Genomic DNA, 45,810 nt, shown 5'->3' on the forward strand with positions numbered 1-45,810 from the left:
GGCTACCGATGTATTGTTGAACGCGAAATGTACAGCAAAGATCAACACGCCCTAACAACATCGGACAATTTTATAATAAAGTATGCTTGAAAAGGTGCAGCTAAAACAAAGCACAGCCTCATTATTCTAATCTGCCAAAATAGCGCAAGAAATAAATTAAACATAAAGATGATGTACAATATTATTGCATGGTGGTTTTTTAACTTAAATATCGGGGATAGAATTGCGGGAACCAATAGCAACGCATAGTTTTCAACAGAAAATAAACCATGGGTTGATATATAACTAGCAACAGATTTAGCTTCCGTGACTTGATCAAGCCAATACATCTTAAGTATTGGAGGGTAATCAATTAATAAAGCACTAGTAAGTGATGGGTAAACAATAAAAACAGGAAGTAAACACAATAAACCAAGAGTAATAAACAGGAAAGCCCTTTCAATTACACTCTTATCATTACTCGCCAACCTGTGATAAAAATGAACAAACAACCAACCACTAAAGAATAATATTATAATAATAAATGATACTTCATCATATTTTAAAACAAAAAACTCATCGTAAGGCCTATTCAATAAAACAGTAATAGATGACAAAACCGTACAAGTAGCGTATAGCTTGGAGATATAACTAAAGTATCCGTTATTAAAAAAACTGAAATAGACAGTATAAAGAAAAAAGAACGGAAAAAACAACAATAGATTATCCACACCCGTCCACAAAGATAAAGATAGGAAAGTGGATTGTATATAAACACGCCATGATTGATTGAGATTACGAGTAGTAAGAGGTGTAACTGAAAGAAACAGTGCTGCTAATATAAGTTGAATATTATGGTGATCAATAGAACCTGGCAGGAAATGAATAATTGAAGGAGAGGAAATAGCAAACATCATACTTATGAAACGATATTTGCTCCCAAAGTATTGGTCACATAAATAGAAACATGATAATGCGTAAAGTAACAAGTAAAACAATGGCACAACAGAAATCGAGATTGAATAAGCAAGACTATCATCAATTATAAATAGCAATGGGAAAGCGACTATAGATAACATTAGATCAGGAAACCGAGACCAATGAATAATAATGCCATCGAGAGCATTGAAATTACTCATCGGTTCTAAGTACCAATGACCACTTTTCATCCACGCTTGGAACTGAACATAACGCATATAATCATCGTTATCATTTAGATTGAGTGCGGATACTGCTTCCCACTTGTAAAACAGTATCACTGATGCGCAGGCAAACCAAAAAATAGAGATTACAATGACATCTTTATTAAAACTTTCACGGTTAGGCAATATAAAGATCCTTTTCATTGCACTAAAACTGGCGCTAAGTAGTTATTGCTTCATCTCTCTTACCTCTGATAGCGCTCTATTCAGATTTTCATTGGCGATTTTGTAATAAGAGGGTTTCTTATCAATAGCTTGTTGAAGGTAAGGAACGGCTTCATCTGGTCGACCTTGAATAATTAAAAAATACCCTACATTGTTCAGAGCTTCAGGTGCATCCATATGACGCATAAACACATTTATCGCTTTTTTCACATCACCTGATGCCAAATAAATGAGCGCAAGGTTGTTTTGAGCCTTTTCATTGTTCGGTTCTATCTCTAAAGCCGAACGAGTATATTGATACGCTTCTTTGTAGTTACCGTACATGTAATGGGAATACCCCATATTCAGTAGAGCTTTCACTGATGTCTTATCGATAGTAAGCGATTTTTTAAAGTATTCTTGTGCGATTTGATGTTTTCCATCGACATCTTCCAGCACGCCAATACCCATAAAGGCTGATGCAGGAGACATACTGTCAACCTTCAAAGCGGCTACTTCACTTTGATTTAACGCTTGGTAGTTTTTAATCGTGCTACTACTTTTTAAACGAACTTGGTCTGCATTGATCGCTTTAAAGAAATAGCTTCTTCCCTCATCTGTACGACGCTGTTTGGTATATAACACGCCTAACTGCTCCAGCACTTCCGTATGCGCCGGGTTAAAATCTAATGCCGCCAGATACGCTTTTTCAGCCAGTGCATAGTTGCCTCTCGATGAATGAATCCTGCCGATAGTAAACAACGTTTTATCGTGAAACTCTTGCTCAGGAAAAGACAGAGAACGAATGTATTCGTAAAGAGCTAAATCGATATTGTTATCCCTTAAAGCTACATCACCGCGCATAACGGCTTCTTTTTCACTGACAGGGGGATCGTCACTGGTTAAGGTGTCAATTGGCTTCCCCGAATACAACTCGGCATCAAACTGATTGGTTGGTTCATCAGAAGAGGCACACCCTAAAATTAATAACGGCAGTAAAAGTAAAACCATTCTATTCATTAGCATCATAAACCGACTCCTGGCGCACTCAATGCGTCCATAACAATCATCATCCCTGGTCCTAGGGCAACAATAAAAAAACAAGGCCAAATAAATAACAACATAGGAAATAACATCTTAGTGGGTATTTTTGCTGCAATTTCTTCCGCAGCTTGTTGCCGCTTATCTCGAAAATCTTCGGTATAGTCTCGTAAAGTTTGCGCCAAGCTCCCCCCCATTCTTGAGGCATGAGACAGCAAGGATACGAGTCCGTCTAACTCATGAAGTCCCGTTCGTTCAACGAGCTGACTCAAAGCATCTGGCATGGTGACACCTGCTTGTATCTTGGCAAAAACAGTATCCAACTCATCGGCAAGTTCGGGCTGTGAAATGTATAGTTCGTTAGCAACTCGTCCTAGCGCAGCATTAAAACCAAGACCGGACTCTGTACAAACCACCAGCAGATCAAGAGCATCTGGTACACCATTCTTGATCTTTCTCTGTCTATCTTTTTGCATTTTACTCAATATAAAATTGGGTAAAAACGTACCGACAAAGATACAAGTCACGATCAATAAGTTGTTGTAACTGCCCCCTATCGCTAAATAAAACACCATAAATGCACAAACAAACCCGACAAGGGCTGAAAGTACTTTGAAAGCATAAAAGACAGAAAGCGCACTTTTTTCATGGTATCCGGCATGCATGAGTTTTTCTGAGTAAGTTTCGTTGTCTTTTTTATTCCCTCGTCCAATAAATGGCGTTAACGACTCTAACGTATTGGTAAAATCGTAAGGTTTTCGACTACTCGTATGACGACCACTGGATATCTGCTTTAGCTTTTTATCCAACGGGGAGCGAGTGCCTACAAAAAGAAAACCAAGCGTGAGGGTCAGTAACATAGTGGTCAGCAAGATCATCCCGTACAGTAAGGCTTGGCTACTGATCCCGAACTCAGAGAGTGCTTGCTTCCATACATCTAAATCAAAGAATTCCATAATCTATATCTCGATATTTATTATTTTTCTTATCCACAACGTCCCAATAGCCAACAAAATAACCCCAATACTGACCATCGATATTCCTCTAGGGTCGGTATACAAAGGTTCTATGTATTCTGGGTTTACGAATTTAAGGCCGAAAAACAGAACAAAGGGAGAAAGAGTCAGTATCCAGGCAGAAAGCCGACTCTCAGCAGAGAGAGTTTTGATTTTTCTTTCTAGTTTAAAACGCGCTCTCAGTACTTCAGATACTTTTTGCAGATTCTCAGAGAGATTCCCCCCAGTCTCTTTCTGCAGCATGACTGCACTAGAAAAAGCCAACATCGAAACCGTGGGTGCTCTTTCTGTCATTTGCATAATAGCGAGCCTCAAATCGTAACCGTAGTTCAACAAGTTGTAGGTGTTCTTAAATTCAACGCCAATAGGTTCAGGCATCTCCTCACCCACCTCATTGAAAGACTGAACCAATGGCTGACCTGCTTGTAAAGCTCTCCTGATAATATCCAAAGCTTCTGGTAACTGTTCTTCGAATCGTGCCATTCTGTATGTCACTCTGTTTTGAACAAACAAGTAAGCAACAACCCAAGCAAAGACAAAAGCCGCTACACAAATGAACCACACTTGATTTGATACTAAAGCAACCAAAGCCAACAAAGTGGCGCACAAGAACACAATCAATAAGAAGCGACTTAAAGTGATCTTCAGCCCCGCCAATTCCAGCATACGTTTTAGGTCTGCAAAGAAAGGAATGACAATCAACTTCCGGTCAAGTGGTGATAGTTCTTTGTTGTAGTGATCTTTTAAGAGCGACAAACTCTCTTCATCAATATTTCTTTGTGTCTCTTTTAAGCGACGAGTCAACTCTTTGTGCTTAGCTTTTTTTCCGGCAGCTGGCAATAATAAGGCTTGTGAAATAAACAACACCGCAACAAACAATAGAACCAATGAAACTGTTACGCTATCCATAATCCGCTCCTCAGCTATGTGATTCGGTAAAGAGTTCAAACGGCAAATCAAGACCACGCTTCACCAATTGGTCATGAGACTGAGGCACCACACCGGTTGCTGTGTAATAACCTAAAATATTGCCATGCTCATCGACACCTTGACGCTGAAAGTGGAAGATCTCAGACATCGTGATGACCTCTCCTTCCATACCATTTATCTCTTGAATGCTCACCATACGGCGCTTACCATCTTCCTGCCGCTCCATCTGCACAACTAAATGGATAGCAGAAGCAATCTGCGCTCTGAGGTTTTTGGTAGAAATGTTCCAACCAGCCATCGAAAACATATTCTCAACACGGCTTAGAGCATCACGGGGGGTATTGGCGTGAATAGTGGCAAGAGATCCATCATGACCAGTATTCATAGCCGCTAACATATCGACAGCTTCGCTACCACGCACCTCACCAACCACAATTCGATCCGGTCGCATACGTAAGGTGTTTTTTACCAATTCTCTTTGACTAATCTCCCCTTTCCCTTCTAAATTAGCAGGGCGGGTTTCTAGGCGAATAACATGGGGTTGTTGAAGTTGTAACTCGGCAGAGTCTTCTATAGTAATGATTCGTTGGTCTCGAGGAATGAAACCAGAAAAGATATTCAGTGTGGTTGTTTTCCCTGACCCCGTCCCTCCTGAAATCAAGATATTAAGCTCACCTTTCACTGCAGCCTCTACAAACTTAGCCATTTGTGGAGAGGCTGATTTATACTCCAGTAAATTATCCATAGTTAAGCTATCCACAGCGAAACGTCGTATGGATACCGATGGGCCATCTAAAGCAAGAGGTGGGATAATCGCATTCACACGAGAACCGTCGGCCAATCGAGCATCCACCATTGGAGAAGCCTCATCAATTCGACGCCCCACTTGGCTAACAATACGGTCAATGATGTTTCTAAGGTGTCGGTCATCTAAGAAAGTATAGGGTGTCTTTTCCAATTTCCCCCCTCGCTCAACGAACACACTCTTAGGTCCATTCACGAGAATATCGGATACCGTTTTATCTGCTAATAACGGTTCTAACGGCCCCAGTCCAAACACTTCATCCTCGATTTGCTTGATAACTCTTTTTCGACCTTCAGCACTCAGGGCATGACTTTGATCGTCAGCCATTAGCTGAACAATCGCTTCATGGAGGTCGACTTTAGCACGCTCCTTATCAAGGCTAGAAAGCAAACCAAGGTCGAGTGTTTCTAAGAGCTGCTTATGGAAATAGTGTTTAATTGATAATTCTTGTTCTAAGACTTTTTTTGCTTCATTAACCGATTTTTCTTGTTCTTCTCTGGCATCTAGCCCTTTTAAAGCAACTGAATCACTAGCATCACCTTGAGGAAAGGCAGCAACGTTTTCGCTCTCCTGCTGCGAAAATTGTTCTGCTTTTTTTTCAAACTCCGGATTTATATTTTTTCGTTTAAAGAACATAACGATCCCTCATCTATATGCTTAGAACAAACAATCTATGAAAATATCTTTTTGAGCCAACTCTTCTCTTCTTGTTCCGGAGGAGAAAGGATGTGAGATAAATCGATGATCGACCGTGTAATCGAACTCTTCTTTTTTGACTCAACCAAAGGCTGACCTAAATTGGCACTCTCTAGTGCCACTTTAAAATCGTTAGGCATTAAATGGATATCATGCTTTCCAACGGTCTGTTCTATATCCGATAATTTAATGGTTTGTCGTTTCTCATAACGATTTACGATGATCTCTATTGCATCTTGTTGTAATCCGTACTCAAACTTCAGCGTTCTTACTAAACGGTTACTGTTTTTAACAGACACTAAGGTTTGTTGAGCAACAAGTAGCACCTTAGTCGCAGGGGAGATAGCCGAAGCAAAGATATGATCCAAGCCTCGAGAGAAATCAATGATAATGTAGCGATAGAAACGGCGTAGTACAGGTAATAACTTTCCAATTTTCTGGGCGTGCTCATAATCATCCGCGTTGTTTTCATGCTTGAAACTTAAAACATGCAACCCAGATGTATGCTTGTTCACTAAACTTCCTAACGACATTTCATCCAAATCATTAGAACTGTCGATGGCATCCGAAATACTGTAGGACGGCGTGATATTCAAATATTCTGGAATAACACCAAACTGGAGATCAATATCAAGCAACAGCACCTCATTCGGGTGATAACTTGCTATTTCTACGGCTGTATTGAGCGCTAAGGTTGTCGCCCCCATACCACCTTTAGTATTGATAAATAAAAACACTTCACCATAACTAGAGTTTTCAATTTTCTCCGCTGCAGTTTTCTTAAGTAGCGGTAAAAGACCTGAAATTGAAATGTCATGAGATAGAAAATCAGAAGCACCAAGTCTTAGCGCTATTTTCAATGAGCCGTTATCACTCTCATCACCAAACACAACTAAAGATAAATCATGCTCTTCTAACTGTAGGTTGTAGCTTTGAAGATCCACCATTTTCTGAGCCCAACCACCACTTGCTTCAACAAAAATAAGATCGGGAGCATCTATATTTTTCACATACTCTTCAGTCATACCTAGCAAAGAAAAAGAGTCGATATGAACATTTCGACAGCGTTTTAATTGCTGTCTCATATGTGCATGAAATTTTTCGTTGCTATAGATAAGCCATACATTCAAGTTGGTTTTAAGGCGAATCGCATCGTCTTCACTTGGTAAAATATCAATTGCTTCGCCCATACTACCCACCCTGTACTGGTTCCGGACACCTTGTCCTAGTATTTGTTTCAGCCTTTATCACACCCAAATTCTCAGCTGGTAAAATTGTCTCAAACGCAGGGGCAGTAAGAAAACCATTGGCCCCTAAAAAGCTTAGGTTACTGATCAGTTGAATGCCATAACCTATAGCTCTTGCTCTAACAAACTTGATCGCACTCAGGTTCGCTTCGAAATCAGAAGTAATTTCAACGCCAGAAGCATCTAAGTACGCGACCTCCAAATTACTATCACTAAAGCCTAGTAGTGGTATGTCTTCTACGACAACCCCCGCAATGTTATCGCGATCTAGCACGTAACAAACGGTCGCTAACCTAGCTGCTTTTCTGGTCGCCTCATTAACAATCTGCAATGAAAATACGTAAGCCCCTAAAGCTAGAATCAGAAAAATCAGCAAAAACACCAACCAAGAAACAATCGTAAATTCGATGATGGCTAAACCGCTATGTTTCTTGATTGACTCCATCAAAAAACCCTCATCACGGACGACACACTCAAGGGAATTGATAAACTTTCAGATGAAAATGGGACAGATAAGAAATGAGGAACATACTCATAATTCACCGTTATTCTCACATAACTGTCCGCAGTGGGAGGAGTAACAACCACATCAGAAGTTGCAAGACTAGAAAGTATGGCTGTACCTACCGTGTTTTTTCCGTAAACCACGATGTTTTGAATTTCCGCAGTCGGCGCCAATGCTCCACCTTGTGTTCCATAAACTTCGCTAACTGCGTATCGAGCCCCATTTTGAACCGATTTAGATATCACATTGTAATGAATTAGAATGTTTCCCAACTCAAGAACCAACACTAAGAAAAACAATAAAACTGGTGTTGCAATCATCATTTCAATAGCTGCGAGACCTTGCTGCTTGTTTAATTTCCTATTCATAACTAAGAGCCTCCCCCATCAGGGTCTTTATACAAAACAATTTTGTATGGACCTTCAGTTGATGATTCAGAACCACCAGAGCCACCAGCGACACTACAAGAATGTATAAACTCACCAAATACTGCTGGGGTTCCTGAATTGTTACTTGGTGCCTTTTGCAATAAGAAGAAACACCCTATTTTCTGCACGGTAAAACTGGTTACTCCACCACTTTTACCCGAACAATCGACCATCGGAATTGGAAGAATGCGTCGCCATGCTGTACCACCAGAAACACAACCCGAACCATTGTTTGTAATACATGCGTTTGTGTCTGACTCATATTGAGCATAGGTATAAGAGCCATCAAAATTAATGTCGCCCGTTTTTTTATCTATCTTAATTTGGGAGTTAGGCTCGGTAGTGACATAATCAGAATGATAAGCTGAACTTGATAAACCACCACCATAATCACCAAAGCGAGTGTTCAACCCATCAGCAGTGGGGCCGACAGTTCCCCCGGGCTTGGTAGTGACACTATCGCCAATAGCTACGGAGTAGTCGTAATAACCAGCCAACGCCTCTTTTACTGTTTTTCCCCCAGACCCAAAGTCCAGCAAGTGATAGTTACCATTCCCCATTTGTGACAGTTTTTTATCACCCACTTTTAGAGCATGAACGGTTCCTACTTCATAGCCAAATACATTGGTAATTGCTTCACCGGTCGCATCATCATAGCCGTCTTCATTGATGTCATTATCTGAAGTTCCATCACCAATACATACTCCAATAGGTACAATGTTGTTGACGACTTGCAGTCCAGAACTAGGCCCAGCAACCGCTGTTGCCGATACATCTTTAGCTAAACCAAACATCTGAATGAAAAATTCATCCATATCCAGTGAACTAACATTAACGCGAACATAAACATCATCATCAGCACCAAACGTAGTTGTCCCCGCAAAACTTTGAGGGTCATTGGAGTATTCAACACTTACCACTGCTGTAGAAAAATTAAATTCATGATTACCAGAAGCTCCCGCCATAGCATTCAATGTTGATGTAACTTCTGCAGATACCGCAGCCTGGTCTTTGCTGTTATCCAATATAGTGGCTGCAGCCAATGCAGCGGAGTCAACCGCATTCTGTAAGCGCGTTTTATTCACTAGCATATGGTTGATGTCCACCGCCAAAGCAGACACCGCAAGGAATACGAGTAACGCAATGGTCACAAAGATGACCACCAAACCTCCCGGCTTCTTGGGACTATTTGATACTTGATACGACATAAAGTACCTCCACGCTAATTAAAGCTTTGTAAAACCTGGCTATTATTTCCGGAAAGATCCTCATCACCTTTGCCCACATAGCTGTCATAACTAGCTTGCATACGCTCACCAGTCCCATCAGGTAAAACTTCCAAGTTCTCTTGAGTCGCGTTCGGGTTGTACGTTTGTTCCACTTTCAACTGAACAACCGACTGCCCTAAAGGCGCGTCATTCGCACAACCAACTAATACCAGTGCGAGAAAGACCATCATTGTTCTAATCATATCTATCTCCTTACAAATCATGACCGAATGAACCTTCACTACCACCATCAGTTGGTGTGATAGGTTTAGAAGAACTTACATTACTGTTGTCTTCAGAATCAGAAGGCTCAGCAATATAAGCGCTTCTACCTAACAAGTAATATTCCAGGTCATTCGGGTCAACAAAGGCATCAGTTGGCAGTGTGACTTTGCTTCTGTCTACGGGTTTAGCGAGCCTAGGCGTAACAAGAATGACAAGCTCTGTTTCGCCAGATACATACTCTTGACTATTGAAGAGCTGACCTAAAATTGGCACATCCCCAATACCTGGCATTTTGTTACTGACGTCCCGCACGTTTTCACTCAGAAGCCCCGCAATACCAATAGTTTGTCCATCCGCAAGTTCAAGCGTAGAAGAGGCACTTCGACGTGTGATTGGAGGGATGAAATACGTCGCATTCGTCGAACCAGGGTCGATAGTCAATGAACTGCTGTTCGCAATTTCACTCACATCCACAGCCAAGTTTAGATTGATCTTTTTATCACTCAGAACCGTTGGGATAAATTTCAGACCGACCCCATACTCTTTATATTCAATCGTAATACCATCTTCATCTGGCACAGGGATAGGGAATTCACCACCCGCTAAAAACTCAGCCTTAGATCCACTTAATGCGGTTAAGTTAGGTTCAGCTAATACTTTCGCTACACCATTCTGTTTTGCTACATCCAGGGCGAATGTAAACAGGGTATTACTATCAATGAACGAGCCTAAAATCCCGTAATCAGTAGAGGTTGGAATATCAAAGACAGGCGTAGCCCCTAATACACCAGCAGGAACCGATGATGCACCCCATGAAAAGTTAGAGCCACTGGTCTGGAAGAAGTGGAAATTGGCATCGAACTTTCTCACTAAGCTTCGCTGAACCTCGGCGACCGTCACTTCTAACATGACTTGTTGAGCGCCACCAATCGACATTAAATTGATGACTCCGGTGGCAGCAACTTGCTCACTACCACTCTCTTTAGAGTCGTCTGCAGCTTGCCCTGCTGCGTAAGTTTCAGCAATTCGCATGGCAACATTCATCTTCTGTTGGTTGCTAATTTGCCCACTCAGTAACAAACGATTCTGCGCGCTGTGAACCTCTATAGTCTCATCAGGAAGAAACTCATACAGCTTGGACTTCAAACTATTTAAGTCATGAGTGACCTCGATATTAATCGACTCAATCAACTGTCCTCGTGAATCCCAAGCCATCAGATTTGTCGCACCTAACTTTTTACCAATCAAAAACACTTCGTTAGATTTTAAAATTACGATATCCAAAACATCAGGATCACCAAGTGAAACCTTGCTCGCTTTGCCTGATAACACCACATGTGTAGATTTATGGTGTGGAACCGTCACTGTTTTTCCCGTTTGCAATGCAGCAACACTTGCGGTCGAAAAACAAATCAGGCTCAAAAATAACGCTAATATAATTCTCATATCTCACCTCAATCCTTGACGCGCACACTGGATGTTTCCGTACCCTTGATAATGGTGACACTGGGTCTAGGCACGTATCGACGAACGACTTTTTTATCAACCTCATGAGGGTTTCTTAAGGTAAGCTGAATACTGCCTTTGCTCTTCGCCGTAAGAAGCTTCTCTGCATCTTTTGGGGTCACCTCAAGTGTTACCGCTCGAACTATGATAGGGCTGTTTTCTTTGGTTCTTGCTGTTTGGTCTACGGCTAACACTTTAATATCTTTCAACACTGTTCGAGTCGCCGCAGAGTTTTTGCCATAGGAAACGGTATTAAGAATATCGACCTTGTTTCCTGGTAATAGAAACCCTGCCACACCAATAACATCATCGACTCGAATAGTTACTGCTCGCTTATTTTCAGGAATCAACGCAGCGAGTGTTGAACCTTCACCAGGAACGGTAAAGCGCAACTTATGAAGCACCTCTCCTGCGTAGATAGTATTGGCGACAACTTTTCCAATTAGCTCGTTTTGATCTGAGTAATTATTTTCATTGATCCAATCCACTTCCATCAGCTTCGTCGTTAAGTACTGATCTTCAATTACGGTTCCAGCTTCAATTTCTTGAGATGCGACTACAACCGGGTGACGTTCAACCTCTTCAACTTCGATCGTCGGTTGAACTTGGTTATCCATCCATTGCTTAGCAAAAAATACAGCCGCTAAGCCGAATACTACGGACAGTAAAAACAATAGGAATACCTGACTCTTATTCATTATTTTCTTCCTCGTGTCCATCAGAGGTAAAATAGACTTCCCATGCCATGGAAAGAATATCGAAAGTAATAACGGGCGGGAGTTGCTCAAATGAAAGAATATCTTTGCTAATACCAGCGAGATCTTTAGGTAAGCAAGGGAAAAGCGGCACTTTGTATAGCGTGTGCATTTGAGACAATCGCTCAAAAAAACCATCTTGAAGTTCTACCCCTTTATCAGAAACGACACTCATCCATAAAGCTTCATAGTCTCGTTGGCAAAGAGGTTTAAATTCAATTTTATAACCCAACCGACGCAAGAACGCTGGGTCACTGATCTTATCCGGGTTTAAGTTGGTAGAGAAAGCGAGTGTGAGCACAAATGGCATCGTAACTTGCTGTCCATTCGGTAACGATAAGTAATCGAAGTAGTGCTCCATAGGTACAATCCAGCGATTAAGGAGGTTGTCCACTGGCATTGGTTGACGCCCGAGGTCATCAATAACCAAAATCCCATTATTTGCCATCATTTGTAAAGGCGCTAGCCAAACTCGGCTGTTCTCAGAATGATTAACTTCGAGCATATCCATGGTCAACTCTCCACCCACCTGGATATTGGGTCTTTCACAATTGAGCCAACGCTTGTCGTACTGATCTTTGAGAGAAACCAATGTTTCACTACCGTTACTGTCTAGCGGTTTATGATGTTGCGTAGAAAAAACTTTAATAATATTACCGAAGGCGTAAACGGCATAAGGGATAAACACCGAAGTATGCAAAGCATTGACGATACGTGTTGCTACAAACGTTTTCCCCGTACCAGCATGCCCATAAAGAAGTAGAGCCCTGCCGGAATTAATTGCAGGTCCCAACACTGATATCATTCTGTCGACTCCGTAGACGTCACTAAGAGCCGCTTCAACATGCGGTCGAGTAACCAATTCAGAGCGCAAATCTTGTTGATTCACAATATTGCTATATTGAGAGAGAGATACAGGAACAGGTCCTAAGTAAGCATCTCGAGTGAAAGCTAAATCCGCTTCTTCTATGCCTTTTTCAGACAGTGAATAACGGACACGGCTGTGTGAAGATGAGTCTAACGTTAAAGCTGAAGTTGGTTGAAAAACTTCAATGAATGATTTTTGTCTAAGTACCGCAAGTCCATTTTCTACAATATGTGTAACCACACATAAATAGTTAGATAGATCCAATACATCTGACTTAGGGTAAGCGGACAGGTGTTTGAGTAATAAATTTTCAATCACAACCTCAGGTACACCAAGCATTTCAATGGATGTAGGAACCACAGGAGCTGATATTTGAGGCTTTAAATTACTCGGGGACGGTATCCCACTAATATCCATATGTTCTCTCCAACACATCGAATAATGATTCAATTTAAATTACGTAAAATAGCTATACATCGCTAAGCCTATAACAACTGAAGGTGCGAAAGGCATCGTCACCTTATTTGAATACCGAGAATGAACCGTAGACACATTCTTTGTTCTGGTTGACATTCCACTAACTAACATTAGTTTTTCTTCAAAATAGTTTCTAACGGTCAGAGATTCACTGTTTGCACTATTATAGAGCAAGTAAAATGTAGCGATTATCCCTGCGGCAATGAGAATATAATAAGAAATATCAAGCAAATTACCCCAACCGACATACAGGCCTATCACACCCAATAGCTTTACATCACCAGCAGACATTGCTCGTAAAAAATATAAACAAAGCCCTGAAAAGAAAAAGGTTGCAGCGCCAACTAAAGAAGTCGTAAGTGAATCCCAAGAAATTCCGCCATTAATCAATAAAATAAAGTACAGTAATACAAATAAAATCAGAGCTTTATTTGGTATCCGATTTTCTTTCACATCGAAGACTGAAACAACAATTAATAGCACCCAAAAAACCAGAGATTCACTTATCATTCATTTATATACCTGACACAATTATTATGAATTTACTGAATAAGGCTGTAGCTATACCAGAGAATATGGCCCAAGCAAAAATGACAAGTAAAGCAGCACCGATAACGTACTCGACAATAGTTAGTCCTTTCTGCTTTCTAATTCCCTTTTTATTCATAGTGTCTACGGGGCTGTTGTCGTACTAATAGCATTAACAATAGCACTGAGTTTCGCTGACAAGACATTACCAATTCCACTGAATATGGTTGTCAACCCTAACACGAGCATAGCAGCACCGATCACATATTCGATGACCGTTAAACCTTCTTCATCATTCATAAATTCTTTAATGTTTTTCAATAGGTTATTCATAAGAATCTCTCCTTGATTTACGTATCAGGTTTTATTTACCTGTAAACTAAATCTAGAGCTGAACGATATATTAGGTTAGGATTATTTTGCCATTTACTTGCACTTTCTTGTGGTACTTCTAATCTAATTACTATTACTTGTTATTCGGTTGTTTTTAGACAAAAAAACCGATATAAAACGAAGATTATATTAATATGAAAATAGTAACTCCGTTATTGTCGGACAAAGATAGTGATTTCAACTCCGTTATTATTAATAAAATAGGCCACTATTTTTCTATTAAAAACTTCAAACAAGACATATCTATAATCAGTAACTTAGATGTAAGATTGGTATTTTTCATATTGAATAGCGCAGATAAAATCCAACTACTTACCATGGCTTTATCTATTTGCGAAAATTTGAACAAAAGAATTGTCATTATTTGCTCTGACCCGTTACCTAATATCGTTCGAAATCATAAGAATATATTTTTCATCATAGAAACAAACAGTAATCATCTGACCAGTCAATTCGAAGAGCTTAAGGCCAAGACACAGCATATGTTCGAGTCCCACTTCGATATCGACAGAGACACAAACAACAACAACCAACTGCCTGTAAAGGTCTTCACATCCGAAGTTATTAACTTTGTGATGGACAACATCAACAAAGAAATCAGAGAAACAGAGATCGCTGAGAAATGTCACTGTTCAACCACCTATTTTTCTAAGAAGTTTCATCTACACTTTGGAGTAAGCTTTAGAGACTTCGTGTGCGATAAACGCATTCTACTTGCCAAAAAGTTAATCGAGGCAGATACCGAATCAAAAATTGCTGTCATTTCCTATCAATGTGGATACAAGGATGTGTCATATTTCTCGAGAATTTTTAAGAAACGGACTGGAGTAACGCCTGCAAGTTACAGGCGAGCCTGCACAGATAACGGAAAACAAAGAGCATAAACGCTAATTTTACTCCCTAAAAGAAAAAATCATGGTACATTTAACATGATTTTAACAAAAATAACTTAGCGAAAAACATGGAGTTAGACAATGATTCAGCCTAACGAGTTTAGCCAAGAACAAGCAACAGCTCTCCCTACACCCAATGACATGATTTTAAAATGGGCAGAAGAACGCCCAGATGAAGTCTACTTAAAGCAAATTATTAACCGCCAATTTGTTGAGTTTACTTATAAAGAAGTGGCCGACAAAGCACTGAAACTGGCGTCAGCATTAGAAGGACTCGGAGCCCAACCCGGTGATCGAGTCGCTCTCGTATCGAAAAACTGTGCAGAATGGTTTATCTGCGATCTTGCCATGATGTTAGGAGATTTTGTCAGCGTCCCAATCTTTCCAACAGCGGGTGCCGATACCATACAGTACTGTATTGAACACAGTGAAAGTAAAATTGTGATTGCGGGTAAACTCGACGATCCTAAGGCCACTCAAATAGTACTGGATGATAATCCAAACTTGGTGAGTATCTCACTTCCCTACGATAGCGCAGCGAAGTGCCAACATACTTTCGAACAACTCATCGATACCCATGAACCCTCAACCAAGCGTCCTCAGCATCACGATGATAGAGTAATGTCGCTTGTTTATACTTCGGGTACATCAGGGCTACCAAAAGGCGCGATGCTCACATACGGCGCCTTTACGTGGTCAGTTCAACGGTTGATCGATCATATTGGTATCCAACCCGGCGATCGCTTGTTCTCTTATCTACCGCTTGCCCATATTACAGAACGCGTTTACATCTTTGGCTCATCGGTAATGGGCGGTATAGTCACTGCTTTCCCGGAGTCTTTAGATACCTTTATTGATGATGTGAAAATGCATCGCCCTACTCTATTTATTTCAGTTCCTCGTTTATGGACTCTGTTCCAGCAACGAATCCAAGATAAGCTTCCACAGAAGAAACTGAATTTCTTACTTAAGATTCCGTTTATCAACAACATCATTAAGAAGAAACTGGCTGATGGCCTAGGGTTAGATCAAGCCCGCGTTTTGGGATGTGGTTCAGCTCCGGTATCACCGGCTCTACTCGCATGGTATGAGAGTGTTGGTCTACACATTACCGAGGCTTGGGGAATGACAGAGTCTTTCGCCTACAGCACGATTAATCACCCGTTTAGAGCCGACAAAATTGGTACTGTGGGTAATGCTGGTCCGGGCATCGAACTCAAAATTGCAGAAGATGAAGAAATTTTGGTTCGAAGCAAAGGTATGTTCTCTGGTTATTACAAAAATGACATAGCCACCCAAGAGTCTTTTAACTCTGAGGGATGGCTTCATACTGGCGATATTGGTGATATCGACAGCGAGGGCTACCTAACGATCCGGGGACGTAAAAAAGACACCTTTAAAACTGCGAAAGGTAAGTTTGTGGCTCCAGTGCCAATCGAAAACAAACTGTTTGAATACAGCCGCGTAGAAATGATGTGTTTGATCGGCTTAGGCTTACCTGGTCCTATCCTACTAGTGGTACCGCATGACTTCCCTAATTTTGATCGAGCTCGTTATGAAAGAACAAGTAAACGTGTCATTGAAAAAATGAACGAACAGTTAGCCTCGCATGAGAAGATCAAAGGGGTACTGATGATTAAGGAACCGTGGAGCATCGACAACGGTGTACTTACCCCGACTCTCAAGATAAAGCGACATATCCTTGAGCAGAAATACCATGAAATCGGTCATAACTGGCCGAAAGATAAATTGGTGGTTTGGGAAGAATAACCATTACTTGCACCTAACACTGAATAAAGAGTGCTACTAAACTGAAATTGGCACTAAGAGGGAGCTTAAGAGCTCCCTCTTTTTATGTAATTCTACTTCCTAATGACTGTTCTTCTTACTGACAGTCTTAACGCAAGCAATAACCCGCAGACAAGTATTACAAGGTTAACCTGATAATTACGTCTAACATCTCATCAAAACAAGGGCCTAATGCCTCTTCATCGATGGCATGGCAATACACCCCTTCAAGCTGAGCAGGATCATAGTCGGAACTCAGGTCCGGATCATCTAAAAGCGCGCTAGAGTTTGCCATTCGTAACAATAAGTCCTCACCAAACTCACTATCAGGTCCAGTTGCCGATGTTAGTGATGAGCCTAAACCCAACGTAAATACATATATGTCTTCCGTTCTAGCCTTTTCCGCGATGTCTTCAACTAGATTACGAGCAACCCGATTAACTCTGGTATACAGATCATTTGCTGAATGACTATCAGGGGCATATTGCGCTACTGGGCGCACCGCATGAGTCGGGTTCAAAATGTTGAACTCGGTGGCACTAGCATCATGAGTTGTATAATACTGAGGAATTTCGCTGATATAGTCATCAATATCTCTTCCCTCGTAACCGCCCGGTAACCTGGTAGCAATCGTATCATGTCTCCAAAGACCTCTAGGTCTGCCACTACTACCGTCGCTCGATCTTATAGCCCCTGTGTGAGTTCCACCACCTTCAAAATCAAACGTCGTAGCAAAAGTATTTGGCGCTCCATCAGTAAAGAATACAATCACTTTCAAGTTGGCAGGATCAGTCACAGTTCTGAGTTCATTCAGAGCTCGATACATCCCTTCTGATGCATTGGTATATTGGGCATTTGAAGTGCTACCAAAGTTAAAGCTATCAATTTCAGATTTTATGGTACTCCGGCTATGTCCACGGGTCGCATTGAACCCCACAGGGACTTCAGATCCAAAAGCAAACTTAACCAATGAAATTCGATCAAATCCCTCATGAAAATTTTCAATGAACGACTTAGACCGATCAATCACGTCTTGTGTCACGTCGCCAATACTCCCTAGTCTCAAGGAAGTAGTGTTATCAATCACTAACACCAAATCTACGGGGCGACGGATAGATTGTGCTGAAACTCCTGGGTTGAATGTATCTAACCCTATCAAGGGCAAAAAGATAGTAGGTACTTGCGCTGTAGCCGAAATATCTATGGAAATATTACCAAAAGAATCATATGCGAAGTTCACCGCACCTAAGCTCGGCGTTGCTGAATAAAAGTCGGCGGGGATATTAGCTGAAAAATATTTTTGAGCTGCAGCACGCCCTGCATCTTCGCCATTAGCGACCGCTCTTGCGGCTGCAATACTCGCAGCATCAACCGCCGCAAATAATTTAGACTTAACAATGTAAGCGCGTCCAGCATCCACTGAAAGTCCAACAACTAACAAAATAAAAGGCAGTGCGATGATTGACATCAAAGCCACTAACCCCCGACTGTAACGATATTTGATTGGGGTTCCCTTATCCATTTTAACCTCCCTACATATATGTTGTGTCACTCAAAATATATTGCTCGTCGAATACTCGACTAAAGATGGGTGAGTAGTCATAGAATACCTCTACGCTGTAAACGATCTCCCCGTCATCAAGTGCAACTGCGAGATTATTGATGAACGGGGGATCATCTGAATCCACATCAGAACACTCCCCATCACTTGCCCAGTTACTGCAACTCGACCAAATAGCACTATTTTTACTTAATCCGTGTTGGTTCCATCGATATTGACTTTTAATGTAGGGGGAAGCACCTTCTTGACCAACCACCTCGGTAATGTAAATGACACCGTCTTGCGTCAAGTCCAATGTTCCCGATGTCGTCGCTATGATGTCCATCACTTCTTGAGGGGTATCAGTATTACTCCGAGAAATAATGTTCCCACCTTCTCGACTGATACTGATAATGATGTGATTGGCTTGAATGAGGTGCGTGATATCGACAGCAGCAACAATAAGCAACATGAACAATGGTGCTATTAAGGTCATTTCGATTGCCGCAAACCCTTTCTCTGCGGCTCTTTTGATCTTCAAAGGAAACATCCTGTTCCTCCTTAAAAAGCTTCGTTTTTCATTGCCGCACTAACGGTAAATTTAAACTTCCCGTCATCAAGCAAAACATACATATAAGGGTTTACAGATGGCCACTCACAATCAAGATGAATAGAAATAATGTCCCCTGAGCCACCAAAACCAGCGACGGCATTACCATAGACATCTTCAACACGTATGTTTTGAACATCCATCACTTTGTCGAGTAGACCACTCGAAGATTGGGAAATTTTTTCTAAGATTGCCGCTTCTCGATTACTCGATGCGTCGGGATCGAGATCAGAACGACCTGTGATGGCATATCTTGCGCCCTCTCTTGCCGAATGTTGCATGGTCAATTTAACAAACCCATATATACCAAGATCAACAACCGTCAAAAAAAGCGCAAAAAACAGGCTCACCACGATCGTAAACTCGATAATAGCGATGCCTTTTATTTTGGATTTTAGACCGCTTCGATAGCGGTTACGTTCTGAACCTCTTGAAATAGATCTCATACAGCCCCCACCCTTTCGCCTTTCTATTCCCCATATATAGCCCAATAGAAAACCTAGGAGATACAGAAAAGCTCAACATTACAGATATAGAATTGATAAATGAGTTGTTCAAGTTTTATACGCGAGGGGTATTTGAAGGTAATACGATTGCTACCGCTATCAATATCGATAGTAATTAAAATATATTATTTTCAGTTGGTTAAATACGAAAATAACGTCCAATATAAAATAGAATCTAACTCCCAATTTATTCAGCACCCAAATAACTGTCTGTTTTATATCCATTAGATAAAGTAAGGATATAAATCAGACTGCTGTTGTTTCTATATAAATCACCACCACAGTCTCAAATATAAGACAACAAAAGTTCAAATTAAGCATTTAGTTTAGTAGCGAATAAAATAGAAATACTCTCAGTGTTTATTATGGAATAGTTAGATAGAGCTACCCCAAAGAGACCTTCCTCACAAAGAACCCTTGCGACTCCTTTAAGATAACAAAAGGTTATAAATATTTGGTGTAGTCTGAATCATTGTTGTTCTCGCTACTTAATCCTAAATCCTCTTTTACTCGATGACTTAACTGTTCTACACATAACACCTTATTAGATTTAGTCTCGTCAATCTTGACTCCCATTACCTTGTTTTTAAAGATTTTATAACCGAAAAAACTCTTCAAATTGATTAATAACTCCATAATTTCTCTCTTGTGCTCGCCATCGTTCTATCGCTCTTATGAAAACAACCTGTTCGATAATCGAACAACCATTATTAACAAGAACTATAAGCTGAGATTATGGACAATAGACTGCGTCACCTTTCAGGTCTCCGTTACTTTGAAGTTGCGGCTCGCTTGAGCAATTACAGCAAAGCGGCTGAAGAGCTGTTCGTCACTCAAGCAGCCGTCAGCCAGAAGATTCGACAGTTAGAAGAACAGCTTGGATGTAAGCTCTTTATTCGTAAGGGGCGTGCAATGACTTTGACGCATGAAGGGCACACACTTTTTAGACATGTCTCTGATGGATTTCAAGAGGTTCTGCTGGGGTTAAACAAGATCCAATCAGAACCTATTCAAGGGCTGCTTGTTGTTAGAAGTCCCCCTTCTTTTGCTTCTCGTTGGTTACTACCTAGGCTGTGGAAGTTCTCGGTAAAGCACCCAGAGATCCCAATTAAGATACTAACAGGGTGTGATACCCCAAATTTAAAACATGGCGAGATTGATGTTGCTATTCGACAAGGCGAAGATCTATGCGTTGAAGAAGGCTTGACTCTTGAGATGCTAATCAACGAACCGGTTTACCCTTTTTGTTCCCCTGAACTCGCAAACTCTTTGAACTTCACATCACCTGAACAACTCCTCAAATGTTGGCTGATTCAGTTTGATAGCGGTTGTTTCCCGTGGGAGGAATGGTTTAGGCAAGCAAACATATCGACTCAAAGCAGCACCATTCAGTGGATGGAAGTCGGTACCTTTGATATGGGGTTAACGACTGTCATGGCGGGACATGGGGTTTGCTTGGCAACAGACAGCTTAGCTGGTGACTTCATCGAACGCGGCTTGCTAGTGAAGCCCTTTGATATAGGCATGACACCTGGGGTTCAAGTCAACCTATGCTTTGACCCTAACTCCCCGAGAGAAGAGCGTATTACCGCGTTCACCAATTGGTTGCACGAAGAAGTAAACGAGCTATTGGAGAGTTAAATCTCATCTCCCACTTCTTTATATAAACCATAAACCTAACTCAACATAGAACGGTAACGTAAACCTCCCGACACCGACAAAACTATGTTGAGTTAAAGCAACGTCGAGTTAAAAGCTACGTTGCCTCGAATCACTCCCAAAATGACTTCTTCAGTTCTTTCTCGACTTGTTCCGACGTAATCCCGACATCTCTCAGTAAATAATCGGGTAGCTCAGACAGCTGCTTTCTAGTTCTACGATTTTGAAAGTACAGGCCTAATTTAGAATAGAATTTCTTAATTGATAATGATGAAAAAAATGAATGGTTGGTATTTGCTGTTGCTGTGATCGTATTCATAGCCTTTCTCCTGTTGATCTTTTGTTTTGTTATGGTCGATAATTAATCAACAGAGCAACATCGACAAACGATAGATACTGGCATTCAGTTAAGGAAAACTAATGTGAGAGAACGAGCCCCACCATTCCAAGGGATCTACTATTTTTACACGGCGGCTGAAACTGGCAGTTTTAAAGTCGCCGCACAGAAACTATTTGTCACGGCAGCTGCCGTCAGCCAACAGATTCGCCAACTTGAAGAGTGGTTAGGTGCAGATCTGTTTATTCGCCAACACCGAAAAATAGTACTCACTCATGAAGGTGAAGTGCTTTACCTGCAAGCGAAGAAAGGCTTTGCTCATATTCAAGATGGGGTGAGACGAATCAACCAAGATCCTAACCCTACTCAACTGTCGATCTCTACCGTGCCTTCCTTTGCTCAGCATTGGCTCGTACCAAGAATTGGCGACTTTCGCGGTCGCCACCCTGATCTATCCATGTTAATTGAGCCGACCAATAAGCTAGTCACATTTGAAGATTCTAATGTCGATATCTGCGTTAGATACGGTCATGGAGACTACCCAAACATCGAATCACGTTGGTTGATGGACGAGGTCATTTACCCGGTTTGCCACCCTATTTATCAAGAGAAACATGGTATCTATGACATCGACGATCTGCATAAAGCGGAACTCATTGAAGACCGTTGGCCTGATATGGATTGGAATCTCTGGTTACAAGTCGCAGGAGTAAAAGCTGGCCGCACATCATTGCAATTTGATGGCTCTCATTTTGTGTTAGAAGGTGCACTATCCGTTCAAGGTGTCGCGCTTGTTAAGCACAGCTTGGTGTATCGCTATTTACAGGAAAAGAAATTGGTGCGAATCGGAAACATCGCGCTGAAGCCTAAATACAATTACTTTTTATGCGCGCCTCCAGGTTACTTCCATCGAGAAAAGATAAAACGTTTCGAAGAATGGATGCAGAATCAGGTTAAATTATTTGGTAATACAGGTAGAGAAGAGCTTTCGATTATCCACACCGACTACGAACTCAAATGGTCGGATAATTCATAAGGCGAAACTGGTATACTTAACTCAAATAAATGGCGAGAACATCTCATGACACAAGACAACAACCCACTTCACGGTATCACTCTACAGAAGCTGCTGACTGAATTGGTTGAACATTACGGTTGGGAAGAGTTGAGTTACATGGTAAATATCAACTGCTTCAAAAAAGATCCAAGCATTAAATCAAGTTTAAAATTTTTGCGTAAAACAGATTGGGCTCGTACCAAAGTAGAGCAAATCTATATCGATTTGAAACGCTAGTCCCTTCCTTTAACAAACGCACCATTTACGGTACTAAAGTATGAAACCATTGGTGCGCATTTTATTTTATCCCCTTATATTACTCGTAAAATCAATGATTAAAACGAATATCACATCAATTGCATTGAATAATACTTAATCAATACTAATATTATTTAACTAGACTCTGTGGGATAACTCCTCATTAACCTACCGATTATTAAAGATTTTTTGTATGAGTAAATAGAGAGGTCAATCATGGAAGTTGATTCTGAACTCGCGTTAGACATTCATGTTCTTACCCGCAATAATTCATACTATAGGGTGATAAAAGACCTACTTGCGGTATCTATTCCTAGTGCGCAAATCTCTCACTCCCAATGCTTTATGCAAGTACCGAAACTCGAACCTGAAACGGTTGTTTTATTTGATATTCAAACAATGCCATGCCCCAAAAGATACGGATTTATCCTACATGAAAGAAATGAATTTTGGTTAGCTGTCAATGTGAATGACAATACATCTACAGTATGGCTAGAAAAAGGTTTTTCGGGGCAAGTAGATCAGCACTTTGAGTTTATATCGAAAGCAATTTTATCTGTTTATCAAGAAGAGATATGGTTTCCAAGGTCAGTGTTAAATAAACTGGTTTCTTCTTATCAAAGCAATGAAACCAACTATGAATCAGCCTGTGAAAATATAGTTAATTATAAAGAGTTAACAAAAAAAGAAAGGGATACTTGCTCATTGATACTAAAAGGGCTGTCGAACTCTCAGATAGCATCTCAGCAACACGTCAGTATCAACACAGTGAAGACTCACTCATCAAACTTACTTCGTAAATTAAACTTACGATCCAGGTATGAACTTCTTGCTCAGGTAAAAAGCTTTAATTAGATTCGATATATAGCAAGGTCACAAGAAAATAGTAAGATCACAAGAAAATTGGAATATAACAAAACTCATTCTAAACTCACCCTATGTAAGCGATATTTTTCACTCTATGTGATGAGGTTTGGCACTTTGTTCCCTCGTAACCTTTAAAAGTGATGCACGGGTATGCATCTTAACTAACGAGGGATTGAACGATGAAAAAGTTACTTCTTGCTACCGCTGTAGCAGCCGCTTCACTTTCTTTTGGCGCTTCTGCGGTTCAGTTTAATAATGCTGTGGACTTTACAACACTGAGCAAAACGGACCAAAAGACGATTCGAATCGAAGGTCGAGTTCCAAAACGCTGTCTATTGCGAATCGGTAAAAAAGACGTGAAGAATAACGTTCTACGTAAAGCGAACAAAGTTCATACTGATTCGTGGAGCAATGGCTTCAACAACAAGAAAGTTTTAGTAGGTAACTTACGTGCTTGGTGTAATTACGGTGCTGATTTGGAATTTTCAGTTACAGCTTACCAACTAAACGGTGTAACCAAGCACAATATGGGTGAAAAAATTAACTATAAAGTAAGAATTGGTTCAGACATGGTGGCGAACACTGAAAACGACCATGCCATAGAAGTAACGGCACCACCAATTCCATCATTGGGCGAACACTTGGTGAACAAAATCAACAAGCATCCCATTTATGTGAAACCTGAAGATTCAGGATTTGCACGAGCAGGTAAATATAAAGGTAAAATCAAAGTGAGTCTTGCAGCAGCAGGTCCAGCAAGCTAATCACCGAACAACACTTTATGGACATTGTCTTATAGACAAACAAAACTTGGCTCGGTTATCGAGCCAAGTTATTTTATGGAGAAATATCTATGGTTAGGATTACCACTCTTCTATCTTCTTTGTTGTTTAGTTCTATTCTTTTCGCATACGAGGTAAGCCCCATCTATTTAGAACTTGATGATGTGGGCCGGAATTCTCAAGGTTTGTATAAAGTGACTAATGTTGAAGAAGAGCCGATTCTCCTAGAAGTAAACGTCTATCAAACTGATTTTTCTACTGGTGAAGAAATCTTAACCCCGTCAGAAGATGAATTTCTCATCCTACCACCTCAAGCAAAAATTGACGGCCAAAAGTCTCAGACTTTCCGCGTACGTTACATGCCAACAGGGCCAATAAAACAAACCGACACCTACCGTATTGTCTTTACGCAAATTGAGCTAGAAAATCAGATTGAGGAAAATGACGACAGTTCTATTTCCATGTTACTAGAGTTTGCAACTTTGGTTTTTGTATCTCCCACATCCAGTAAATCAATTCCAACCACTACACTTCAAAACCGCCAAGTTACTATCCGAAACGATGGTAAGCGAGTACTGAACATGAATGGTATGGAGTTTAATTTCTCTGGCGATAAAGCAAACAAAACGGTCGATTGGGAAGTCCTAAGCAAAAAAACAAGCGCTTACTTGATGCCAGGAACGACCGTCAAATACCCCTTACCAAGTGAACTGGGACAGCCAGAGAAAGTTTCTGTTAAAACAATAGACTAATGATGCTTTCATGAAGAGTCTCATTTTATACCTCACTCTAATAATGACTATACCAACCGCGTTCGCTCAAAGTTGGTTATTCCCATTTCCTGTCACTTGGGGTGAAAACACAATCGGTGAAGTAAATGCATACTCTGACGGTATAAGTGTTGGATCTGTCAACGTAGATCAGATAGCTCAGTCGACTAAAAAATTGATTAACCCTGATACATTGGCTGCACTACGAGATTTTTCCGAAGAGTACATCACAGTCGAACAGTTGGATCGTATGGGTATCAATGCAACTTTTAACTCCTCCGAACAAAGCATAAATTTAGTGATTGATGAAACGGCTGCAGCTGAATTTTTGCTTTCGTTTGGTAGCAAATATGAACCCGCCCAATATTCAGAAAGCGCGTTTTGGACAGTACAAAATACACTGAATGCCAGTACAGATTACTCCTTATTCAACGACTCTAATGCAGAAGACACCCAAACTTGGCTTGGTGAATGGTTATTGAAATCCAATATTGGTGGCGTCCGAGGCGCTAATGTTGAAATATCTGGCTTTGTAACTGGTGGTAGCGATCTCAATTCCGACGTGTATCGAGGTGAAGCTCGCCTGTTCTTCGATGAACCAAATACCCCTTTTCGTCTAACCTTTGGTGATGTCACCCAAGCAAGTGCAGGGCACCTTCCTAGTACACCTCTCGGTGGCCTTGCTTTTGAACGTTTGTATCAAGACTTACAACCTACCCGAAACATCCAGAACGGAGGAACTCAACCGCTGGTATTGAATGAGAGTGCCGATGTGGAAATCTATATCAACGATGTTTTTCTCACCGAGATTCGATTACCCCCAGGTCGATATACACTTGATGATTTGCCTCTCGTTTCTGGTACCAATGACGTTCAGTTAGACATTAGTTATCAATCAGGCAGAACCGATACCATCGTTTATAGCCAGTTCTTTAACTCACGCTTATTAAGAGAAGGCATTTCTGATTTTGGCTTTTACTCTGGTTTAACGTCGACAATTGAAGATAACAACTTTAAGTATGACAACGAGCAATGGGTAACTTCTGGATATTACGACTATGGCATCAGCGATACCTTAACAGTCGGTGTAAATGGTTTGTACCACCCAGAAGGACAACAACTCGGTATGATTGCTACCGTTGGTTCCGATTGGGGTAATTTGGGGATTCGAGCCTCGGCACAAAACAACAAGCCCAATAATGAGACAGGTAGTATCTACAGCTTAGATTACTCTCATCAATTATGGGGAACTGACAGTTACGGCTCCCCAAACTTCCGTCTTGGTAGTGAATATCAAGAGAATTATTTCGCATTACCTTGGCAGATTACGGATGCGAATACTGGCCTCCGCGTCTTTTCAAACTACGTTTTCAGTATTACGGATAACCTGAGCTTAATCCTGAGCGGTGACTATCGTGATTTTGAAGAGGCAGAAGTACAATGGCAGGCCTCGACTGAAATTGCTTGGCAATTTTATAACGTGTCACTCTCTGCAGGTATCGAAAAAGAAGAAAACCCAAACGAAAACATTGACGAAACTCGCTTCACCTTTTCTGCTGATTGGGATTGGAACTCTGACGACGGCAAATACAATGCAAATGTATCTTACTCCAACGAACCAGACACCTATCGAGCTCAATTCCAACGTCCATCGGAGAATTATACTGGCAGCTATGGTTATGCGATGACGGCTGAAGGCGAGAGTGACTCTCAAACTTATTCAATCGAAGGTAATTATGTAGCAAACCGATTTATCACCGACGCTAAAGTTTCTCACCTAGCATTTGATAACTCAGCAAACTACCAAACCGCTTCTTTACGAGCGAGTACTGCGTTTACTTTGGCTGACGGTAACTTGGCTTGGTCACATCCAATCAATGGCCCTGTAGCAATCATCGCTGTCCATGACTCGTTAGATGCTGATGTAGAAATAAATGCGGTTGCAGACGATCCTGCAGAAGCAATATCTACCTATACTATAAGTAATGCAGTTCAGTTATCTGGAGGGCACCAATTATCCAGTATCTACATTGATGTACCGGATGCGCCAATAGGTTATAACTTCGGTGACCACGAATACAACATTACACCAGGTTCACAAACAGGCCATCTAATAAAAATTGGCTCGGCAGCATCGAAAACCATTATAGGTAAGATTGAGATCGGGCCAAAAACACCACTAAAACTTTTCCAAGGTCAGTTAGTTGGACAACAGAAAACATATGAATTTTTCACTAATCGATCAGGTAGGTTCGTTGTGGAAGGCGTTGCGCCGGGTGACTACACCATCGTCATAGATGGCTTTAGCCCAACAAAATTGAGCGTCCCAGAAATCAATGACAATCTGATTTATCTACCAACTTTACTTATTAAAGAGGGATAAACCATGAAACACTTACTTAAGTTCTCAGTGTTCGGTTTAGCCATGTTATCTCAACCGGTTTTGGCCGAATGCAGTGGCAAGTGGATACTTAACGTCGACAGAAGCAATGTTGAATTTAAGCGAGATTTAGCCGCTTATATTCCCGTTTATTTGGAGTTGTCGCGTGATATTCAGACCTGTCGATTCCCGACGGCCATAGTATCGGTCAACAATAAACAATCTAGCTATTTGAGTTCAATTGGAACAAATTTACCTCTGACTATTCTGGACAAAAACTTCCGCCAATTGAGCCACTTTCCTAGTAAAGGCTTTCAACTACCTCTGGATAACAGCCAAAGAACAAAGTTTTGGATAAAAGTGCCAGAGGCTAAAGTGGCCGCATCTGGTCATTATAACGGACTTCTTGAAGCCTCTATTTCCCTAGATAGAAAACAAGAGACAAAAAATGCCAAAGTGAAACTCAACGTACCAGCGTTTGTGGCTTTCAACTCAGTGCCTAACGCACCAAACCTTCAACGCTCAGGGAGCTCAGGTTATCGCTTCCAGCTTGGTGACCTTGAATCTAACCGAACCTATCGATCCGATTTTGATCTTCTTTCGAACTCGAATGTAAGATTGGTTGTAAAGCAGAGATATGGTGAGTTAAAACAGAAGTCGGAATCCAACGTCACGATCCCATATACATTGCGCTTTAATAACGCCTTAGTAAACCAGAAATCGGTCTATACCTTCTCAAACAATGAGGATACTAAGCGCTGGGGAGTTCCCCTTGAGGTGACGTTAGGTAACATCGAATTTGCGCGTGCTGGAAAATATCAAGATACGATCACGGTTGAAGTTAAAGCTATGCCTTAGAAATACGTACTTGAAAAGTCTGCCATTTATTTTTCGTTGGCCTTTTTAATTTCTTCTCTATGTTCTTCAATCAAAACCAAGATCATCCCATAAGCTCTTAAATATAGGCTTAAGATAATAGAACGACGCTCGCTGGTATCATTGATAATAAAAAGCCCCGCAAGCTTTCACTTGCGGGGCTTTTTTAGCTAATTTAGAAAAGGGCTAATTACTTACCAGCTTCTTTTTCTGCTTTAACTTTTGCAATCACTTCGTCAGCAACGTTAGTTGGACATGGTGCGTATTGCGCGAATTCCATAGAGAATTGGCCACGACCAGAAGTGATAGTACGTAGGTGACCGATGTAGCCGAACATCTCAGAAAGAGGTACGTCAGCTTTAATACGAACACCAGTAACGCCAGCTTGTTGATCTTTGATCATGCCACGACGACGGTTAAGGTCACCGATAACATCACCAACGTGATCGTCTGGAGTGAACACGTCAACGTTCATGATAGGCTCAAGAAGTTGCGCGCCAGCTTTAGGCATAGATTGACGGAATGCGCCTTTCGCTGCGATTTCAAATGCGATAGCAGATGAATCGACTGCGTGGAAACCACCATCGAAAAGTTCAACTTCAACGTCTAGCGTAGGGAAGCCAGCTAGTACGCCGTTATCCATCATGCCAGCAAAGCCTTTCTCAACTGCAGGCCAGAATTCTTTAGGAACGTTACCGCCCACAACTACTGAGTTGAACTTGAAGCCAGAACCTGCTTCACCTGGTTTGATACGGTAATCGATCTTACCGAATTGACCAGAACCACCAGACTGTTTCTTATGCGTGTAGCTATCTTCAATTGCTTGAGTGATAGTTTCACGGTAAGCAACTTGAGGAGCACCAACTGTTAGGTCAACGCCGTAAGTACGCTTAAGGATATCTACCTTGATGTCTAGGTGAAGCTCACCCATACCTTTAAGGATAGTTTCGCCAGTTTCTTCGTCAGTCTCAACTTGGAAAGATGGATCTTCAGCAACCATTTTACCGATCGCGATACCCATTTTCTCAGAACCGCCTTTATCTTTTGGAGATACAGCGATAGAGATTACTGGAGTTGGGAAAACCATTGGCTCAAGCGTTACTTGGTCTTTTGGATCACATAGAGTGTGACCAGTTTGAACGTTCTTCATACCAACGATCGCAATGATGTCACCAGCTTGTGCGCTAGTTAGTTCGTTACGGTCATCAGCTTGCATCTCAACCATACGGCCAACACGCTCAGTTTTACCTGTGAATGAGTTAAGGATAGTGTCACCTTTGTTCAATTTACCAGAGTAAATACGAACGAAAGTTAGAGCACCGAAACGGTCATCCATGATTTTGAACGCAAGCGCTTTGAAAGTTTCTTCAGTAGAAACGATAGCGTGGTTGCCTGTTTCTTCGCCGTTCTCATCCATTAGAGGTTGAGGATCAACTTCAGTTGGAGAAGGTAGGTAATCTACTACAGCATCAAGGATAACTTGCATGCCTTTGTTCTTGAACGCAGAACCACAGAACGTAGGGAAGAATGCGATATCACGAGTACCTTTACGGATACAACGTTTGATGTCTTCGATAGAAGGCTCTTCACCTTCCATGTAAGCTTCCATTAGGTCATCGTCTTGCTCTACAGCAGTTTCGATTAGCTCTTCACGGTATTGCTCAACGTCATCAACCATGTCCGCAGGAACATCAGTGATTTCGTAGTTTTCAGGAAGACCAGTGTCATCCCAAACGTATGCTTTACGGCTTAGAAGGTCTACAACACCCACGAATTCATCTTCGCGGCCGATTGGTAGAACCATAACTAGAGGAGTTGCACCTAGAACGTTTTTAACTTGGTCAACAACGTTGTAGAAATCTGCACCCATACGGTCTAGTTTGTTAACGAAGATCAGACGAGATACTTCTGATTCGTTAGCGTAGCGCCAGTTAGTTTCTGATTGTGGTTCAACACCACCAGAACCACAGAATACACCGATACCGCCATCAAGTACTTTAAGAGAACGGTATACTTCAACTGTGAAGTCAACGTGTCCAGGAGTATCGATAACGTTTAGACGGTGACCGTTCCAGAAACAGCTTACAGCTGCTGATTGGATAGTAATTCCGCGCTCAGCTTCCTGTTCCATGAAGTCAGTAGTTGATTCGCCATCATGTACTTCACCAGTCTTGTGGATCTGACCAGTTAGCTTAAGGATACGCTCAGTGGTAGTTGTTTTACCCGCATCAACGTGCGCGAAAATACCAATGTTTCTGTATTTCGATAAATCTGCCATTGTCTTACTCTGTTAATAGGATATAAAATGCGCGCAGAGTATATCACAATCTGTGAGGACTGATAGCTTTGCATGCATTTGGGACTAAAAAACTTTGCCTTTTTCTAACATATAGAAAAAGGCAATCTGAAGAAACAATCTAAATGATTGTTAAGTTTAGTGCTAACTTAAAGCGAAAATAGCGTTTAAGTTAGACTGAATTTCTGCTGTATAGAGTAGCTGAAGTGAGCTCAATTACAACTCATCAAAAGCATTAATTGCTTCCGATAATTTTTTCACACCGTGGATCTGCATTCCTGGAATGCCACCTTTAGGCATGTTAGCCGCTGGTACAATGGCTCTCTTGAAGCCGTGTTTAAACGCCTCATTTAAGCGCTCTTGACCGCTCGGTACAGGTCGAATCTCACCAGCAAGGCCTACTTCGCCAAAAACCACCACATCTTTTGGCAATGCGCGGTCTCTGAAACTCGAAAGTAAAGCCATTACCAATGCAAGATCAGCACTGGTTTCGGTTACTTTAACACCACCAACGACATTCACAAACACATCTTGGTCAGCCATTTGTAAGCCGCCGTGTTTATGCAGCACGGCTAGTAACAATGACAGTCGATTTTGCTCGAGACCAACAGCGACACGACGCGGGTTAGCCAGCTGCGAATAATCCACCAGCGCTTGGATTTCAACAAGGAGTGGACGCGTTCCTTCCCAAACTACCATCACTGAACTGCCTGAGGTTTCTTCTTCACCACGAGACAGAAAAATAGCCGATGGATTGCTAACTTCTTTTAGCCCTTGCCCTGTCATAGCAAACACACCTAGCTCATTCACTGCACCAAAACGGTTCTTGTGGCTGCGCAAGGTTCTAAAACGACTGTCCGTTCCGCCATCTAACAGCACCGAGCAGTCAATAATGTGTTCAAGTACTTTTGGTCCAGCTAAGGTACCGTCTTTAGTTACGTGTCCCACTAGGAATACGGCAACGTTGTTCTGTTTCGCATAGCGCGTTAATGCGGTTGCCGATTCGCGCACCTGAGCAACACTACCTGGAGACGATTGAACATCAGCGACATGCATAACTTGGATTGAATCGATAACCATGATCTTAGGCTGCTCTCTTTCTGCAACCTGACAGATTTTATCAACATTGGTTTCAGAGAGCATTTTGAGATGCTCTTTTGGTAACCCTAATCGAGATGCTCGCATCGCAACTTGTTGAAGAGATTCTTCGCCAGTGACATAAAGTGTCGGTAACTGGGAAGAAAGCTGACACATAGTCTGCAATAACAGCGTTGATTTACCGGCACCAGGGTTACCACCAATAAGAATCGCAGCGCCAGGTACAACACCACCACCAAGTACACGATCAAGCTCTTTGAAGCCACTACTAAAGCGCGGGACCTCTTGCAAGTCGATTTCCGATAGCGTTTGAACCGAAGATTCAGTTGCACCACCAGCGTAACCACTTAGTCGTTCATTGCGCGCGACCTGAGGTGAAGCGGCTAACCTAACTTCTGTAATCGTGTTCCAAGCACCACATGCATTGCACTGCCCTTGCCAACGTGGAAAGTCAGCACCACAGTCATTACACACATAAGCTCGCTTTGCCTTAGCCATAAAACCTCAATAATTTGCTTAGTAACGGGGAAATGTTGCTATTTTGTGACCCCGTTGACCGTACAGGTGAAAATAAAAGTTGCAGTAGGGCCACGAATACCTAAAGATCAAATACAACTCGTCGATAACAATAACGCACCATCCATTCTAACAAGAAAAGTATGCAGCAATCTGAAATTCTATCTGTAGCAGAACGACTTATTCCGGCCTACCATGCCGAAGATTTCGAATTCCTTCTTTCTCAAATGACAGAAGGCGAATCACCGTCTCTAAAACTGCTCGTTAAAATGGAACTGAATCGTATCATGGCTCCGTGCACAAAGAGCATTGATTTACGCGGGCGTATTGATAATGAATGTCATCAGTTCACGCTAGACGAGCGTAAACATTGGCTTGATGACATAGCTTTGAACGCGTATCAACGTGGTACTAAAAAATTTAAAGGTTATACCGAGGGCGTGTGGGAGTTAGTGATGACACCTCGCATTCAACCTCTTCGTAATATTGTTAAAACATCCTCTCAAGATGACCACGATATCACTAACGCTGATAGCCCCTATGAAGCAGAAGCCATTAACCTCGGTTACGATTTAAAACGCAAAGAAAACAGGCTCAAGATTAGCTCACAGGTTGAAATCACCACGCCTAAAGGACAAAGCCTACATGGTGTGACAGTTGATATTTCTCCGTCGGGTGCAAAGTTCAAGGTACCAAGGGCGTTTAAATACAACCTAGGGGAAATCATCAGTGTTAAATTCACTGAGCTTGTTGAGAAGTCACTAGAAGCCGATGTTAATGAGGCGGTTGAATTTCGTATTCTGGGTATTGATGAATCCTACGAGAACAATGCAGTCAAATTTTTAAGATGCATGAGAATCAGCGATACAACGAGTGTGGCTCGTTTACTCGATGAATCTCTAAATAGTGTCAGCAAGAAAACCAGCCATGAGAATCAAGATAGGCTCATTCGAACGCGAACTCGCGGTATTGAACACACCTATCTAAAGTACACCTGTAATCTCCCTCTATTCTTCAGTGGTAGTGAGTTGAAGCTCGCGCTGCTCACGGATAACAATCATCCCCAATGGCAATACTGGCATGATGAGCGTAACCAACAGGCTCTGGGTACTTTGTTCAACGAACAACGTATGAACTTACTCGCTAAGCCTGGCGTGAAGGGAACCAGTAACGTTATCTACTCTTTTACCCATGAACATAAAAATAAGACCTTGTTCTACTCGATGATGCTGCCTGAAGCTTCTCGTGAAGAGAGGCAACTGTTCTGGCACATCGGCGGTAAACGTAAAAGTTGGAAGGCGTTCAAATTCTCGGTTTTCGAATTATCCGACTCTGAGCGACAAGCCTTAGCTGAGCATTCAGATACGCTTGCTCAAAGCTCTGCGCAACTGACTCATTGCGGTATCTTGCAAGAGATCGGTGATCACGAAAGTGCTGCCGATTACCTATTAAGTGAAAAACCACGCATTCCAAGCAGTGACCTTAATCGCTTTCGTCATCCGCGAACGTTGGTGGGGAACATTCAAAGTATCTACTTTGATTCCCAAAGTCGTCGTAAAGAACCGAGATATAGCTTTAAATCGCCAATTCAACTCACATCACAAGATAGCCCAACAATAAATGGACACACTGTAGACATATCAAAACGTGGCCTAAGCATTACCCTTGAACACCCAATGGTACTCAAGATTGATGATCCGGTTGTGGTGAATTTTAATGAACTGCAACTCTATGATAAAAACTTGCCATTAAGCACAGTGCCTTACCATGTAATTCGTGTAAGCCCGAACGGTTGCAATGTTCAATTGGTTATCACCGAGAATGCAAAAACAATGCGTACCATCGCCTTCCTCAATGGGCTTATCGATCAGAACCAAAGTAAGCTAAATAAGAAGCAAGAAATACTGCCCACCGATTCACTGCTTAAATCACTGCACACTGTTTTGCTTAACAAAATGGTCAGTAATCCAATTTTCATTGATAAGCCGGGCTCAACGTTGCGTTGTAAGCTCATTGGTGTGAACTTCCCGCTGAACAAGCATCTAGCGTTACTCGCTAAACTTGGGCACAACCAAAAGTTTTCACTGGAACCGATTTTCAAAGGTCACTCTAATTCACTATTAGCTGAGCCACTGAAAAGAATTGAAGGTGCAGAGCCAAAACATCATGACGTATACATTGCTGCGATAAAGTTTGGTAACAAGATTCAATCTGTACATACGAAGTTGGTGAAAGACTTTGCATCTACAAAAGAACGTATTTCGTTCATCAAGAAAGCACAAGATCTGGGTGATGTGTATGTACTGCGAGTCACTACCGCCCCTATCTTTAATCCATTAACCAGCTTGTTCCAATCAGACTTAGCCGAGCTTTCGCGCATCAGTATGCACCAAGCGAAGAAGTTAGAGAGTGAGGTCACCGCTTTTATTGGTTATGGTGAGATAGAGGACATTACCGATGAAGTATTGATTCGATTGGAACTCTCGCACTAAATAGCCAGATCAACTTACCGGTTTGTCGACTTATCGGATTTAAAAATAGAAAAAGCAGGCTCGTCACCTGCTTTTTTGTATCCGTTATACCGCCCTAAATATGACTAAGGCTTCGCTTGCCAGCTGATTTTTTGCTGCTTAGCTAATACACCTGACAAGATACAAAGCACCCCACCTAAGCCAGCATAACGCACAGCAGTTTGAGCTTGTTGTTCAACTTTCGGTTTTGCATGGTAAGCAATCCCTAAACCGGCAGAACCCATCATAACCAAGTCATTGGCACCATCACCCACGGCAACGGTGTTATGCAGTTCCAGTTCATACTCTTCAGCAAGTTCTACCAAGATATCCGCTTTGGTCTGTGCGGAAACAACATCGCCTAATACTTCACCCGTCAATTTACCATTGACGATCTCTAGCGTGTTTGACTGAGCGTGGTCAAGATCAAGCGTATCTTTCAGGTAGTCTGAGAAATAAGTAAAACCACCCGATGCAATCGCCGTCTTCCAGCCAAGTTTATTCAGAGTATTCACTAGCTCAACCAAGTCTGGCATGAATGGTAATGACTGGCGCACTTGCTCCAGTATCGACTCATCCGCACCTTTCAGTGCCCCAACGCGTTGGCGTAGGCTCTGTTCAAAGTCGAGCTCGCCTTGCATCGCACGCTCTGTGATTTCAGAAACTAACTCTCCGACTCCTGCGAGCTTTGCTATCTCATCGATGCATTCAATTTGAATTGCTGTGGAGTCCATATCCATCACGATCAAACCTGGCTTAGATAAGTCTGGGACCTCGCTAAGGCAAGCATAATCAAGCTTCAATGCTTGTAAAATTTCTTCGTGTGCCGGGGTTAAGTTCCCTGACATCAGTGCCACTTCGTAATGTCCCACCTTCCACGTATTGAGGATGGTGTTGTAGGTACCAGTGAAAAAGTCGATGTCATCAAATGATTGTGGAGATAAGTACTCACCGAACACAATCCAATTGGCTTTAGATTTTGCGAGTTGAGAAGCGAAACGTGTCTCGGGGAGTCGGGTTAATAATGTCGTATGCCTTTTAATCGGCAGATATTTCTGAGCGTCCATGTGTATGATTCCTAATTAACTATGCTAAACGTTAACCTATTGCAATTTGAAAACGCAAGTCTCAATATGTCTTAATCATAACATTTGTTTATTTCAGGCTTCGTGAAACATGAATGAATCATTGTTCTCAATACGTAACGCTTTACGAGTACTAGCCCTAATTCTGTTGGCTGCTATGTTCGTGGTAACCATTAAAAACACAGTAGTGATCAGTAAAGGTAATGAGAAGATCCAAGCAAAACAGTTGGAAACGCTGACCAAACTACTGATCTCACAGGCATCACTTTCAGCCAGTAAGATGATCACTCAGCAAGACCAAGAGCGCCTACTAGAGCTCACTAACCAACTCTCTCAGGATCGATTGGTATTTGATACCACCATCTACGATGCAGAAGGGATCCGACTGGCTTCGAGTGAAAAAGCGCTCTCGGTACGCGAGGTTCTTGGCTTAGACACACCTCTTTCAACGGCAAGTATCGGCAGGCAGCAACTCGTTGAACCTATTTACTCTCCAGAGAGTACGATCATTGGCTTTATCCGCGTGACTTTTGAGACAGGAAAAATGACAGCTATTTCTGATCATCACTACCGTAAGAGCGATCGCTACATGATCGGTATGGTCTTAATGGGATTTGTCAGTGGCGTGTTGTTCATCATGCTTATTCGTAAAAGAAAGGCTAAGTCTGGGGAAAACTGGCTGCTTAAAAATGTCAGCTCTTAACGGCTTAGTTTAACAAATTCAATAAAAAGCCCCGAAGCTCAGGCAGCAACGGGGCTTTTGTTATCTATTAAACTTTGCGGTATCTATTAAGCTTTTTGAAATCTATTAGCTGATTAGTCTTGGTCACCAAGCAGCACAGAGTCGAGTGCGATAACCATCATGTCGTTGAAAGTCGTTTGACGTTCATCTGATGTGGTTTGCTCACCAGTTTTGATGTGATCAGAAACAGTACAAATAGTCAGAGCTTTTGCGCCGTATTCAGCACATACACCATAGATACCCGCCGCTTCCATCTCTACGCCGACAATGCCGTACTTGTCCATGACTTCGAACATTTCAGGATCTGGCGTGTAGAACAACTCAGCCGAGAATAGGTTGCCAACCTTTACGTCTACACCACGCGCTTTGGCTGCATCTTCTGCCGCACGCACCATTTTGTAATCCGCAATAGCCGCGAAGTCATGACCTTTAAAGCGAATACGATTCACTTTTGAGTCGGTACACGCACCCATGCCGATAACCACATCGCGTACTTTGATATCTTCGCTCACTGCACCACAACTGCCGACACGAATGATCTTTTTCACACCAAAGTCTTTGATCAGCTCAGTCGCGTAAATAGAACAAGATGGAATGCCCATACCATGCCCCATTACCGAAACCTTACGGCCTTTGTAAGTCCCCGTGTAACCAAACATGTTACGAACATCGCACACTTGAACCACTTCTTCTAGGAAGGTTTCAGCGATGTATTTTGCACGTAGCGGATCGCCGGGCATTAGAACTACGTCAGCGAAATCACCCATTTCAGCATTAATATGTGGAGTAGCCATTGAAAATATCCTTAATCTCAAAACAAAAAAAAGAGAGAGGTTTCCCTCTCTCTTCGTTAACTATTATAGAAAGCTTGTACCGTGTCCCATTGGCGATGTGCCAAAGTAAGACGCTAAGCTTTGACCAATATCAGCGAAGGTATCGCGACGGCCTAGAGAGCCAGCAGGAACCTTGTTTCCGTAAACAATCACAGGGATGTGTTCACGAGTATGGTCAGTACCTGGCCATGTCGGATCACAACCGTGGTCAGCAGTTAGGATAAGTACATCATCTTCTTTCATCATATCGATGATTTCATTGATACGGCCATCGAAGTACTCAAGTGCCGCTGCGTAACCTGCAACATCACGGCGGTGACCGTAAGCTGAGTCGAAATCAACGAAGTTAGTGAACACGATAGTGTTGTCGCCCGCTTCAGTGATCGCTTCTTTAGTTGCTTCAAATAGCGCAGGAATACCTGTTGCTTTGGTTTTCTGAGTAATACCACAACCTGCGTAGATATCAGAGATCTTACCGATTGAGTGAACGTTACCGCCCTTCTCATCAACCAACTTCTGAAGAACTGTCGCCGCTGGCGGCTCAACAGAAAGGTCACGACGGTTACCAGTACGTTCGAACTGACCTTTACCTGGGCCAATGAACGGACGCGCAATAACACGGCCGATGTTGTAGTCTTCTAGCTCTTCACGAGCAATCTGACAAAGGTCTAATAAGTTCTGTAGACCGAATGTCTCTTCATGACATGCGATTTGGAAAACAGAGTCTGCTGAAGTGTAGAAGATTGGCAAGCCACTCTTCATGTGTACTTCACCCAGGTTATCTAAGATTTCTGTACCCGATGAGTGACAGTTACCTAAGAAGTCAGATAAACCTGCACGCTCAAGGATGCGGTCAGTCAGTTCTTTTGGAAAGCTGTTTTCTTTGTCGGTGAAGTAACCCCAGTCAAACAATACCGGTACACCTGCGATTTCCCAGTGACCTGATGGCGTGTCTTTACCAGAAGACAGCTCAGCAGCGTGACCGTACGCGCCAATGATCTCACCGTCTGCGTCCATACCAGGAGCAAAGCGACCTGTAGACTCTTTGTGAGCCATAGCTAAACCTAGCTTAGACAGGTTTGGCAGCGTTAGTGGACCTTTACGATCCGCATTGTCTGCAAGACCTTGCTCACAATGGTCAGCAATGTGACCCATAGTGTCTGAACCTACATCACCGAATGTGTCCGCATCTGCTGTTTCGCCGATACCGAATGAATCTAAAACTAAAATAAATGCTCTTTTCATTTTCTTCACCAACTTATTGCTCTTTGCACCAGAACTCTGTTTATCGGCATACACAAAGTATGCCGATACCTGTTATTTACACGTCTTCAGAACGAATCTGACGGTAAACGTCTGGCGTTGCTGTATATTCTCCGCCCACAGTGATTGCATTTTGTAATGCTTTTGCAGCTTCTTGCCACTGTTGTTCATTGCGAGCATGAATCATTGCTAATGGTTTATCGTCACTTGCTACTTCGCCAAGGCGAATGAAGCTATCAAAACCGACTGCGTAATCAATGCTGTCTGTTGCTACGCGGCGACCACCGCCCATACCAACGACAGCCATACCAATTGCACGCGTATCCATCGCTGATACTACACCGCTTTCTAGCGCATACACTGGTTTAACAATTTCTGCTTTTTCTAGGTAGTTATCGTACTTCGTTACGAAATCAGTTGGACCACCAAGGCCCGCTACCATTTTACCGAAGCACTCTGCTGCTTTACCGTTATCCAGTACTGCCATCAGTTTTTCACGCGCTTCGTCTGAATCTTTTGCAAGGTTACCCAGAACCAGCATTTCAGCACACGATGCCATCGTAATTTCTAGCAAACGAGGGTTACGATATTCGCCGGTTAGAAATTGAACCGCTTCACGTACTTCTACTGCGTTACCCGCTGAAGAAGCCAGAACTTGGTTCATGTCCGTTAGGATTGCCGTTGTTTTAGTACCCGCGCCGTTTGCTACTGCAACGATAGATTTTGCTAACTCTTCAGACGCTTCGTAAGTCGGCATGAATGCGCCTGAACCTACTTTTACGTCCATCACTAGAGAATCAAGACCAGCAGCCAATTTCTTAGACAGAATTGAAGCGGTGATCAACGATATGTTGTCGACTGTTGCCGTGATATCTCGAGTCGCGTAAACGCGCTTATCAGCTGGCGCTAAATCGCCAGTTTGGCCGATGATCGCTACGCCAGCTTCTTTGGTTACAGCACCAAACACATCGTTGGTGGGTGTAATATTGTAACCAGGGATAGATTCAAGTTTGTCTAGCGTACCGCCAGTGTGACCTAAACCACGACCAGAGATCATTGGAACGAAACCACCACATGCTGCCACCATAGGGCCAAGCATCAGAGAAGTTACGTCACCAACACCACCAGTAGAGTGCTTATCAACGATTGGGCCATCAAAGTTCATGTGGCTCCAGTCAATCACCATGCCCGAATCACGCATTGCACACGTCAGTGCGATACGTTCTGGCATCGTCATTTCATTAAAAAAGATAGCCATTGCGAATGCTGCAATTTGGCCTTCAGAAACGGTATTTTTAGCCACGCCTTGAATGAAGAAGTTAATTTCTTCAGTCGTTAGGACTTCACCATCACGTTTTCTGCGAATAATTTCTTGAGGTAGATACATTAGTGCCTCCCAAACTCTAGTGAGTATGGTTTGTAGGGAAAGAGGTAATATGGAGTGACTTAACACCACTCCATCAAACAGACTTTATTGTTATACCCGATAGGGAAATTAGTATGCTGCTGGATCTGCAGTTTCGTCTGTCACTTCTAATGTATTAAGAAGGTTAGTTAGTAGGCTTGAAGCACCAAAACGGTAGTGCATGTTGTCTGCCCACTCAGCGCCTAGTAGCTCATCAGCCATCGCTAGGTAAGCTTGAGCATCTTCAGCTGTACGTACGCCACCAGCTGGTTTGAAACCCACTGTTTTAGCTACGCCCATGTCACGAATAACTTCAAGCATCATGCGCGCGTACTCTGGAGTCGCGTTTACTGGCACTTTACCTGTTGAAGTTTTGATGAAGTCTGCACCTGCTTCGATACAGATCTGAGAAGCTTTCTTAATCAGTGCTTCTTCTTTTAGCTCACCAGTTTCGATGATCACTTTAAGCGTGATGTCACCACAAGCGGCTTTACATTGCTTAACTAGCTCAAAGCCAACTTCTTCGTTGCCAGCAATAAGAGCACGGTATGGGAATACTACGTCAACTTCGTCTGCGCCGTACGCTACCGCTGCTTTTGTTTCTGCAACAGCAATTTCGATGTCGTCATTACCATGAGGGAAGTTAGTTACAGTCGCAATGCGTACTTCTGGAGTACCTTGCTCACGCAACGCCTTTTTAGCTGCTGGGATAAAGCGAGGGTAAATACAGATTGCAGCGGTGTTGCCAACTGCAGTCTTCGCGTCATGACAAAGCGCCACTACTTTTTCAGTAGTATCGTCGTCATTTAGCGTAGTTAGGTCCATAAGTTTAAGTGCACGTAGAGCTGCTGCTTTTAAATCGCTCATTTCTATCTCCGATCAATATATTCAAATAGTTAACTACTTCACCATCCATCCAGTATAGATGGATATTTTAGTAATGCTCAGTAGTCACAAATGAACGGACTTGGTTCCCTGAAGACTTGATAACTTTCGCTACCAATTGCAATCCTTGTCACCGCACAGTACCAGTTTGGTCTATGGCACAACAAATCAGTCATGTTGTGTCTAACATCTATAGTGTATTGCTAATATAGCGTATTGCTAAGTTTGGCTTAATCCCAGAAGAATAACGTTCGAGCTAATCTCAATGTTACTTTCTTGCCAGCAGAGACATCCTATCCCTTTAGCTAATACATTATAGGTATCCATCAATAAATTGTAGTGCTCCTTAGAACGCAAACGGTTTGTATCTCAAAAAAAACATTCTAGACCCATTTTCGACTCCAAGCATTCACTCATGCAAATGCTCAAAATCACTAGGCCCAAAAACAAAAAAGCCCCGCAGCAATTTCTTGCTACGGGGCGATATTATTATGGCGTCTATATATCGATTTCTAACTGATTAGAAAGACAGGAAGAAGCCAGCAATTGTTGCTGCCATCAGGTTAGATAGAGTACCAGCTACAACCGCTTTAACACCCATACGTGCGATGTCGTGACGACGGTTTGGAGCAATACCACCTAGACCACCTAGAAGAATCGCAATTGAAGAAAGGTTTGCGAAACCACATAGAGCGAACGAGATAATTGCTTGAGTCTTAACAGACATTACTTGACCAGTCGCTTCAACGATTTGAGCGTTTTCACCGATGTATGGTACGAAGTTTAGGTATGCAACGAATTCGTTAACAACTGTCTTCTGACCAATGAAAGAACCAGCAATAGTTGCTTCTTCCCATGGAACACCAATGATGAATGCTAACGGTGCGAAGATCCAACCTAGAAGAAGTTCTAGAGTTAGGTTTTCCATACCGAACCAACCACCGATGCCACCTAGGATACCGTTGATAAGAGCGATTAGACCGATGAATGCTAGTAGCATTGCACCAACGTTAAGTGCTAGTTGTAGACCAACTGACGCACCGCCAGCAGCTGCATCGATAACGTTAGCAGGCTTGTCGTCGCCACCGTCGATGTCTGAACCTAGGTTCTCGTCAACTTCATCAGTTTCAGGCTTGATGATTTTAGCGAATAGTAGACCACCAGGTGCTGCCATGAATGACGCTGCTACTAGGTACTCTAGAGGTACACCCATAGATGCGTAACCCGCTAGTACACCACCAGCAACAGACGCTAAACCACCACACATTACTGCGAATAGCTCAGAGTTAGTCATTTTAGGAACAAATGGACGAACAACTAGAGGCGCTTCCGTTTGACCAACGAAGATGTTTGCAGCTGCAGACATAGACTCGGCGCGAGAAGTACCTAGAGCTTTCTGAAGACCACCACCAAGAACCTTGATTACAACTTGCATCGCACCAATGTAGTAAAGTACAGAGATAAGAGCAGAGAAGAAGATTAGTGTTGGTAGAACTTGGAATGCAAAGATGAATCCGATACCGTCAACTGAGAAGTTAACAAGGCTACCAAATAGGAAGCCAGTACCATCTTTACCGTAGTCGATCACGTTTGCTACACCAGCAGAGAAACCTGCAAGTAGATCACGACCCCAAGGGATGTAAAGTACGAATGCACCAAGTGCGAATTGGATAGCGAAAGCGCCACCCACTGTTCTTAGATTAATTGCTTTGCGGTTGTCGGATAGTAGTACTGCGATTGCAATCAGTGCAACCATTCCGACGAGGCTCATAAACAGGCTCATAGTTTATGACTTCCTTATTAGTTATTTATTGGCGTGTTACAAAATGGGGCTATAAAGCGGAGGCAATTATACTCATGCGACCACTAATAAAGTAATGCCGTCCTCACACTTTCGTAGAAGATTCATGTACCATTCACACGTAAATGTGAGCCGAATCACAAGCCAAGTGCAATTTACGCAAACGATAAACAAAAACCTTCGATTTTATTCACATATACCGAATGCGCGATGGCTATTTTGCCAAATTTGCGCTGCAACCGATTGCTTCGGTTCTTTTCTAAGCAAAAACAGTTCATTTAAGATCGTAACTAAATACTTGGAATGATTAACATTTCCTTGTTTTCCATGCATGGGCATATCCGGGGCATCCGTTTCTAATACCAGGCACTCAAGAGGCAGTTTTGAGATAGTGGTGCGTGTTTTTTGTGCTCTTGGGTAAGTAATCGTTCCACCGACACCAATATAGAAACCAAGCTGAATCCACGCCAAAGCCTGCTGTTCGCTCCCTGAAAATCCATGAATCACGCCACCCAAAGTAAATTTATACTGCTTTATTAGCTCAATAAGTCGGTTAAAAGACTTCCTTTCATGGATGATTAAAGGCAGCTTAAACGCCTTAGCTAGCTCTATTTGTTGAATGAAAAAACGCTCTTGTTTCTCCCGTGCAACATCGACAAAAAAGTCGAGACCACACTCTCCTATCGCAACACATTGACTGGTTTTTGATGAGAGTAATCGGCGAAGCTCTGAGAATTGCTCGTCATTGGCTTGCTCTAAAAAATAAGGATGGAAACCTAAAGCGTAGTAAACATTAGGGTAAGATTGAGCGATCTCACCAAGCTTCCTCCAGTTACTTTGGCCAATAGAAGGGATGATTAACTTCTCGACTTGCGCCTGTTTCGCTTCTTTAACGTAACCTTCAATACCTTTATCAAGTGAAAAACCTTGCTCAAAGATGTCAAAGTCCGTATGGCAATGGGTGTCAAACAGCGGAAATTCACTTAATTCTGGTGTCATCTTCCCTACTCTCTGTTTGTTGTCCTTGAGGATCACGGCGATAAGCCACGCAGCTGCGCTTATTTTCAGGCGTTAAGCCAAGCTCTTCGCACCACTTATCGTATTTATTAATCCAAGATTTTATCCAACTGAACATACTTACCTTAAGCCTCTAACCTCAAATGACACGAATAAAAAAACGCCTATTGCAGAACAATAGACGTTTTTGTTTAACTCGAATAGAGCGCAGAGTGATTAGTGCTCGCGCGTCGCTCGGAACTGAACTTCTGGGAAACGTTCAAAAGCTAGGTTCAAATTCACCATAGTCGGTGCGATGTAAGATAGGTTATCACCACCATCTAACGCTAGGTTAGCTTGGCTCTTACGTTTGAACTCTTCTAGTTTCTTAGCGTCATCACACTCAACCCAACGTGCAGTTGCAACGTTCACACCTTCGTAAATCGCTTCAACGTTGTATTCCGCTTTCAAGCGCGCTACAACCACATCAAACTGAAGTACACCAACTGCACCAACGATCAGATCGTTATTTTGCAAAGGACGGAATACTTGAACCGCGCCCTCTTCAGAAAGCTGAACCAAGCCTTTTAGAAGTTGCTTCTGCTTCAATGGATCGCGCAGACGAATACGACGGAATAGCTCAGGCGCAAAGTTAGGAATACCTGCGAACTTCAAGCTTTCGCCTTGAGTAAAGGTATCGCCAATCTGAATTGTGCCGTGGTTATGCAGACCAATTATGTCACCCGCGTATGCTTTTTCAGCACGAGCACGGTCACCCGCCATGAAGGTTACTGCATCAGAGATACTGACGTTCTTACCAGTACGAACATGGTTCATCTTCATACCTTGGTCGTAAGTACCCGATACGATACGCATGAATGCGATACGGTCACGGTGTTTTGGATCCATGTTTGCTTGGATCTTAAATACGAAACCAGAGAACTTCTCTTCAGTCGCTTCAACATCACGCTCATTTGCTTGACGTGTTTGAGGCGCAGGAGCCCATCGAGTTAGGCCATCAAGCATATGGTCAACACCGAAGTTACCCAATGCAGTACCGAAGTAAACTGGAGTCAACTCGCCAGCAAGGAATAGTTCGTGATCAAACTCAGGACATGCGCCAATAACCAATTCAAGTTCTTCACGAACGCTGCTCGCCAGATCTTCGCCAACAGCTTCGTCTAGTTCAGGGTTATCTAGACCTTTGATAATGCGAACTTCTTGGATCTCATGGCCGTGGCCAGATTCATACAAGATCGTTTCATCACGGTGAATGTGGTAAACGCCTTTAAACTCTTTACCACAACCGATAGGCCAAGAGATTGGAGCACAAGCCATACCTAGCTCGCTTTCCACTTCATCTAGCACTTCCATTGGGTCACGAACATCACGGTCAAGTTTGTTCATAAACGTTACGATTGGTGTATCACGTAGACGCGTTACTTCCATCAGTTTACGAGTACGATCCTCGACACCTTTCGCAGCATCGATAACCATCAAACAAGAGTCAACCGCGGTTAATGTACGGTACGTATCTTCCGAGAAATCTTCGTGTCCAGGAGTATCGAGTAGGTTGACTAGACAATCGTTGTATGGGAATTGCATTACAGACGTAGTTACCGAGATACCACGTTCTTTTTCCATCTCCATCCAGTCAGATTTAGCGTGCTGGTTAGAGCCACGGCCTTTTACGGTACCCGCTTTTTGAATCGCGTTTCCGAATAAAAGAACTTTTTCAGTAATCGTGGTTTTACCCGCATCCGGGTGAGAGATAATCGCAAACGTTCTACGTTTGCTCACTTCTTGTTGGAAAGACATAGTCGCCCTTTGCTGATCTAAAGCGTAAAAAGGGCAAGTAGATAATACTTGCCCTTGAATTCTGTGTGCGGATTATACAGAAAGCGTGTCACTTTCTAAAGGGTCAGTTTACACCCTATTTTGTGGCTCATTCCGGAGCTAGCGGTCTAGTTCGCGAAAAGACGTAACATGACTAGGGCGTGTTGATCTTTCGTGAGTGTTTTTTGAACAGCATGGTAAAGAGTTA

General features: G+C 42.4%; 41 protein-coding genes and 1 pseudogene. 12 read left to right on the top strand and 30 right to left on the bottom strand.

What is annotated here, in order from left to right; all coding sequences use genetic code 11:
* Positions 1 to 47: 47 nt before the first annotated feature.
* The 15 genes and pseudogenes from AB6C75_RS12025 to AB6C75_RS12095 form a co-directional block, all read right to left on the bottom strand.
* Positions 48 to 1,325, bottom strand: a pseudogene (locus AB6C75_RS12025) (hypothetical protein); the annotation flags it as partial.
* A 24-nt stretch (positions 1,326 to 1,349) separates the two neighbouring features.
* Entirely contained in the window at positions 1,350 to 2,354 is a 1,005-nt protein-coding gene (locus tag AB6C75_RS12030) for a tetratricopeptide repeat protein (RefSeq protein WP_372107877.1), read from the bottom strand.
* Positions 2,351 to 3,322: a type II secretion system F family protein gene (locus AB6C75_RS12035; protein ID WP_009847490.1), complete on the bottom strand. Its 972-nt coding sequence runs from the start codon at positions 3,320 to 3,322 to the stop codon at positions 2,351 to 2,353. Before AB6C75_RS12035 ends, AB6C75_RS12030 begins: the two co-directional genes overlap by 4 nt.
* A gap of 3 nt (positions 3,323 to 3,325) precedes the next feature.
* Complete coding sequence (locus AB6C75_RS12040; RefSeq protein ID WP_372107878.1) at positions 3,326 to 4,291, bottom strand: type II secretion system F family protein; 966 nt, start codon at positions 4,289 to 4,291, stop codon at positions 3,326 to 3,328.
* 10 nt (positions 4,292 to 4,301) lie between these two features.
* The gene (locus AB6C75_RS12045; RefSeq protein ID WP_009847492.1) at positions 4,302 to 5,753 is read right to left on the bottom strand and encodes a CpaF family protein; all 1,452 of its coding nucleotides are present in this window, start codon (positions 5,751 to 5,753) and stop codon (positions 4,302 to 4,304) included.
* A gap of 35 nt (positions 5,754 to 5,788) precedes the next feature.
* Positions 5,789 to 7,003, bottom strand: a complete 1,215-nt coding sequence (locus tag AB6C75_RS12050; protein WP_009847493.1) for an AAA family ATPase — start codon at positions 7,001 to 7,003, stop codon at positions 5,789 to 5,791.
* A 1-nt stretch (position 7,004) separates the two neighbouring features.
* On the bottom strand, positions 7,005 to 7,505 hold the full coding sequence (locus tag AB6C75_RS12055; RefSeq protein ID WP_009847494.1) for a TadE/TadG family type IV pilus assembly protein: 501 nt from the start codon (positions 7,503 to 7,505) through the stop codon (positions 7,005 to 7,007).
* On the bottom strand, positions 7,505 to 7,933 hold the full coding sequence (locus tag AB6C75_RS12060) for a TadE/TadG family type IV pilus assembly protein (RefSeq protein ID WP_009847495.1): 429 nt from the start codon (positions 7,931 to 7,933) through the stop codon (positions 7,505 to 7,507). Before AB6C75_RS12060 ends, AB6C75_RS12055 begins: the two co-directional genes overlap by 1 nt.
* A gap of 2 nt (positions 7,934 to 7,935) precedes the next feature.
* Positions 7,936 to 9,201 (bottom strand): pilus assembly protein TadG-related protein, encoded by a 1,266-nt coding sequence (locus tag AB6C75_RS12065; protein WP_372107879.1) that lies wholly within the window; start codon positions 9,199 to 9,201, stop codon positions 7,936 to 7,938.
* Positions 9,202 to 9,215: 14 nt separating this feature from the next.
* Positions 9,216 to 9,485 (bottom strand): hypothetical protein, encoded by a 270-nt coding sequence (locus AB6C75_RS12070; protein ID WP_032555265.1) that lies wholly within the window; start codon positions 9,483 to 9,485, stop codon positions 9,216 to 9,218.
* Positions 9,475 to 10,932 carry a type II and III secretion system protein family protein gene (locus tag AB6C75_RS12075; RefSeq protein ID WP_102257765.1) on the bottom strand — a complete coding sequence of 486 codons (1,458 nt, stop codon included), beginning with the start codon at positions 10,930 to 10,932 and terminating at the stop codon, positions 9,475 to 9,477. Before AB6C75_RS12075 ends, AB6C75_RS12070 begins: the two co-directional genes overlap by 11 nt.
* 8 nt (positions 10,933 to 10,940) lie before the next feature.
* Entirely contained in the window at positions 10,941 to 11,690 is a 750-nt protein-coding gene (cpaB, locus tag AB6C75_RS12080; protein ID WP_009847499.1) for a Flp pilus assembly protein CpaB, read from the bottom strand.
* Positions 11,683 to 13,032, bottom strand: a complete 1,350-nt coding sequence (locus tag AB6C75_RS12085; protein ID WP_372107880.1) for an ATP-binding protein — start codon at positions 13,030 to 13,032, stop codon at positions 11,683 to 11,685. Before AB6C75_RS12085 ends, cpaB begins: the two co-directional genes overlap by 8 nt.
* A 39-nt stretch (positions 13,033 to 13,071) precedes the next feature.
* On the bottom strand, positions 13,072 to 13,602 hold the full coding sequence (locus tag AB6C75_RS12090; protein WP_102257763.1) for a prepilin peptidase: 531 nt from the start codon (positions 13,600 to 13,602) through the stop codon (positions 13,072 to 13,074).
* Between the two features lie 162 nt (positions 13,603 to 13,764).
* Positions 13,765 to 13,953, bottom strand: a complete 189-nt coding sequence (locus AB6C75_RS12095; RefSeq protein WP_009847502.1) for a Flp family type IVb pilin — start codon at positions 13,951 to 13,953, stop codon at positions 13,765 to 13,767.
* 194 nt (positions 13,954 to 14,147) lie between these two features.
* Between AB6C75_RS12095 and AB6C75_RS12100 the strand changes: the two genes are divergently transcribed.
* Entirely contained in the window at positions 14,148 to 14,897 is a 750-nt protein-coding gene (locus tag AB6C75_RS12100; RefSeq protein WP_372107881.1) for a helix-turn-helix domain-containing protein, read from the top strand.
* A 90-nt stretch (positions 14,898 to 14,987) separates the two neighbouring features.
* A complete protein-coding gene (locus tag AB6C75_RS12105; protein WP_372107882.1) occupies positions 14,988 to 16,676 on the top strand; it encodes an AMP-binding protein in 1,689 nt (562 codons plus the stop codon).
* 157 nt (positions 16,677 to 16,833) lie between these two features.
* On the opposite strand, the gene AB6C75_RS12110 is transcribed toward AB6C75_RS12105, so the two are convergent.
* The 3 genes from AB6C75_RS12110 to AB6C75_RS12120 are packed head-to-tail and all read right to left on the bottom strand — an operon-like array spanning position 16,834 to position 19,290.
* The gene (locus AB6C75_RS12110; RefSeq protein WP_102257760.1) at positions 16,834 to 18,216 is read right to left on the bottom strand and encodes a vWA domain-containing protein; all 1,383 of its coding nucleotides are present in this window, start codon (positions 18,214 to 18,216) and stop codon (positions 16,834 to 16,836) included.
* 10 nt (positions 18,217 to 18,226) lie between these two features.
* Positions 18,227 to 18,784, bottom strand: a complete 558-nt coding sequence (locus tag AB6C75_RS12115) for a TadE/TadG family type IV pilus assembly protein (RefSeq protein ID WP_372107883.1) — start codon at positions 18,782 to 18,784, stop codon at positions 18,227 to 18,229.
* Positions 18,785 to 18,795: 11 nt separating this feature from the next.
* A complete protein-coding gene (locus AB6C75_RS12120; RefSeq protein ID WP_102257759.1) occupies positions 18,796 to 19,290 on the bottom strand; it encodes a TadE family protein in 495 nt (164 codons plus the stop codon).
* A gap of 795 nt (positions 19,291 to 20,085) precedes the next feature.
* Here AB6C75_RS12120 and AB6C75_RS12125 point away from each other — a divergent pair.
* Positions 20,086 to 20,991, top strand: coding sequence for a LysR substrate-binding domain-containing protein (locus tag AB6C75_RS12125; RefSeq protein ID WP_102257757.1), 906 nt, complete (start codon positions 20,086 to 20,088; stop codon positions 20,989 to 20,991).
* A gap of 130 nt (positions 20,992 to 21,121) precedes the next feature.
* Here the strand turns inward: AB6C75_RS12125 and AB6C75_RS12130 are convergent, their stop codons facing one another.
* The gene (locus AB6C75_RS12130) at positions 21,122 to 21,328 is read right to left on the bottom strand and encodes a DUF1127 domain-containing protein (protein ID WP_017060829.1); all 207 of its coding nucleotides are present in this window, start codon (positions 21,326 to 21,328) and stop codon (positions 21,122 to 21,124) included.
* 103 nt (positions 21,329 to 21,431) lie between these two features.
* On the opposite strand from AB6C75_RS12130, the gene AB6C75_RS12135 reads away from it, so the two are divergent.
* The 7 genes from AB6C75_RS12135 to AB6C75_RS12165 all read left to right on the top strand — a co-directional run bounded on the left by AB6C75_RS12135 (position 21,432) and on the right by AB6C75_RS12165 (position 28,318).
* Positions 21,432 to 22,382, top strand: a complete 951-nt coding sequence (locus AB6C75_RS12135; RefSeq protein WP_102582438.1) for a LysR substrate-binding domain-containing protein — start codon at positions 21,432 to 21,434, stop codon at positions 22,380 to 22,382.
* Between the two features lie 45 nt (positions 22,383 to 22,427).
* Entirely contained in the window at positions 22,428 to 22,640 is a 213-nt protein-coding gene (locus AB6C75_RS12140; protein ID WP_012604684.1) for a VF530 family DNA-binding protein, read from the top strand.
* A 237-nt stretch (positions 22,641 to 22,877) separates the two neighbouring features.
* Complete coding sequence (locus AB6C75_RS12145; RefSeq protein ID WP_102257755.1) at positions 22,878 to 23,516, top strand: helix-turn-helix transcriptional regulator; 639 nt, start codon at positions 22,878 to 22,880, stop codon at positions 23,514 to 23,516.
* Between the two features lie 191 nt (positions 23,517 to 23,707).
* Positions 23,708 to 24,292: a hypothetical protein gene (locus AB6C75_RS12150; protein ID WP_086048837.1), complete on the top strand. Its 585-nt coding sequence runs from the start codon at positions 23,708 to 23,710 to the stop codon at positions 24,290 to 24,292.
* 89 nt (positions 24,293 to 24,381) lie between these two features.
* Positions 24,382 to 25,062: a molecular chaperone gene (locus tag AB6C75_RS12155; protein WP_372107884.1), complete on the top strand. Its 681-nt coding sequence runs from the start codon at positions 24,382 to 24,384 to the stop codon at positions 25,060 to 25,062.
* A gap of 10 nt (positions 25,063 to 25,072) precedes the next feature.
* A complete protein-coding gene (locus AB6C75_RS12160) occupies positions 25,073 to 27,463 on the top strand; it encodes a fimbria/pilus outer membrane usher protein (protein WP_372107885.1) in 2,391 nt (796 codons plus the stop codon).
* A 3-nt stretch (positions 27,464 to 27,466) separates the two neighbouring features.
* Positions 27,467 to 28,318, top strand: a complete 852-nt coding sequence (locus AB6C75_RS12165) for a hypothetical protein (RefSeq protein WP_102257752.1) — start codon at positions 27,467 to 27,469, stop codon at positions 28,316 to 28,318.
* A 208-nt stretch (positions 28,319 to 28,526) separates the two neighbouring features.
* On the opposite strand, the gene fusA is transcribed toward AB6C75_RS12165, so the two are convergent.
* Both fusA and radA read right to left on the bottom strand, forming a co-directional pair.
* The gene (fusA, locus tag AB6C75_RS12170; protein WP_009847514.1) at positions 28,527 to 30,614 is read right to left on the bottom strand and encodes an elongation factor G; all 2,088 of its coding nucleotides are present in this window, start codon (positions 30,612 to 30,614) and stop codon (positions 28,527 to 28,529) included.
* A 234-nt stretch (positions 30,615 to 30,848) separates the two neighbouring features.
* On the bottom strand, positions 30,849 to 32,228 hold the full coding sequence (gene radA, locus AB6C75_RS12175; protein ID WP_009847515.1) for a DNA repair protein RadA: 1,380 nt from the start codon (positions 32,226 to 32,228) through the stop codon (positions 30,849 to 30,851).
* A 161-nt stretch (positions 32,229 to 32,389) separates the two neighbouring features.
* Here radA and AB6C75_RS12180 point away from each other — a divergent pair, with 161 nt between their 5' ends.
* Positions 32,390 to 34,738 carry a PilZ domain-containing protein gene (locus tag AB6C75_RS12180; protein WP_372107886.1) on the top strand — a complete coding sequence of 783 codons (2,349 nt, stop codon included), beginning with the start codon at positions 32,390 to 32,392 and terminating at the stop codon, positions 34,736 to 34,738.
* Between the two features lie 104 nt (positions 34,739 to 34,842).
* Here AB6C75_RS12180 and serB read toward each other — a convergent pair whose 3' ends face one another.
* Positions 34,843 to 35,823 carry a phosphoserine phosphatase gene (gene serB, locus AB6C75_RS12185; protein ID WP_009847517.1) on the bottom strand — a complete coding sequence of 327 codons (981 nt, stop codon included), beginning with the start codon at positions 35,821 to 35,823 and terminating at the stop codon, positions 34,843 to 34,845.
* A gap of 109 nt (positions 35,824 to 35,932) precedes the next feature.
* On the opposite strand from serB, the gene AB6C75_RS12190 reads away from it, so the two are divergent.
* Positions 35,933 to 36,544, top strand: coding sequence for a YtjB family periplasmic protein (locus AB6C75_RS12190; protein ID WP_009847518.1), 612 nt, complete (start codon positions 35,933 to 35,935; stop codon positions 36,542 to 36,544).
* A 113-nt stretch (positions 36,545 to 36,657) separates the two neighbouring features.
* Here AB6C75_RS12190 and deoD read toward each other — a convergent pair whose 3' ends face one another.
* The 8 genes from deoD to prfC all read right to left on the bottom strand — a co-directional run bounded on the left by deoD (position 36,658) and on the right by prfC (position 45,584).
* Positions 36,658 to 37,377: a purine-nucleoside phosphorylase gene (gene deoD / locus AB6C75_RS12195; RefSeq protein ID WP_009847519.1), complete on the bottom strand. Its 720-nt coding sequence runs from the start codon at positions 37,375 to 37,377 to the stop codon at positions 36,658 to 36,660.
* A 63-nt stretch (positions 37,378 to 37,440) separates the two neighbouring features.
* Positions 37,441 to 38,661: a phosphopentomutase gene (locus tag AB6C75_RS12200; protein WP_372107887.1), complete on the bottom strand. Its 1,221-nt coding sequence runs from the start codon at positions 38,659 to 38,661 to the stop codon at positions 37,441 to 37,443.
* A 76-nt stretch (positions 38,662 to 38,737) separates the two neighbouring features.
* Positions 38,738 to 40,066: a thymidine phosphorylase gene (gene deoA / locus AB6C75_RS12205; RefSeq protein WP_041472895.1), complete on the bottom strand. Its 1,329-nt coding sequence runs from the start codon at positions 40,064 to 40,066 to the stop codon at positions 38,738 to 38,740.
* A gap of 108 nt (positions 40,067 to 40,174) precedes the next feature.
* Complete coding sequence (gene deoC / locus AB6C75_RS12210; RefSeq protein WP_009847522.1) at positions 40,175 to 40,951, bottom strand: deoxyribose-phosphate aldolase; 777 nt, start codon at positions 40,949 to 40,951, stop codon at positions 40,175 to 40,177.
* 538 nt (positions 40,952 to 41,489) lie between these two features.
* A complete protein-coding gene (locus tag AB6C75_RS12215; protein WP_009847523.1) occupies positions 41,490 to 42,752 on the bottom strand; it encodes a NupC/NupG family nucleoside CNT transporter in 1,263 nt (420 codons plus the stop codon).
* 204 nt (positions 42,753 to 42,956) lie between these two features.
* Complete coding sequence (locus tag AB6C75_RS12220; RefSeq protein WP_372107888.1) at positions 42,957 to 43,769, bottom strand: TatD family hydrolase; 813 nt, start codon at positions 43,767 to 43,769, stop codon at positions 42,957 to 42,959.
* Complete coding sequence (locus AB6C75_RS12225; protein ID WP_372107889.1) at positions 43,750 to 43,905, bottom strand: DUF5363 family protein; 156 nt, start codon at positions 43,903 to 43,905, stop codon at positions 43,750 to 43,752. The genes AB6C75_RS12220 and AB6C75_RS12225 overlap by 20 nt, the downstream gene beginning before the upstream one ends.
* Positions 43,906 to 44,003: 98 nt before the next feature.
* A complete protein-coding gene (gene prfC, locus AB6C75_RS12230; protein WP_372107890.1) occupies positions 44,004 to 45,584 on the bottom strand; it encodes a peptide chain release factor 3 in 1,581 nt (526 codons plus the stop codon).
* Positions 45,585 to 45,810 lie beyond the last annotated feature (226 nt).

Origin of the sequence: Vibrio sp. 10N.237.312.B06, from assembly GCF_041464685.1 — a bacterium.
Lineage (GTDB): Bacteria > Pseudomonadota > Gammaproteobacteria > Enterobacterales > Vibrionaceae > Vibrio > Vibrio tasmaniensis_A.

What these genes read in the sequence shown, in the direction of transcription:
- AB6C75_RS12030 (WP_372107877.1), bottom strand. Translation starts at nt 2,354, where the DNA reads ATGATGCTAATGAATAGAATGGTTTTACTTTTACTGCCGTTATTAATT.
- AB6C75_RS12035 (WP_009847490.1), bottom strand. Translation starts at nt 3,322, where the DNA reads ATGGAATTCTTTGATTTAGATGTATGGAAGCAAGCACTCTCTGAGTTC.
- AB6C75_RS12040 (WP_372107878.1), bottom strand. Translation starts at nt 4,291, where the DNA reads ATGGATAGCGTAACAGTTTCATTGGTTCTATTGTTTGTTGCGGTGTTG.
- AB6C75_RS12045 (WP_009847492.1), bottom strand. Translation starts at nt 5,753, where the DNA reads ATGTTCTTTAAACGAAAAAATATAAATCCGGAGTTTGAAAAAAAAGCA.
- AB6C75_RS12050 (WP_009847493.1), bottom strand. Translation starts at nt 7,003, where the DNA reads ATGGGCGAAGCAATTGATATTTTACCAAGTGAAGACGATGCGATTCGC.
- AB6C75_RS12055 (WP_009847494.1), bottom strand. Translation starts at nt 7,505, where the DNA reads ATGGAGTCAATCAAGAAACATAGCGGTTTAGCCATCATCGAATTTACG.
- AB6C75_RS12060 (WP_009847495.1), bottom strand. Translation starts at nt 7,933, where the DNA reads ATGAATAGGAAATTAAACAAGCAGCAAGGTCTCGCAGCTATTGAAATG.
- AB6C75_RS12065 (WP_372107879.1), bottom strand. Translation starts at nt 9,201, where the DNA reads ATGTCGTATCAAGTATCAAATAGTCCCAAGAAGCCGGGAGGTTTGGTG.
- AB6C75_RS12070 (WP_032555265.1), bottom strand. Translation starts at nt 9,485, where the DNA reads ATGATTTGTAAGGAGATAGATATGATTAGAACAATGATGGTCTTTCTC.
- AB6C75_RS12075 (WP_102257765.1), bottom strand. Translation starts at nt 10,932, where the DNA reads ATGAGAATTATATTAGCGTTATTTTTGAGCCTGATTTGTTTTTCGACC.
- cpaB (WP_009847499.1), bottom strand. Translation starts at nt 11,690, where the DNA reads ATGAATAAGAGTCAGGTATTCCTATTGTTTTTACTGTCCGTAGTATTC.
- AB6C75_RS12085 (WP_372107880.1), bottom strand. Translation starts at nt 13,032, where the DNA reads ATGGATATTAGTGGGATACCGTCCCCGAGTAATTTAAAGCCTCAAATA.
- AB6C75_RS12090 (WP_102257763.1), bottom strand. Translation starts at nt 13,602, where the DNA reads ATGATAAGTGAATCTCTGGTTTTTTGGGTGCTATTAATTGTTGTTTCA.
- AB6C75_RS12095 (WP_009847502.1), bottom strand. Translation starts at nt 13,953, where the DNA reads ATGAATAACCTATTGAAAAACATTAAAGAATTTATGAATGATGAAGAA.
- AB6C75_RS12100 (WP_372107881.1), top strand. Translation starts at nt 14,148, where the DNA reads ATGAAAATAGTAACTCCGTTATTGTCGGACAAAGATAGTGATTTCAAC.
- AB6C75_RS12105 (WP_372107882.1), top strand. Translation starts at nt 14,988, where the DNA reads ATGATTCAGCCTAACGAGTTTAGCCAAGAACAAGCAACAGCTCTCCCT.
- AB6C75_RS12110 (WP_102257760.1), bottom strand. Translation starts at nt 18,216, where the DNA reads ATGGATAAGGGAACCCCAATCAAATATCGTTACAGTCGGGGGTTAGTG.
- AB6C75_RS12115 (WP_372107883.1), bottom strand. Translation starts at nt 18,784, where the DNA reads ATGTTTCCTTTGAAGATCAAAAGAGCCGCAGAGAAAGGGTTTGCGGCA.
- AB6C75_RS12120 (WP_102257759.1), bottom strand. Translation starts at nt 19,290, where the DNA reads ATGAGATCTATTTCAAGAGGTTCAGAACGTAACCGCTATCGAAGCGGT.
- AB6C75_RS12125 (WP_102257757.1), top strand. Translation starts at nt 20,086, where the DNA reads ATGGACAATAGACTGCGTCACCTTTCAGGTCTCCGTTACTTTGAAGTT.
- AB6C75_RS12130 (WP_017060829.1), bottom strand. Translation starts at nt 21,328, where the DNA reads ATGAATACGATCACAGCAACAGCAAATACCAACCATTCATTTTTTTCA.
- AB6C75_RS12140 (WP_012604684.1), top strand. Translation starts at nt 22,428, where the DNA reads ATGACACAAGACAACAACCCACTTCACGGTATCACTCTACAGAAGCTG.
- AB6C75_RS12145 (WP_102257755.1), top strand. Translation starts at nt 22,878, where the DNA reads ATGGAAGTTGATTCTGAACTCGCGTTAGACATTCATGTTCTTACCCGC.
- AB6C75_RS12150 (WP_086048837.1), top strand. Translation starts at nt 23,708, where the DNA reads ATGAAAAAGTTACTTCTTGCTACCGCTGTAGCAGCCGCTTCACTTTCT.
- AB6C75_RS12155 (WP_372107884.1), top strand. Translation starts at nt 24,382, where the DNA reads ATGGTTAGGATTACCACTCTTCTATCTTCTTTGTTGTTTAGTTCTATT.
- AB6C75_RS12160 (WP_372107885.1), top strand. Translation starts at nt 25,073, where the DNA reads ATGAAGAGTCTCATTTTATACCTCACTCTAATAATGACTATACCAACC.
- AB6C75_RS12165 (WP_102257752.1), top strand. Translation starts at nt 27,467, where the DNA reads ATGAAACACTTACTTAAGTTCTCAGTGTTCGGTTTAGCCATGTTATCT.
- fusA (WP_009847514.1), bottom strand. Translation starts at nt 30,614, where the DNA reads ATGGCAGATTTATCGAAATACAGAAACATTGGTATTTTCGCGCACGTT.
- radA (WP_009847515.1), bottom strand. Translation starts at nt 32,228, where the DNA reads ATGGCTAAGGCAAAGCGAGCTTATGTGTGTAATGACTGTGGTGCTGAC.
- AB6C75_RS12180 (WP_372107886.1), top strand. Translation starts at nt 32,390, where the DNA reads ATGCAGCAATCTGAAATTCTATCTGTAGCAGAACGACTTATTCCGGCC.
- serB (WP_009847517.1), bottom strand. Translation starts at nt 35,823, where the DNA reads ATGGACGCTCAGAAATATCTGCCGATTAAAAGGCATACGACATTATTA.
- AB6C75_RS12190 (WP_009847518.1), top strand. Translation starts at nt 35,933, where the DNA reads ATGAATGAATCATTGTTCTCAATACGTAACGCTTTACGAGTACTAGCC.
- deoD (WP_009847519.1), bottom strand. Translation starts at nt 37,377, where the DNA reads ATGGCTACTCCACATATTAATGCTGAAATGGGTGATTTCGCTGACGTA.
- AB6C75_RS12200 (WP_372107887.1), bottom strand. Translation starts at nt 38,661, where the DNA reads ATGAAAAGAGCATTTATTTTAGTTTTAGATTCATTCGGTATCGGCGAA.
- deoA (WP_041472895.1), bottom strand. Translation starts at nt 40,066, where the DNA reads ATGTATCTACCTCAAGAAATTATTCGCAGAAAACGTGATGGTGAAGTC.
- deoC (WP_009847522.1), bottom strand. Translation starts at nt 40,951, where the DNA reads ATGAGCGATTTAAAAGCAGCAGCTCTACGTGCACTTAAACTTATGGAC.
- AB6C75_RS12215 (WP_009847523.1), bottom strand. Translation starts at nt 42,752, where the DNA reads ATGAGCCTGTTTATGAGCCTCGTCGGAATGGTTGCACTGATTGCAATC.
- AB6C75_RS12220 (WP_372107888.1), bottom strand. Translation starts at nt 43,769, where the DNA reads ATGACACCAGAATTAAGTGAATTTCCGCTGTTTGACACCCATTGCCAT.
- AB6C75_RS12225 (WP_372107889.1), bottom strand. Translation starts at nt 43,905, where the DNA reads ATGTTCAGTTGGATAAAATCTTGGATTAATAAATACGATAAGTGGTGC.
- prfC (WP_372107890.1), bottom strand. Translation starts at nt 45,584, where the DNA reads ATGTCTTTCCAACAAGAAGTGAGCAAACGTAGAACGTTTGCGATTATC.